Below are 57,671 nucleotides of genomic sequence, written 5' to 3'. Positions count from 1 at the left end.
AGCCAGGCGACCAGCACTACGGCCAAGTAGATCGGGCATACAAATCGGATAATGAATCTGAAGAACTTGGGAAGCTTGATGGTGGCACCTTCGTTCATCAGGGCGAAGGCCTCGCTCTCCGGATTGCCGTTTTCGTCCTTGACGGTTGCGGACTTGCGTCTGCCCAAGACAATGGAGAAGACGATTGCCTGGATGGTGCCGATAAATACCAGCAGGAAGCTGCCTCCCCAGAAATCGAATTCATCTACGGCACCGGCTGCAAGACCGAAGATGCCTACGAGACCGCCCAGGAAGGTTACGATACTGACAGATGTGATTGCGCCCTTGCGGGTCTGCTTCAAGTCGTCTTCGCAGAAACTGATCAGGGGCTGGATAATGGAGATGGCGCTAGTGACGCCGGCAATGAACAGCATGGCGAACCACAGAGTCTGGAAGAATCCGCCAAAGGGCAGCTGACCGAATACGAAAGGCATGGTCTGGAAGCCCAGGCCGAAGGTTCCGAGCTTTGCGCATTCTTCGATGTTGTTGCCTGCAATAAGAACTGCCATGGGAATCACGATGGTGCCGCCCAGGATGATTTCTGCAAAACCGTTGGTGGCGCCTGCGGTAAGAGACGAGAGAACCAGGTCTTCCTTGGGTCTGAGGTAGCTGGCGTAGCAGAAAACGATACCCATGCCCAGACTCATGGTAAAGAACACCTGACCAGAAGCGGCGAGCCATACCGTGGGGTTGGTAATTTCAGACAGGTTCGGATTCCACACAAAGGCGAGACCCTTACCGATGCCGTCAATTGTCAGAACGCGTCCCACCAGAATCAAACCCATAATCAGCAAAATTGGCATGGTAATCTTGTTGACTCGTTCGATACCCTTGCGCACACCGAAGGAAAGCAGTGCCATGTTGCAGGCGAAAGTAATCAGGAAGAAAACGATGGCGGCAGGGAAGGGACCCAGCTGGGTGTTCAGCATAATATAGTTGCCGAAGAATTCCTTCATGGGGCCATATCCACCCTTAACCACATCCATCAAGATTCCGGTTGCAGAATAATAGGTGAATGCCAGAATCCAGGACTGGATGAACATATAATAGAAGGTAATGAACAGCGGAGGCAGAATGCAGAGGGAGCCCAAGTGCTTTGCCCAGGGTTTCTGACCTAGAATATAGTGGAAACCGCCCGGAGCCGTACCATGACGCCTACCGCCGGCAGCGCGGCCCAGAGTCCATTCCATCCAGGACAGAGGAATTCCCAAAAGCAGGAATGCTATCAGGTAAGGGATGATAAAGGAGCCGCCGCCATTTGTTGCAGCCTGAACGGGGAATCGTAAAAAGTTTCCTAAACCAACGGCAGAACCGGCAACGGCGAGAATAACGCCAATCTTTGAGCCCCAGTTGTCTCTAGAATTGTTCATCGTATATGTCCCTAAATAAATTTGGGGTTCAATCTAGAAAAATGTGCCTCTTGTCACATTTAGGTAATAGCTATGTATGCGTTTTTGTAGTGAAATATTGCCCCTTTTACAAGTGTATACAAGATTTGCGTAAAATATTCCCGATTTCTATGATTTTTTGAATATTTTTCGAGCATACAAGACCTGTTTGACAAAAAAGACTGGCTTTTTAAAAAAGGGATTGGACAAATGATTGACGTTAAGGGTAAATGGACCTTGATTACTGGCGGTTGCCGCGGTGTAGGACGTCTAACTGCCATTGAAATGGCCAAGTTGGGCGCAAATATCATTCTTCAGGGTCGTTGCAAGGCTAATGCCGACAAGGTTATCGAAGAACTGAAACCCTATGGTGTTGAAGTCCGCGCTGTTGGCTGCAATCTTGAATCTGAGTCAGAAATTGACGCTACCCTTGCTGAAATCGACTCCTGGGGCGTTCAGGTAGACCTGGTTTTCAATAATGCCGGTCTTATGAGCCATTATTTCCAGGATTATCTGTCCAATACCATGGAAGATTTCCACCACGCCATGGCTGTGAACTTCTACGCTCCCATCAAGATTGCCTATCATTTCTTGCCGGGTATGATCAAGCGTGGTTTTGGCCGTATGCAGCTCACTACCAGCGGTATCGCCAATGAACCGGAATTGATGGGTTATGCCTGCGCAAAGGCCGCCCTGACCAAGTTCGTCAAGGATTTCGCTGTCAAGCTGAACGGAACCGACGTCATGATGAACGTCATGGATCCGGGTTGGCTCCGTACCGACCTGGGTGGCCCCGCAGCTCCCAACGCTCCCGAAACGGTTATCCCCGGCTCCATGGTGGGTGTCCTCCTGGACGACAAGAAGAGCGGTCGCTGGTTTAGCGCACAGGAATTTACCGGCATGTCTCTTGAAGACGCCGTGAAAAAAGGTGCAGACGTTCAATAAAAGTTCCTCCTAACCCCCAAAAAAGCTGGTGGTGGCTTCGGCTGCCACCAGTTTTTTATTGTCTTCCTGAGTTTCGCAAGGTGTTGATAAATGCGTTTTTGTTGTCATCCTGTGCGTTAGCGAAGGATCCAGTAAAACTTTTATTATATATTTAGCGCCATGAACAAGGAACCTTCCCGTACACAGCTTCGCGACGAAGTCTACACCCAGATGATGGTGGCCCAGGCTCGTCTTTCCAAGGATCAGAACACTCAGATGGGAGCCATCCTGGTATCTCCCGAGGGGCGCGTCATCAGCACTGGTTACAATGGTGCTCCTGCCGGTTTTGACGACGAAACAGTCCCCTACACTCGCGAAAAGCAGTTGTTGGCCTACGACCTGCTGGATGCTGATTCCGGTGAACTCCTGAGCCATCACGAGTTCGAGGCTAATAAGTATCCCTTCATGGTACATGCCGAAATCAATGCCCTGCATTATGCCCGCGGTAAGGTACCTGCAGGTTCCAAGCTGTACGTGATTGGATTCCCCTGTGAAAGGTGTGCTCTGGATGTAAGCCTTTCCGGTGTTTCTGAAGTCTTTGTCACGAAGGACGATTACGATCCTAAGTCCACCTTGAACAACAGTCGCGACACCGCCTACTACATGTTCGCCCAGGCACACATTGTTGTGACTCTGTGCGGTAAACGTATTCGCCCTGTTGTTTCAAAGCCTGCGAAGGCGTAAAAAATTTTCTTTTTTTTGGAGGTTAGTCATGAGGAAGTTATTTCTTCTTTCTTTATTCTGTGCAGCGACTGTTTTTGCGCAGCAAGATGATTCGGATGCCCTGGATTTCGCAGACGAAAACAGTGCGTCTGTTTCTGCACCGGCTCCGTCAACGTATGCGGAACCTGCATCTGCGTCATCCCCTTCCAAGTGCTCGGTTTATTCTCCGTGTGCAAACACCGCTGAATCCAACACGGCATCCGGTCAACCTGTAGCCCAGGTGCAGACGGCTCCTGCCAGAAGCGCCTTCTTCCTTGACCTTACCTTGGGTATTATGTGGAATAGTTACAGTCGTGAAACGGTGTATCGTAGCTATGCCAGCTATTACGATGATTACTATAATCGTGATCAGATGGAGCGGGAATACTCTGGTTTGGGTCCGATACTTGGTTTGAAAATTGGTGGCAACATTCGTGGCTGGGCTGCACCTCATTTTGTAATGGAATTTGGCAGATCTTATGGTGAAACAGAAGAAGAATACTATGATTCCGATGAGAACGAGTATCGTAAGGCCAAGACCAGCGCCTTTAGATTTTTCATTGGTGGTGGTGTGACATGTTTCCTTAGCAATGACCCGCAGTCTGCTTCAAGCGGCGTTTTCCTGGGGCTGGATTTCGGTTTCGTTTTGTCTGCTGCCCAGAAGCACATTTCCTGGGATGACGTTGAGGATGTGGGGGGCATTGATGACGTGGCCGTCGGAATCAAGTTTGAAACAGGATATGTGTGGAGAATGGCGGATCACTTCAATATTGGTTTCACATGGTCCCTGAGTATTGATGACGCTGTTGATGATAACGATAGCGATTATCGCAGGGAAGAATCTTCCATGTATACCGTTGGGTTCGCTCTCACTATCATGAGAAAGTAATGGTGAACAAGTTTTCTGTGTTGGCGGTTCCGTAGGCTATGTCGCCACTGCCGTCATGTCGTTGGATGATAATAGCAGGGCTGGATTTGGTTCAGGTTTCCAGGTTGAAATTCCTGCGTCTCACCCGAGGTTAATGGGGGAGAGTCGGGCAAAGTTCCGCTAATTGTTAAGAAAAAAGTCCGTTGACAGAAAATGTCAATGGACTTTTGTTATATTGGTGCACATGGTAGCAGTAAGTAAGTCTAAGAAAGAAATTGAGTTCCTCTGTACGGAATGCGGCAATACTACGCCGAAGTGGGCCGGAAAGTGCCCGTTCTGTGGTGCCTGGAGCACCCTCAAGGAACATGCTATAGAAAAGCTGGATGTGGCTGCCGGTCGAGGTGGCCGCGGTTTGGGAGGCCCCGTGCATAAGGTGGTGGCCCTGCGAGATGTGGCCACGGAAGATACGAAACGTCTGAGTACTGCAAACACGGAATTCGACCGGGTCCTTGGAGGCGGCTTTGCTCCAGGCAGTCTTGTTCTGATTGGTGGCGATCCCGGAATTGGTAAATCGACTCTTGTGTTGACGACTCTCGCTACCATGAATGCGGCTGGCGTCAAGGCGCTGTACGTCAGTGGCGAAGAAAGCGCCTGTCAGGTTAAACTCCGTAGCGAACGTCTGAACGTGGCTGGCTCCGATATGCTACTGCTCTGTGAGACCAGCCTCGAAAAGATTATTCAGCAGGCAAACGAAATCAAACCGCAAATATTGGTAATCGACTCCATTCAGACTGTGTATAAGGGCGATCTTTCAGGAACGCCCGGGTCCGCGGCGCAACTTCGTGAATGTACTCTGGACTTGATGGTCTGGGCGAAAAACTCAGGCTGCATTACCATCTTGATTGGCCATGTTACCAAGGACGGCCAGATTGCTGGCCCCCGTATTCTGGAACATATGGTGGATACCGTGGTCTATTTCGAAGGCGACCGGAATCATCAATACCGTCTTCTTCGAACCATAAAGAATCGTTTTGGCGCTACCGACGAAATCGGCGTCTTTGAAATGACGAGCCACGGGCTGGCTTCCGTCCCAAATCCTAGCAAGGTGTTCTTGCAGGAAGGCGTTCCGCCTACTCCGGGGAGTGTCGTGTGCTGTACCATGGAAGGGTCAAGGGCGCTGCTCTTTGAAACTCAGGCCCTTGTGAATCAGACTACCTTTGCGGTTCCTCAGCGGGTGGCGGCGGGTATCGATGCCAAGAGGCTCACTATCATACTGGCCCTGCTTGAAAAGTTTGGCGGTATCACAATCGGGGCGTCCGATGTATTTGCAAGCATTGCCGGGGGCATGAAGGTGAACGATACTTCGTCGGATTTGGCCTTGGCTCTAGCTATAGCCAGCAACCACTTGGGAATTCCGTTATCCCGTCAGACTATTGCCATCGGTGAACTAGGTCTGTCTGGCGAAATCCGCAGCGTAAGTCTGCTGGATCAGCGTCTTAAAGAGGCCGGTCGACTGGGAATGTCCGAAGCGATCGTTCCTGCGTCTGGAGCGGATCCGTCCCGCGAGGGTGGTCGCTCCCTTAAGGTGGTCCGCGTAAAGACCTTGGGTGAGGCCATAGCCTGGCTGATGGATAAAAAGTAGATGTAAAAAGCCAATGCTGCTTTGACTGTGAACATCAAAAAAACACCCTGCGATGCAGGGTGTTTTTAAGTTCTATAAAATCCGCTTTGGTTTTAAGAAGCAAAGAAGAAATTAGTCTTCGTCGTCGGATTTTCTCTTCTTCTTTTTCTTCTTGGGCATTGCGTCGTCTGCTACAGAAGACTTCTTGCCTTCGACCTTGATGTCAGCAGCCTTTTCGCCGCGCTTGGTGAAGCCGTACTGACGAGGATCGAAACCGGAGGGGAAGACGGTCTTGTTATCGTAGATCACCTTCTTGGCGGTGAACTTTTCGATCTTAGCGCCATCCAGGTTTGCACCGGAGAAGTCAACGTCGTTCATCTTGGTGTCGGCGTCGATCTTGATGCCCTGCATGTTGGCATTGGTGAAGTTAACCATTTCCAGCTTAGCGCCGGCGAAGCTTACGCCGCCCATCTGAGCGAGGATGAAGTCGGAACGTTCGATGGTGGAGTTGGCGAAGTTGGCCTTGGTCAGGTCAGCCTTGTCGAAAATGTTCTTACGGACGTAAGCACCGTCGAAGACAGCCTTCAGGAGTTCAGCTTCCTTAAAGTCGTTCTTGCTAACTTCGGTGTCGAAGAAAGAGGTCTTGCTCATCTTGGACTTGTTGAATTCGCTCTTGGAAACGGAGCCCTTGTCGAATACAACACCGGTCAGGTCCTGGCCGCTGAACTTCATGTTCTTGACGGTGGACTGAGCGAACTTGGCCTTCTGGAGCTGGGCCTTAGAAAGGTCAACATCGTTAAAGGTGGTCAGAGAAAGGTCTGCGTCCTGCAGATTGACGTTCTTGAAGTCTGCACCGCTGAATTCAGCCTGGGAAAGACCGGCCTTGGCGAAGTTAACGTCAACCAGGTCCACGCCCTTGAAGTTTGCTGCAATCAGGTTACAGGCGGTAAAGTCGGTCTTGACCATGGTGGTCTTGCGGAGGTCTGCACCAGCCATCAAGGAACGAGAGAAGTTGGTGTTGGTCAGGTTGGCCTTGTAGAAGTTTGCACCGGTAAGGTCAACGTCCATGACAGAAGCCTGAGTGAGGTCAGACTTTTCGAAATTGGTGTTTTCGTCTACCTTCATAGCGTCCAGACGGGCATTCTTCATGTTGGTCTGGGGGAACTGGCTACCCAGGAGGGTTGCACGGTAGAGGTTTGCGCCTTCAAGGTTTGCACCTTCGAAAGAGGAGTTACGAATGTCTGCGCCGCTGATGACGACCTTTTCGAGGTTGGCGTCTTCGAAGCTAGCGTCGCTAATCACAGCGTTCTGGAAAGAAACTTCCTGGAGGCTTGCCTTTGTAAAGTTGGGGCCTTCGCCAGTAGCACGGCGGAAGTCGGTGGTGTTCTTGACTGCCTTAGCCTTGCTGAAGTTGAAGCCATCGATACGCTTGTTACTGAAAGAAACGTTCAGATCCTTGCCTGCCCAGTTGTCCTGTGCGAATACGTTCAGTGCAAGTGCACTAACAAGGCAAAGGCCAAACTTTGAAACTCTCTTCATATTCATATATAACATTCCCTTTGAGGATAAACCAGATAACGGATAGCCCTAAAATAACTAAATAATTTGCAAAACTGCAAGACTTTTAAAAAAACTCTATAAATAAAAGCTAACTTGTAGGGCGAAATGAGCAATTTTTCGTCAAAACAGTACGATGTGGTGGTCTGTGGGGCCGGTCCTGCAGGCTTGATGGCTGCCTGCACCCTTGGACGTCTGGTTCAAAAGGAGACTTCCTGTGCTAGACGGGTCTTGCTTCTAGATAAAAAGGAACCTTGGAAAGAGCCTATTTTCTGTGCCGAAGCGGTATCTTCTCGGCGTCTGAAGGCCCTTTGGCCTGTGGATCCCTCCTTTGTTCGCGGAAACCTGTCCGGGATTTATTTTACCTCTCCCAAACGTTACCGCGCCGAGTTTTATAGTAAGGATTGCGGTTATCAGCTGAATCGCTCCGCTCTGCACAAGAATATTGCCGACGAATGCGTCAAGGCTGGTGTGGAATGTCATTTTGACTCCGTGGTCAAGAAGCTGGATCGCACCGAAAACGGTTGGAATGTGGTGGTATCTTCCAAGGGTGTCGAAGAAACCCTAAGTTCTACCCTTATTATAGACTGCTCTGGCCCCGGTGCCAAGCTGACCCGTGGAATCCCCTGCCTCGAGGGCATGGAAGACGGTGCCACTGATCTTGAACCTGCAGTCTTTGCGGTGGCCGAGGGCATTCCTCATAGCCGTGAACATATTGAATTGTTCTTCGGTAGTGAATTTAAGGACGGCTACGGCTGGATCTTCCCCCGTGACGGCAAGGAAGTAAATATTGGTTTTGTGCTGGGGAAGGACGTTCGTAACGAGGGTTCCCTCCGCCAGAAACTTCTTGATTTTATCGCTCGCGACTATCCTGGCTCTACGGTCAAGGCTGTCTACGGGGGCATGATTGCCTGCGGACAGTCCCATAAGCCGATCGCCAAGTGCGGTCTCTTTAAGGCCGGCGATTCTGCCAGCTGCGTCAATCCCATTAGCCGTTCCGGCATTACGGAATCCCTCCTTTGCGGTAAGATTGTGGCCGAGGCTGCCATGGAATGGTTGCAGGATTCTGGCGAAAACCGTGAAGCGATCGAGGCCCGCGCCCACCAGCGCTGGATGCAGGAAATGGGCAAGTCCCATATGCAGATTGCCCGCGGAAAGCCTGGCTTCAACAAGATTACCGACGAGCAGTTCGACAAGGCTGCCTTGCGTCTGTCCAAGTTGCCTAAAGAGAAGCAGACTCTGTTCCGCATATTCTTTAACGTCCTGTGGGCAAGTCCGTCCTTAGTCTGGAAACTCAGGTCATTCCTCCACTGGTAGTCTAGTATGTCTGAAATTATCGAAAAACGTCTCGAGGAAGTTCGAACCAAGTTCGCTGGCTTCACCGATCCCGATGACAAGTGGAAGTTCATCCTTGATCTGGCTAAGGCCCACAAGGGGATGGACGCCGCTCTTAAGGCAGAAAAGTTCATTATTTCTGGTTGCGCATCCACCATGTACCTGGTTCCTAATTTTGACGGAAACCTGCTCCATTTTGAAATGGATGTGGAAGGCGGCACTACGAATCCCCTGATCAGCCGTGGTCTGGGAGCCCTGGCCCTCAAGATTTATAATGATACCGCTCCGGCTGACATTCTGGCGGTGGACCCGAAGTTCTTTCAGGACATTGGTCTAAACGTTGGACTTTCACCTACAAGGTCTAACGGTTTTGCGAGCCTTGTAAAGCAGATTTATTTGTACGCCCGAGTCTTTGCTGCTCTGGCCAAGAAGTAGAAGAACGCGATTTATAAAAGTAAAGGATAAAGGAAAATGTCTTTTAGTTTCTTGAATGGAAAGAGCCCCTTTGACGAGGCTGAAGAACGCCTGGAAGCTGGCGAAACCGTTAACGGCAAGCCTAAGATGCCTGTGGCTCCTGTCATGGGTTGGCAGGATGGTGTTACCCTCCTGGTGATTATTGCCCTGGTTGTTGGTGGCTACCAGTACTATCAGTATGCCAAGCGCACCAGTGCAGAAGCCTTCGCTACCTGCGAAACTCTTTATACTGCAGCTCAGACCGATGCGTCCAAGTATGTCGAAATGGAAAAGTGCTATGAGGCTACCTGGGATCTGGGTTTTGTAAGCGATACTCTGGAAGTGGTTCGCCAGAACCGCCTGGGCGAAGTGGAAGATATGCGTACTGCCCAGAAGGATTTGCTGGCTAGCGCCAATGCCGCTTTCGACAAGGGCGATACCGCCGCCGCAGTCAAGATCGTGACCGAATACAAGGGTGCTATGCTTCTGTACACGGGCGACCAGTCTGAATGGGATGAAATCGCAAAGTTTGCGACTGCCGCTCCTGCTGCCGAAAAGGTTGCAGAACCCGCCGCAGAAAAGGCTGCTGAACCTGCAGCTGATGCTCAGAAGTAATTCTTGTCAAAAGGTTTGCTGAACTGAAAAACACCGCAATGAAATGCGGTGTTTTTTGATGTCCACAATATTTTTTAGGACCGTCTATTTGAGGTTTTGCCTCAACGTTTTTCCAAGTGTATTTCCCGTTCGGTTTCGTTGAGAATGTCGATGCGGATCACGTGGGTGATGCCCGGGTCATTCTCTTCGAGACGTTCCGGCCATTCAATCAGGCTGACACCTTGTTCCAGGTAGTCGGGATCCAGACCCACTTCGTTCAGGTCGGCGCCACCTTCCAGTCGGTAAAGATCGAAATGGAAAATGGGCGGATTGTTGGGGTATTCGTGGAGGATGGTGTAGGTGGGGGAGCATACGGCGCCCTCGAATCCGAGACCCTTGCAGACTCCGCGGCTAATAACCGTCTTGCCTGCACCCAGGTTGCCGAACAGGGCCACCTTGTCGCCTGGTTTCAGGGACTTGCCGAATTCCACGGCCCAAGCATAAGTGGTTTCTTCTGACGTAAACTTCATAATAGTGAACAGTGAAGAGTGAATAGTTTTGAGCGATGAGCAGTGAGTTATGAGTTTTGAGCTGTGAGTTAATAAGCCAGGCGCCTTTGGCGCAGTTATGATAACTCATGGCTCAAAGCTGAATACTCATGGCTGAACAAGGCGCCTTTGGCACGGTTATTAGAAGTTAGTAGGAAGTAGGAAGAGCCGCTGACAAAAAATGCTTACTGCCTACTGTCTACTTTCTAAAAGGAGCCGCAGGCCCCGCCCTCATACCTCGAACCTGAAAGCGAGCTTTGCGAGCGACCTGATACCTGCTACAGCTTGTCCTTGAACTGCTGGTAGGTGAACTTATGGAGCAGGTGGAACTTACCTTGTTCGTCAAACTTGCCTATGCTGGGGTGGCGCACACCGTTGAAGAATGTGGTCTTCACCATGGTATAGTGGATCATGTCTTCGAAGATGATTCGGTCGCCGACCTGCAGGGGTTTGTCGAAGGAGAAGTCGCCCAACTGGTCGCCGGCCAGGCAGGAATTTCCGGTCAGCTTATAGGTGTAGGGCTTTTCGCCGGGGAATGCGGAACCGGTAACGGCAGGGCGGTAGGGCATTTCCAGACAGTCGGGCATATGGGCGCTAATGGAGACGTTCAGTACGGCGATGTCCATTTCGTTGTGGACGATGTCGCCGACTGTGGCTACCAGTTCGCCGGTTTGCCAGCCGACCGCTTCGCCTGGTTCCATGATGACAGTCAGATGGGGGTAACGTCCCATGAAGTCCTTCAGGATGCGGACCAGCTCATCGCGGTGGTAATCCTTGCGGGTGATGTGGTGGCCACCACCGAAGTTGACCCATTTCATCTGGTTCAGATACTTGCCGAAGTGCTGTTCGAATGCCTTCAGTACGCCTTCCAGGGCGTCTGCATCCTGTTCGCAGAGGGCGTGGAAATGGAGACCTTCGATTCCGTCCAGAAGTTCCGGTTTGAACTCGGCTTCGGTGACTCCAAGGCGGCTGAACTTGCCGCAGGGGTTATAAAGGTCGGTTTCTACGGTGGAATACTGGGGATTGACGCGGATGCCTGCAGAAACGCCTGCCTTCAGGGTCTTTTCCTTGAATCGTTGCCACTGGCTGAAGCTGTTAAAGGTAATGTGGCCTGCACAGCTCAAAATTTCGTCGATTTCGTCGTCGTCATACACCGGTGCGAAGACGTGGACTTCCTTTCCCATTTCTTCCTTGGCCAGTTTAGCCTCGTTTAGGCTGCTGGCGGTGGCCCCGGCTAGATATTCGCCGATCAGGGGGAAGGAACGCCAAAAGCTATAACCTTTCAGGGCGCAGATGATTTTTACGCCGGTTTTCTTCTGGATATCGTCCAAAATTTCCATATTTCGGCGGAGACGGGCCTCATCGAGGACAAAACAGGGGGATGGAACTTGAGAATAGTCTAGCATAGGGCCAAAGATAGCCTTTTTTTACACCTTTTTAAACTTTTTTGCTTATGCTTTAACTACATTTAACGGTGATGAGATTTTCTTCTTATAAGCACGTTGTTATTTCGCTGTTGGCTCTGGCTTTTGCCGGAGTGGCAATGGCTCAGTCCGTTCCCTCCAAGGTTGAATCCCAGGTGGTGGCGGCTCCCCGTGGCGCTTCGACTCTTGATGAAATGATCCAGGCAAAACTGGATTCCATGAATCATGCTGTTCCCTCCGTCGGTCCCCGTAACTCTGATAGCCTCGCTAAGGTTCAGGCCGATAGCGTTCGCAGACTGATCAAGGAAGGCAAGTACGTCCAGCGCGCCAAGTACGACAAAAAGAACTTCGACCACTGGAACATCGATACCGTTCTCCAGAAGTCCATGAAGGAAAAGCTGGTGGGCGTGTGGCGCACTCCCATTGTGGCTCACGGTCATGCCTTCCGCGATGCTGAACTCCGTTTCTGCATGAACGATACCTTGATCGGTGTTACCCGTACTTATTCCGATTCCGGTCGTTATCAGATGACTGGTGAATATGTGTTCAAGGCCCGCTACCGCTTTGATTCTGACCGTTCTCTGGTCAGCCGCGAAGTGTTCAGCGACCGTAAGGTGGTCCGTTGGGACTTTATCACCTTCGATATTACCGATGGTGCTCTTGAATACAACCTGAACAAGCTGGAATTCCGTGACCTGAACGATAACTGGCTCAACGCTCTGCAGGGCTTTGATAACGTTCCTCCCGAAGTTTATAATCGCGACGAAAAGGGCTCTGCCGAAATGAAGCGCGAATACGAAAACAGCAAGAAGAAAAAGTAATTGCGGTTTGGGGCCAAGCGCCATGAGCCGAAATTCTTCGAAAATTTCTAGAGCAGTTGTTGGCTTTGTAGTGCTAACACTGCTCTTTCTGTTTTTTGCGGCCCTGACCTTGACCGCCGGTTCAACTTCCATCAGCTGGTCGGACCTGGGGTTCAGGAACGTTCCCTACCAGAATATGGCTGCCCAGATTTTCTGGGAAATCCGCTTCCCTCGACTGGTGGCGGCGGTTCTGTCTGGTGTGGCGTTGGCGGTTTCGGGCCTGGCTTTGCAGACCTTATTCCGTAACCCGCTGGCGGGACCTTTTGTGCTGGGTATTAGCAGCGGGGCTAGTCTGGGTGTTGCCCTTTCACTGTTGGCGGGTCTTAGCTTTGGACACTTTGGCGTGCTGGGGGCTGCGGCGGTGGGCGCTCTCGGTGTGACGTTCCTGGTGATGGCGGTGTCTACCCGCTTTAGAAATTCCACGGTGCTCCTTGTGGTGGGGCTGCTGGTAGGGTACTTCATCGACGCCGTGATTAGCCTCTTGATCGTGAATAGCGATGCGGAATCCTTGCGGGTTTACGTGAGCTGGGGCATGGGAAGTTTTGGACGTCTAACTTATGACGGGGTCTGGATTTTTGCGGCTGCGGTGGCGGTTGGACTTGGGCTGGTGGTGTGTGCCATGCGGTACTTGAATGCCGTGCGCCTGGGGGATGATTTTGCCCGAGGTCTGGGTGTGAATGTACGTTTGGGCCGCGGTCTTGTTCTGCTGGGAACTTCCATCCTGGCGGCATCGGCCACGGCTTTTTGCGGCCCGGTGGCTTTCGTTGGAATCGCGGTTCCTCACCTGGCTTTTATGTTGTTCAAAATCAGCAACCATCGCGTGCTGATTCCTGGGGCGGCCTTGTGCGGTGCTGTGCTTTGCCTGGCCGCAAGCCTCTTCATGACTTTGCCCTTGAATGCGGTTCTTAGCCTGGTGGGCGTTCCCGTGGTGCTGTGGGTGATTATCCGTGGTGGGAGGGGGCGCTGATGGCGGAATTGCTGAAGTGTGAAAATCTTTGCTTTGGGTATGGCGGTTCTGGTTTTGCGGCACCCCTGAATTTTGAACTGCAGCCTGGCGAAGTGGTGGCCCTGATGGGCCGCAACGGTTCCGGCAAGAGTACCTTGCTGAAAACTTTGTGCGGTCGGATTCCCGCCCTGGGCGGAACTATAAAGGTTTGCGGGACCTGTCTGAAGTCCCTAAAAACTATGGATCTTGCAAAGCTGATCGCCTATATTTCCATTAGCAAGGCCGCTCCGGATCGGATGACCGTCCGTGAATTCGTGGGGCTCGGCCGCATGCCTTACAGCGGTTTTCTGGATGGCCGTACTGCCGAGGACGTGAAGATTGTGGATGAATCCCTGGAACTTTTGGAACTTTCCGGTTTTGGGAACCGCTATGTTTGCGAACTGAGCGATGGCGAACGGAGCCGCGTGTATTTGGCTATGGCCCTGGCCCAACAGGTGAAGGTCTTGTTGTTGGATGAGCCTAACGCGTTTTTGGATATTCCCTGGAGCCATCAGCTTTTTAGGACTCTGCGCACTATTGCGGCAGAACGTGGCGTGGGAATTTTGGTGTCGACCCATTCCCTGGATTTTGCAGAAAAATATTGCCAGCGCGTGATGGTCGTTGGGGACCGTAGCGTTTCTGTAGAAAATTGGGAAGGGGCGCGAGCCGGGGGCTTGCTGGACTGGACAAAGGGGGAATAGCTTATGGGGAATGCAAATTTTTTGAAGTGCGTTATTCTGGGCTGCTTATTTATTCTGGCGGGGTGCGCCGGGAACAAGGCCCCAGAGGTGTCCGCTGAAGTTCCTGCAGAAAGTTCCGTTTCGCCGGCTCTAAAGGGAATTGAGGAGCCTGCCGGGGAGAAGCATTTCTTCTGGAAAGTTTCCGACGAAAATTCCAGCGTGTGGGTTTTGGGTAGCGTTCATTTTGCGGACTCGACTTTTTATCCGCTGGATTCCGTGATTGAAACGGCCTTTGTCGCTTCAGAGGAACTGGCGGTAGAAATTAATCTGAATGACGATTCCACCAGCAACGAAGTTTCGTCGAAGATGATGCAGGACGGCTTGCTGCCTGCGGGGGTGACCTTGAATTCTGTGCTGCCCCGTAATGTCTGGAATTCCCTGGACAGCCTGTGCGCGGCCTGGAACTTTCCTGTGATGGCCTTGCAGCGTTTGCGCCCCTGGTTTGCGGCCACGACTTTAAGCGCCGTTGCCATTCAGCGGGCTGGCATCCAGGCGGAATACGGAATTGACGTCGTTCTGATGGACCGTGCCGCTACCGATGGGAAGGCCATTGTGGGCTTGGAAACTGCCGAGGATCAGGTGAGTGCCCTTTCTGGAACGGGGAAAGATTCCGATGAATCGCAGTCGGATTCCGCGGGCGTTTACTATCTGAAGACAACCCTGCGTGAAATTGCGGGGCTGGATTCTATGGTGGCGCAAATGATGCGTGCCTGGAAGACTGGCAATGATTCTTTGCTTCGTGTTGTAATGAATGCTGAATTCTGCGACGAAAAATCCGGTAATTGCGAAGGTGATTCCGAGTCCGAAAAGAAAATGAAGGCGGACTTGGAAGAACGAATTTATACCAGTCGCAATGCCAAGATGGCAGGCTCCATTGCGCAGTTCCTAGAAGAAGACAGAAATGTATTTGTGGTAATCGGGGCTGCCCACTTGGCCTTGGATGAAGACAACGTGATAGAACTGCTTCGCCGTAAGGGCTTTAGAATCCAGCGATTCTAATTATTTTAAATCTTTCACATCGATGCCGAGGTGGCTCAGACGGTTGTAGAGGGCGGTGCGCAATAGGCCCAGCTGTTCGGCGGTGGCGCGTACAGAACCGTTGTTTTCGCGGATCTTGTTCCTAAGGAATTCCCGTTCCTGGTCCAGTTGCATTTCGCGGAATTCGTCGTAGGTTTCGGCTGCGGGAATGTCCTGGATCTTGGGGGAATCCTGGGGTTCGTCCAACTGTAAATCTTCGGGAGAAATGAGGGTGGACGTTGCGAAACAGAGGGCTCGCTGGATGACGTTTTCCAGTTCGCGGATGTTGCCGGGCCAGGGGTGTTTTTGCAGTTTTTCCAGGGCGGCCCTGGAAAGGGTGAACTGCTCGCCGGGGGCCTGATACTGCTGGATGAAATAGTTGGCCAGATCCTCGATATCTTCGCGGCGTTCGCGGAGGGGTGATATCTTGAGGGGGATGACGCTGAGACGGTAGTAAAGGTCTTCGCGGAAAGTCTTGTTGCGGACGGCTTCCTTTAGGTCGCGATTGGTTGCCGCGATGAATCGCACGTCGATATGCTTTGTCTTGTTGGCTCCGATGGGGCGGATTTCCTTGTTCTGCAGCACTCGCAGCAGTTTGACCTGGGTGTGCAACGGCATATCGCCAATTTCGTCTAGGAAGATGGCGCCTCCATCGGCGGCTTCGAAAAGGCCGATGCGTTCGTTCTGGGCGCCGGTAAAGGCTCCGCGGGTGTGGCCGAACAGTTCGCTTTCAAAAAGGTTGTCGGGAATGGCGCTGCAGTTGACCGTTACGAACTTGTCGTAGACGCAGGAGACGGCTCGGGCAATCAGTTCCTTACCGACGCCGGTTTCTCCCTGGATCAGTACGGGGCCGGTGTGGATAATGGCGCGTTCTACGGATTTGCGCAGCTTTTGCATGGCATCGCTGTTTCCTACCAGATGGCTCATGCGTTCGCTAAAGACTTTGCGGGCGTTGTAGATTTCCTTTAGTTTGGAAATCTTGCTCATCAGATGAAGCTTTATGGCTTCGACAGATAGGATGATATCATACAGTTTATTGGAAAGTTCGCTGTACCTGTCCAGCGATTCCCCATAAACAAGAATCAATGTGTCCGGATTCTTTTCGCGAATTTGGGTCAGTGCCTGTAAGTTGTCGCTAAAGGAATCCAGATCCCAGATGACGAGGGGGCTTAATTTGTCGACGGACTTTAAAAGAAAATCCGCACCCGCGTAGGTGTCGGTAATGTGCAGGTTGACATCGTAATTCACCGTGGAGAAAACGTCCTGGATGAACGAGGACGTCGGAGTCTCCTGGGTGAAAAAATCGATGAGCATGATTTAGCGTAAAGCGTAGAGCTTAAAGTAGAAAGAAACTCGCTTTAAACTCTTACCTTTATCCTTTATCCTTTAAACTTTACTTGCCCAGTTCCTTGCTGCGTTCGGTGCCTGCAACCACAGCCTTCATGACGGTGCTGCGGAATGCGCCTTCTTCCAGGGCGTTGATGCCTGCGATGGTGGTGCCTGCGGGAGAGCAGACCATGGCGCACAAGTCGCTGGGGCTCTTGCCGGACTGCTTCACCAGTTCGACGCTGCCTTCGATGGTGCCGAGGGCCAGCTTCAAGGCGACATCGCGGGTAAGGCCGGCCTTTACGCCACCGCGGGTCAATGCTTCAATGAATTCGAAGACGTATGCGGGAGCACTGCCGGAAAGACCGGTCACTGCGTCCATCAGGCTTTCTGCCACGCGGCAGGTAACGCCGATGTTGCCGAAAATCTTTTCTGCGGTAGCGAGGGTGGCCTCGGTAACGCCGTCGGTAGCGAGACCTACGGAACCCTTGCCCACAGTGAGGGGCAGGTTGGGCATGACGCGGAGAACCTGGTTCTTTGCGCCAAGAACGTCGGTCAGGGCGGCGCGGGTAACGCCAGCCATAATGCTGATGAAGGTCTTTTCGTTTGCGATGGCGTCGGCTGCAGCCTTCCATTCGGCGCTGACCAACTTAAAGATCTGGGGCTTTACGCAAAGGAAGGTGACATCGGCGTTGTTGACGCCTTCTGCGAAGCTTGCTACGCGGACGCAACCCAGTGCAGAAACTTCTGCGGCAGCCTTGTCGCTGGGATCGAAGAAGAAAATAGACTTGGGGTCGTTACCAGCCTGCAGGAGGCCGCGGAGAATTGCACCGCCCATGTTGCCGGTGCCAGCGAAGAAAATTTTATTAACCATAGTTCGTTGTTTTTAAAAAAGTGAAAATTTTCAGTTATAATTTATGAATTTTAAATTATGAGACGAATAATCGCGGCGTAGCCGCCTTTCTTATTCTCGTAATTCATAAATCGTAATTCATAATTAGGTAAAAATCAACTTCGTTGATTTTTACCTGACGCTGTCCTTGGCCTTGCGGAGGAATTCCAGCAGATCGGCATTGCTCTTATACTGCTTCATCCACTTGATTAGCTTGTCCATGATGCCGTTTTCGGTATCGTTCTGCATGCTTTGACGAACGCTCCAGAGGATGTTCTGTTCGTACAGAGAAAGCAGACGGTCTTCCTTACGGGTGCCGGACTTAAAGATATCGATTGCGGGCCAGGTGCGCTTTTCGGCAAGGCGACGGTCCAGAACCAGTTCCATGTTACCTGTGCCCTTGAATTCTTCAAAGATCACTTCGTCCATGCGGCTGCCGGTTTCGATCAGGGCGGTTCCGATAATGGTAAGGGAGCCGTTCTTCTGGATGACTTCACGAACGGGTTCACCTGCGGAGGTGTAAATCATCTGACCGTTGGTGTCCTTCTGGAAATCGCCAAGCTTGTCGGCAATCTTACGGGCTGCACCAAAGAACTTCTTGGGGAACTGCATGGCCATGGCGTCCACACCGCCAGAAAGAATCTTGCCGGAGTGGGGAATCACTACGTTGTTGGCGCGTGCAAAGCGGGTAATGGAGTCCAGAAGCACAACCACATCCTTCTGCTGTTCCACCAGGCGCTTGGCCTTTTCCAGGACCATGGTGGCCACGCGGGCGTGATGGTCAGGAGGTTCGTCGAAAGTGGATGCAACGACTTCTGCCTTCAGGGCGGGGTTCTTTTCTACCAGCTTGCCTACGATTTCGCGCATTTCCGTCACTTCTTCGGGACGTTCGTCAATGAGCAACACCATGATGATGCATTCAGGATGGTTTGCTGCAATGGCGCGGGTCATGTTCTGCAGGAGGATTGTCTTACCGGTACGGGGAGGAGCCAGGATAATGGAACGCTGACCCTTACCGATGGGGCTGAACAAATCCATGACGCGGGTGGTCAATTCGTCCTGGTCCCATTCCAGGTTGATCTTTTCGTTAGGATGGATGGGAGTCAGGTATTCAAATGCTACGCGGCGCTTGATCTTTTCGGGATCGTCAAAGTTGACCTTGTCTACGCGGCGGAGGGCATAGAACTTGTCGCCATCGCGGGGGGGGCGTGCAAGACCTGCAACGGTGTCGCCAACCTTCAGGCCGAAACGGCGAATCAGGTTCTGGCTCACATAAACGTCATCGGGACCCTGCTGGTAGTTGAATTCGGTATTGCGGAGGAAACCGTGACCCTGCGGGGTGACTTCCAAAAGGCCTTCGGCGTAAACGATGTTGTTTTCGTTTTCCAGGCTCTGGAGCAGAAGGCCCAGGGACTGCTTGCGGTAACGGCGGAAGTCCAGATTTTCTTTCTGGCTTGCCAGTTCCTGCAAGTCGCTCATGGTCATCTTGCGGTACTTGGCCCAGCAATCGCGAGCCTTGCACCAGGCTTCGGAATCCGGATCCGGCATCGGCACGGTGTCTTCCTGTTCTTCCTGCTGCTGGGGGCGGTTGTTGTTATTGTTGTTGCGGTTGTTCTTGTCGAACTTGTTAAACTTGTTCTTCTTGTCGTACTTGTTGAAGCGTTCTTTCTGCTGGGGTCTCTGCTGACCGTCTGCAGATGCGTTTTCGGAGGTGCCGTCCTGGGCTGCGCTAGGATCTGCGGTGGCCTGAGTTTCTGCCTGCTGACCATCTGCATTCTGTGCGGAATCCGTTGCGGGAGCGGTTTCTGCTGCGGGAACTGCGCTAATTTCTGCGGGAACGGCTGCCGGTTCTTTTTCGGCCTTCGCTGTTTCAACGGGTGCTGTGTCGGCCTGCTTTTCGGCGGAAACTTCCTGAACGTTGTTCTTTTCCTTTATCCGTTCGACTTTCCTGTTTGCTTTTTTCTCATCGTCATTCTTTGCAGCCTTTGCTCGAGGAGCCCGCTTTGCGGGTTTTCCTTCGGGAGCCGGTTCTGCCTGGACGGGGAGTTCAATGCCTTCGCGGAGTTCGGCAGGAACTTCCATGCCTGTGGATTCTTGGTCGGCCAAGTGGGTACTTTTAGTCGTTTTTTTGATGGGAGCCACGATTGTGTCCTATTAAATAAGAATTGACGTATTAAAATGCGACTTTATTCATCTGCAGTATTTGGATTATTCCCAAAATGGACGGATGAATAATTTTCGATATGAAAAATTTGAAAAAAAATATGAATGCGGCCGAATGTCGACCGAACGTCGCTAATTATAATTAATTATATGGGGATTGTCATAAAAAAGGTCAGATTTTATAAAAAAACTTTTTGGGGGTGCCGAAAAAATGGGGGTGTCAACTTAGTGACAATTTGAATAGTTATATTTACCAGCGTGAATTCACTAGAACGTGTATTTGTTGCCCTGGGGTCCAATTTGCCCAATCGTTCCGCTCACCTGAGTGAGGGGCGCGATATGCTCCGCAAGGTGTCTAAGGGTGGCTGGAAAGAAAGCCCGATTTATGAAACTCCGCCGGTTGGTCCGGAGGGGCAGGGTCCCTACCTGAATCAGGTTGTCTCGTTCTGGTATTCGGGAACGTCGGAACGTTTGCTGAATTATCTGAAAGGTTCAGAGTTCATTTTGGGACGTAAGTACCGTGGGCACTGGAATTCCAGGGAAATTGACCTTGACTTGCTCTACTTTGGAAACGAGGTGAGCCGGGGAATTCCTACATTGCCTCACCCGCAGATTGTTAACCGCCAGTTCGTGTTGGTTCCCTTGAATGATATTGCCCCGGAGTGGGTGGATCCCCAGATGGATTCCAAGGTTTCTGACCTTCTGACGAGACTTCTCCTGAAAGAGGAGAAAATTCCTTTCCGCGTAGTCACCTCGGAGGAAGCGTAATATGCTAGTAGAAAAAGGTGTGCATTTCCTGGCCATCGAAGGCGTTATCGGTGTGGGAAAGTCTACTCTCGCGAAGATTATTTCGGAGAGGTGGAATGCCATGTTCATCGAGGAAAATTTTGCCGAAAACCCGTTTTTGGAAAAGTTCTACCAGAACAAGTCGGCTTACGCCTTCCAGACACAATTGTTCTTCTTGCTGGAACGTCACAAGCAATTGCAGAATAGCGCCATGCAGAGCGACATGTTCCATGAACTGCGGGTCAGTGACTACACTTACGAAAAGGATCCGATTTTTGCTGCGCAGAATTTGACGGATAGCGAGTTTACCATGTACGAACAGGTGGCCATGGCCTTGAATAGGGACATTCCCCGCCCTGACCTGGTGGTCTACCTGCAGGCCAGCGTACCTACCTTGCTAAACCGAATTAAGGGTCGTGGTCGCCCCATGGAAAAGACCATCGAGGGGTCATACCTCCAGTCCCTGATGGACCGGTATGATCAGTTCTTTTGGAATTATCCCTATGCTCCGGTGTTGATCATCAATACCGACAATATCGATTTTGTACATAACGAATCCCACCTACAGCTGGTGCTGAATGCTATCGCAGAATGCCCCAGGCAAACGACTTATTTTGTTCCAGAAGGTAAATAATGCAAGTCATCACTTCAATCGATGTTCTACGTAAAACCCTGAAGCCGTTGGCTCAGCAGGGCAAGACTATTGGTCTTGTGCCCACCATGGGCGCTCTGCACGACGGTCACGGAGCCTTGATCAAGGCTTCGGTCAAGGATTGCGACGTAACGGTTGTCAGTGTATTTTTGAATCCCATCCAGTTTGGCAAGAACGAGGACTTGGACAAGTATCCCAAGCGTCTCGAAGCTGACGCCAAGCTGGCCGAATCTATCGGTGCCGACTATGTGTTCGCACCCTCCGTTGCAGAAATGTATCCGGATGGCGATCCTTTGACCATGGTCCGCGACGAAACTTTGGAAAGCATGTATTGCGGTGCCTACCGTCCGGGCCATTTCCGTGGCGTGCTCACCGTGGTTTCCAAGCTGTTCCTGATTTCCGGTGCCCATCACGCCTACTTTGGCGAAAAGGATTATCAGCAGGTGTTCCTGATTGAACGCATGGTGAAGGATCTGAACTTCGATATCCAGATTCACCGCGTGAAGATTGTCCGTGAAGAATCCGGCTTGGCTCTTTCTAGCCGTAACGAATACCTGAGCGAAGAAGAAAAGGCTCGCGCACTGGGTATTAGCGGTGGCTTGAAGCAGGCTAAGGACGCTTTCGATGCTGGTGAACGTAGCGTTGCTAAGCTTCGTGACTTTGTCCTGAAGTCCATCTTGGCCGCTCGCGGTACCGTGCAGTTCGTAGAAGTGGTGAACCAGAAGACTCTGCAGAAGTTCTCTGCAGGAATGCTGGCTCCCGAAGATAAGGTTGTCATCCTGGTTGCTGCCTTCTTCGGCAAGACCCGCCTCATTGATAATATTGAATTGAATTAGTCAGGAATCCGGCTGCGCCGGTAACTCAAACTTTCAAAAAAAAGACCTCGGTTTTAACCGGGGTCTTTTTATGCATAATGGGAATGCACTAAGCCTAGACGTTTACTTCTCTGTTGCTGTAAATACGCCGTCCCATTCTTCGCCTTCGGTGACAGGGGGGTGCTGCTTGTAGGCAATGCAACGTTCGATGTACACGTGGGAGGGGGTGGTCTTGCTTCCCGGGTCGCGGTCTGGGTGGTGGGGCTCCAGTTCTAGACACATATTGAACATCTGCAGGGCGGTGTCCCATTTCATGGCTAGGTAATATTGGCGGGCTTCTTCCCAGAGCTTTACCAATTGCTGCAGTTGGCTTTCGTTTTCGCAACCGACGTGTTCCAGCAGTTCGAAAGTCTTTACAGGCTGACTCTTACCCACAACGCGGATTGTATCCAGCGAACGGTAGATGAATCTGGACTTGTCCAGCTGCTGTTCGGTATCTTCGCTGATTTGAATGTAGGCTCCGTACTGCTTGGCTGCACTTTCTAGACGGGCGGCCAGGTTCACGGCGTCACCCATCATGGTGTAGTTCTTACGCATGGTAGAACCCATATTGCCGGTAACGATGTCGCCGGAATTGATACCGATTCTCATGTGCATGTCATGGACGATCTTTGGCCACTTGTTTCCTTCGCTGGCCCATTTCTTACGGAGCATCTTCAGTTTGCGCTGCATGTCCACGGCTGTATCGCAGGCGCTCTGGGCGTGGTTTTCTAGAGGCATGGGCGCTCCGAAGAATGCGATAATGGCGTCACCTTCATACTTGTCCAGAGTGCCTTCGTTCTGAAGGAGCGTGTCGGTCATGGCGGTCAGGTATTCGTTCAGCAAATCAACTAGTTTTCGCGGGTCGCCAATCTTTTCGGAGAAGGTGGAGAAGCTGGCGATGTCGGTAAAGTAGGCGGTAATGTTAGACTTTTCACCACCGAGGGTGGGCATAATTTCGTTGTTCACCATGGCGTCGATCAGTGCCGGAGAGATGTACTGCTTGAACGCATCGTTGATGAATCGTTTTTCCTTGTTTTCGAAATAGAACTGCACCACCAGCGTGGTAATGTTGATGAGCAGCATGGTCGATAGAGGTCTCGATACACCGATGTAAAGCCCGTGGTCAAAGAAATTGTAGGCGACGTAGGTGTAGATAATCATTGACAGCAAGGAAATCGGCACAGAAATGTTGCTCTTGAAGCAAAGGCCGATTAACAGGCTGAATACGGCAAGAAGCAAGACGATAATCTGCTGCTTGTGTTCGCTGAGGGTAGTGACGTAGTCCCCATCCAGAATGTTCTTGATGATGGTGGCATGGATCAGCACGGCGGGATAGTTTTCTTCGTGGGGGCCGGACACAAAGTCGAATAGGGCCGCCGCGGCAGAACCCAGGATGAAAATTTTTCCCTGGTAAAGTGAGGGGTCGACACGGCCGTTGGATACGTCATAATAGGAAAGGTGCTGGAAGGTCCTCTGGCCCACTGTTGTTTTGTAATGGCCTTTGTAGTTGACCTGGTAACGGCCGAATTTGTCGATTGGAACTCGCTTGACGGGGCCGAAACGCATTTCTTCGCCGGGGGCGAGGTTCTTGATGGCCAGATTTTCTGTAAGCTTGATGTCGCGGATGACTTCGTCGGACAGGATTAGCTGATTGGATTTCCACTTTTTGGTAGACCTGTCATATCGGATGTCCATATCCATGGAAAGGTGAATGGACCTGTTTGCGGGAATCCGCTGAATGGAGTCCTGGAAGTACTGGATTGTCTTGACGATGTATCGGTTGATGATAATGTCGTCGCCTTCTTCGGGGTCGTTTAAAATGAATCGATTTCCGGAATTGTCTTCGTCGTCGAAACTCAGGGTCATGCCGTAGTTCAGGTTTACGGGGGCGTCTTCCTTGACCATGGCCAAGGTTTCTTCTGAGATGTTCAGCAGTTCCTGGGAAAGTCTTTCGTTCAGGTACTGGCCCTCAAAAATTTCGAAGGTCAGCTGGCCCTGGCTATCCTTGCGGGCCACAATCTTGGACGAAATGTCGATAAAGTCCTTGGCAGCCTTTTTCTGGAAATCTGCATCGGCTAGGGCGCTGTGCAACGCCAGGAACATGGGGTAGCTGAAGTTGGGGTAGGTGGTGTGGTATATACCTGCAGAATCGCGGTAGATGCCAAAGGGCTTGCCTAGGTCGATGTATTGCCCCATCTTGATCTGGACGTTTTCGGGTTTTTGACCGAATAGATGGAGGATGGTCATCAGCGACATGGTGGAGTAAACCATGCTGGTGTCGTCGGGATAGAGTTCCGGACTGGGGAAGCGGTACAGCATGGAGACTCGGCGAACAACGCCATCAAGGTCCGGATAGGCGTTCACGGATCCTAGCTTGGTTCCTGCCTGGGCCAGTTCCGGGAAAATATTGTCTAGCAGTTCCTTGGGTTCTACCTGGTCAATTTTGTCAATCTGGTCGTTGCGGAATACCGAACTATATCCAACTTCGTCGGCACGTTCCTTGGAACTGAGGGGGCGCCACTGGGATTCGTGCTTGTAGGATTTGGCGTCATCGAACATGTCGCATACGATGGAGTTGCCGCCAGCCTTGATGGCTGCGACCAGCATGGAATCGTAGTTGAAGAAAGCCCTGATGCTAGGCTTTAGGGAATCCCAGTTGCTTTTGGGGCTAATGTTTGATAGGAGGGTGTTTACCTGTCCTGCCTTCTTGGATCCAAAGTCTGCACTTTTTAGCAAGATATCAAAGCCGATGGCCGAAGCGCCGCCTTCGTTCAGGTGGCGGACCACGTTGGCGTGGATGGAACGGTCCCATTCGTTATAAGGGCCAAGCTTTGCCAGGGAGGGTTCGTCGATATCTACGATGATGATGTTGGGGTCGGAATTGTTTTCCAGGGAAATCTTGTCGTCTACCTGTTCATCTTCTTCGTCCTTGGTATTTGTAACGCCCTTGAAGAATAAATCGTAAAAAATATTTTCAAGGGATTCTGCACCGTTGCGGGTCATGCCCGTAATGTCGTTCTGGGTGCTTCCGAAAATAAGAATGATAAAAACAAAGAAGGCCGATATCAAAAGGCCCGAGGCGACCTTCTTGATTCTCTTGGAAATCTTGATTTGTTTTTGTTCGTTCCTTGAATTTTTCTCTTCCATAGAAATAAAGATAATAAGATGGAAAGGATTGACACTTTTGTGTCATGAAAAGTGAGTATATTTTAGCGGTAAAATTTGCGGAGGCATTTTTGGCTACACAAAGAAAAACTTCTGGCTCTAAGAGGGGTTCCAAGGGGAATAAAAAGGGAAAGTCTAGTTCGACTAATCCGGTCGATGATGGTCAGGGCTTTGGCCTAGTTCTTGGCGGTTGGTTTCTTTTTGCCATAGGCGTTCTGCTTCTTTTGGGTTGCGTAAGTTCTGTCTATAGCGGAACACACGGTAACTGGTTGGGCCCTTATCTAGGCAAGATGATTCCGGATGGGGTGACTTTGCTGTTTGGCAAGGTCTCTGTGCTTTTCTTTACGGTGTCCCTGATTCTGTGGGGGCTTGGTCTTGCCTTTTCGGGAATTCGGGGCCGTTTGATTCGCTATGGACTTGGCCTGACATTGATTTCCCTGGATCTGTCGTTCCTGCTTGCTCTTAAAAACTATGGCCTTGCCCAGGTTTCCGAAGACGTGCTCGCCTTGAGCGGTGGCATACTTGGACAATTTTTTACCCAGAATATCGCCATTCCGGTTTTTGGTGCTGAGTCCTGCATTGCGCCCTTGATTATTCTGGCTGTAACGTTCTTGCTGATCCTTGTGCTTTCTTTTGGACTTCGCCCGAGGCATTTTTATTTCATTGTGCAGGGTACGAAATGGATCCAGAATACTTTCAGGAAAAAGGAACCGCTGGAAGGTGAGGTGGTGGATGCGTCAGGTACCCAGAGCAACATTTCCATGAAAAGGTCGAGGGGCGCTGATTTGGACCGCGCCGTAGATGCCGGGGTTTTGCCCAAGGGCGCCTATATGGACGACAACACGGTTATGCTGCAACCCGATGAATTTAAGATTCGCAGGAAGGGGAAGGTTGTTCCCTTTAGCGGCCGCAACAACTGGCTGGGAACGATGGACGGCGTGGCTCCCGTGCCCGCAACGCCCACCCAGGAAAATCCTGTTGTTCGTAATCCGGTGGAAATTGCTCCGGAACCTCTGCCAGAACCGACCATGAATGTGGCTGGTGAATACAATATGGACGAAGATCCTGAAATTCGCCGACTTGAGGAATATCTGCGTGTCAATGGACGCAATATGAACGCCCTTGAAATCGTAGAGGTGAAGGACCGTATTGCCGCTCTGCGCAGGGCCCGCGAAGTGATTGCCTGGGAAAAGGAACATCGCGGCCGCATGCAGGTAAAGGGTGATGTCCGTCGTGAAGACGGAAAGCCTTCCATGGCTACAGAAGCTATTGTGGATGTTCCTGTTGCTGATCCCGAACCGACAAGAGTGGCGGGCGTTGCTGCCGAAGCGGATGATGCTGCTGAAAAAACTTTGACTCCGTCTTTTGATCCGGAATCGCTGCTTGGTGGTGATGGTGGACGTGATGAAACCTGTGCCCCTGTAGTTTATGGTGCTGACGATGGCGCCGAAGACGATGGCGAGGGCTTTGTTGCGTCTGAAGACTCTTTGGGTGGAACATTGAACGGTTGTAAGGCTGCCCCTATTCCGCAGCCGGATCCCACAGAAGTTTATGACGAATATAAGGTTCCTTCCATTGGCGATATTCTTAATGATCACGAGGCTCAGACTGCGGATTATACCGAAGAAGAGTTGAATGCCATTGGTAAGATGCTGGAAGAAAAACTGGAAAACTTCAAGGTGAAGGGACATGTTATCGGTTGCGAAACGGGCCCCATGATCACTCGTTTTGAAGTGGAACCTGGGCCGGGTGTAAAGGTAAGCCGCTTTACTGCGTTGCAGGAAGATTTGGCCATGCCCCTGCGAGTGACTTCTGTTCGTATTCTCGCTCCCATCCCCGGTAAGGCTGCAGTGGGTATTGAAATTCCCAATCGCAAGTTCCAGACTGTTTTCAGTAAGGATGTCTTTGAAAGCGAAAAATTCAAGCCGTCCCCCGAAAAGATTTTGGTGGCCTTGGGTAAGGATATTACTGGCGAGGCCTTTACCATGGATTTGGCCAAGGCTCCTCATTTGCTGATTGCCGGTCAGACCGGTTCCGGTAAGTCTGTCTGCATTAACGCCCTTATGGCCAGTATGCTCTTCAGTAAGACTCCCGACGAACTCCGCATGATTCTTGTGGACCCGAAGGCGGTGGAATTGAAGATGTACGAAAGCATTCCCCATTTGCTGGCTCCGGTGATTACCAAGCCCGAAATCGCCATTCAGGCATTGCAGTGGCTGTGCTATGAAATGGACCGTCGCACCGAAGTTCTTGCGACAGCCAAGGTTCGTAACATTGGCGGCTTCAATGCCAAGTACGAAGCGGGTGAGCTGCCCGATGATATTCCTGAACAGGACAAGGGTCATCGTATGCCATTCATTGTCGTTATTATCGATGAAATGGCAGACCTTATGATGGTGGCTGGTAAGGAAATCGAAAAGTCTGTAGCCCGTTTGGCTGCAAAGGCCCGTGCCGTGGGTATCCACCTGGTGCTCGCAACCCAGCGTCCTTCCGTGAAGGTGATTACGGGTATTATCAAGGCGAACTTGCCTACCCGAATTAGCTTTAAGGTGGCATCCCAGATTGACGCCCGTACCGTAATGGATCACGCCGGCGCCGAAAAACTTCTGGGCCGCGGTGATATGCTGTTTAAAGCTGTGAATGATCCGGATCCCGTTCGCGTTCATGGCGCCTTCCTGAGTGACGAGGAAGCCGAAAAGCTGGCGGATGCCTGCTCTAACCAGAATGTGTTCTTCCCGCAGGTGGAATCCTTTGACGTTTCTGAAGGCGTCGATGGAGACGATGATGGGGAAGGCGGCAAGCAACTTGGCAAACTTGACCCGTTGCTCTTTGACGTTGCATGCTGGGCTATTGAAGTGAGCGGTCTTTCCACTTCTGCGGTGCAGCGACACTTTAGTGTTGGCTACAGCCGTGCCGGTAAAATTGTAGATCAGCTTTATGGCCTTGGCGTTTGCGGCCCCAGCAAGGGAAACTCCAAACCCCGTGCGATGCTGGTCGGTATGGACGAACTAATGCAAATGGAACGCTCAGGAACCTTTAGATAAATAGTTACAAAGTACGATTTATGAATTACGAGAAGACAAATGGCGAGCTTTGCTCGCAAAATAAGAGGGCGGCAAAGCCGCGAAAAAAATCTCGTAATTCGTAACTCATAATTCATACCTCGAACCTCATACCTCGAACCTCATAATTATGCGTGAATATGCTCCTTCAAAAATCAATTTGTTTCTGGATGTCATCCGCAAACGCGAAGATGGCTACCATGATCTAGGTACCATTTTTCAGACTGTCGATGCCGGCGATACATTGAACGCCGAACTTCGCAACGATGGCGAGATTGTCCTGACCTACAACAAACCCCAGGAATATCCGGTTCAGTCCGACTTGGTATTCAGGGCTGCCGTCGCTCTTAAAGCCTATGCGGTGGAACAGGCCGAAACCTCTGCAAAGGCTGCCGCAGAATCCCTGGGCGCCGACCTTTATCTAGAAAAGGTGATGCCCCTTGGGGCTGGCCTTGGCGGTGGTAGTGCCGATGCGGCTGCGGCCCTTCGTGTGCTGAATCGCCTGTGGAATCTGAACTATGCAGCCGAAGTTCTTGAAGGAATCGGTGCAAAACTTGGTGCCGATGTGCCTTTCCTGGTTCGGGGTGGAACCGCCTTTGCCGAAGGCATTGGTGAAAAGTTGACTTTTATCAACCCGCTGCAACTTTCCGAAGGGGAATACCTGTTGATCTGCACGCCCCTGGATGCTGTCCCTACCAAGGATGCTTACGCCGGGGTGGCAAAGTCTGGTCCGGCTCGTTGGGATTCTTACAAGGCCGAATTCCAGTCTGCCGCTGACGATAAGACTCTCGTCTCCCGTCTTTCCTCTTTCATCTCGTTCAACGCATTTGAAGGATCCGTGTTCCCTCTGCATCCCCTGGTTGCCGAAATGAAGGCTGAATTTAGCCGTCTGGGGGCCAAAACGACACTCATGTCTGGTTCCGGAGCCTCTGTTTTTGGCGTTTTTGCCTCAAAGGAACTGGCTGAAACCGCTGCGGGCGCCATGAAATCCATCTCTAGATATCAAAAAGTGACTCGCTTTTGGGTGCCGACCCTTTAAAAAGTTGTCATTAATACTATATTTGCGCCACCATTGGGATATCGTCAAGTGGTAAGACAACGGATTTTGATTCCGTTATTCGCTGGTTCGAGTCCAGCTATCCCAATGTTTTTTTTAATCATAAACTCGAATGGAGTAAATTATGGAACTCACTAAGCTCGTAGCAACCTCGAGAGTACAGGGCAAGAGCGCTGATAGCAAGCGTCTCCGCAAGGCCGGTCAGATTCCGGCTGTCTATTATGGTAAGGGTCAGGAAGCAGTGAATGTTAGCGTTAGCGCTATCGACGTTCGCAAGGTCCTCGCCCCGGGTAAGCGTTATACGCTTCTCGACCTCGTCATTGATGGCAAGGAAGGCAACGCCGCTGTAGTTTACAACTATCAGAAGGATCCTCTGACTCAGGAAATCATCCACATCGACTTCCTGAAGATCGACGAAACCACCAAGGTTAAGGTTCGCGTTCCCGTTAAGCTGAACGGCCTTCCGGTTGGTGTTAAGACCCAGGGTGGTACCTTTGCTCAGCAGAATCGCTACATCCAGCTGGCTGCTGTTCCCACCAAGATCCCCACTCTGATCGAAATGGATATCTCCAACTATCCGGCTCCCACTACCTTCTACGCCAAGGATCTTCCGCTGACTGAAGGTGTGGAACTGGCTTGCACTCCGCGCGTCGTGATTTTCAACATCACCGCTAAGCGTGGCGCAAAGACTGAAGAAGCTCAGGGCTAATCCCAAGTTTCTACGGTTCTTTACCGAGATTAAAGACGCTCAAGTGAACTTCGGTTCCTTGGGCGTTTTTTTTTAATCAGGTGAAAACTTCCTGGCCTTATTTTTATATTTGAGTCGGATATAAAAAGTCTGACTTTTAAGAAAGGAGAATGAAATGAAAAAGTTTTTTGCTGTTCTGGCTACTGTAGCCTCTGCACTTATGATTTGTGCCTGCGCAAGCAGCGAATCCAAGCCTGATTATGATTCTACCCGTGCTAACGCTCAGTCTGCATATCAGGAATTGGATAACGACGCTGAATAATTATGAAGCAAATCCTGCTTTTGCCGCTGGCCCTGTGGCTTGTCTCCTGTTCCCTTTCGTCTGACGCAAAGACTTCTGCCTCGGATGTTTCCGCGGTCCGAAATTCCGCAAATGCCGCCTACTCCGATTTAGGTCAGACGTCGGGGCAGCCTTCGGCCCAAACTGCGAATCCGTCTGCGAATCCGTCTGCGAATCCGTCTGCAGATCAGGGGCAGGCCGCAATAAACGCACAGTCATCTGGAACGTGCCCTGATGACACGGACCTTCGTGGCGAGGGAATTGACGCCGATTACAATCAGGCTGTGGTTTTGGCTCAGAAGGCCATTGCCGCCCAGATCCAGTCGACAGTATCTGCCGCAACTCACACCAAGGTGTCTTCTACTGAAGATGCTGATGGTCACGAAATCATCAAGTCCAGTTTTGATATGGAGACCAAGGTCCTGGCTCATCTTGAAAATGCCCAGGATGCCAAGGTTGTCTTGAAGCAGCCGCACAATGGTAAGGTGAAGGTCGTTGCCTGCATGTCCCGAAACGATGCCATGAAACCCTTCCGCTTCAAGGCCGGCGTTCTTCAGGATTCCCTCCACTTGTATGCCAAGACTTATGAGGGGGCATCGCATCCCCTTCAGAAAAACAAGACTTACAAGTTGGGCCGTCAGGTGTATATCCGTTATGTAGCCAATCGGGAAATCCTCCGTAGTTTCGGGATGGTTGACGAAGCATCCTCTGCTGCCACCGATGCCGATTACGCCTACATGCACAATGATTTTTCCCAATTCCTTTCCACCTATGCCATGTACTTTGAGGCTCCCGAGAACGATGTGGAACGTTCCATTTTCTCGGTGGTTTCGCAGAACTTTAGCGTGGTCAGTGGACAGTGCAAGGGCGGCCTTGTCCTGAAGGCTGGCGTTCTTGACCAGAATTGTAAGGAAGGTAGCTTGGGTATCAAGTGCTCTGCGACTTTGACCCTTACCGGTTCTTCTTGTGAAGGTGAACGTTATTTTGAACTGCATGCCAGTGCTGCCGGTACCGGCAAGTACGATGAAGCCGAGGCCATGGATCGCCTGAACAAGAATATCGGCAAGGCTGAATGGTTTGCGGATTGGCGTCGCGAACTGAACCGCTGGAGAATGAAGTGAAATTAAAAAAATCATTGATTTTAGCTTTGTGCATCGTGTCTTTGGCTTTTGCCAAGTTCGCTCCCCAGCCCTCTGCGAATCCCTCTGCCAAATATGCCCCAGACGATGAATATGTGGAAGAGCCTGATGTACCGCCATCGGTAAGGCTGAAGATTCCTTCGGCCATTGCAGATTCCTTGCCCTGGTTTGCTGTACGCGAAGTGAGTGTCGCCAATACTCCTTTTACCAAGATGCACCTGACTAAGCTCGCCCAGAATAACGACCGTGTGGCCCTGGTCTACTTTGCCACCTGGTGTATTCCCTGCCGCGTGGGAGTCAAAAATCTGGCCGCCGCCGATGCCCTGTTGACCCAGAACAAGACCGAAGTTGTTCTTGTGAATATCGGTGAAACTGATGAAAAGGCTATTGCACGTTGGGTCGAAAAGTTGGGTGCTAGTCGATTTAAGGTCGTTGTGGACCCCTTCAAACGTATGACCGAGAATTTCGGCATCACCCGTTCCGGTGAAGAGATGTCTTTGCCCAAGACTCTGGTGGTGGATTCCAAGGTCAAACCGGTGAAACTCATTGGCAAGGAAGGCGGCGACTGGCCCCAGGTCCTTTGGACAAAGTAAATTAAAAGTTTGAGGTTAACATGTATCTGATTGTCGGTCTCGGAAATCCTGGAACTCAGTATTCTAACACCCACCACAATGCCGGTTTTATGGCTGTCGAAAAATTGGCTACTTCCGGTGACTGGAAATCTGAACACAAGGCACTGACCCAGAAGGTGGTTGTCGGTGGGCAGGAATGTCTGCTGGCCAAACCTCAGACCTATATGAATTTGTCTGGCGAGTCCGTTCAGGCTCTTATGACTTGGTATAAAATCAAGCCGGAACAGCTACTTGTTTTTAGTGATGATATTAATCTCGATGTGGGTCGCATCCGTTGCCGTGCCAACGGCAGTCATGGCGGTCAGAATGGCCTTCGTAATATCATCGAGAAAATTGGTGACAAGTTCCCCCGCATCCGCTTTGGTGTGGGTAAGTGCCCTCCCAAGTTTGACCTTTCCAACTGGGTCTTGGCGAAGTTCCCGCCCGAAGACCGCCCCGCTTTCGACGAGGCTCTCGAAAAAGTCAAACCTCTGGTGGAATGCTACTTCAAGTTCGGCATTGAAAAGTGCATGGAACGCTATAACGGCAAGTAATTCCTTTTGACGTGTCGCTCGGTTTTTTCTATCTTATCTTTGCAAAATAGAATGAGGTTCATTTATGAAAATTTTGCCTGAAGCTTTAACGTTTGATGACGTTCTTCTCGTTCCCGCAGCTTCCTCCGTTTTGCCGTCCCAGACAGACGTGAGCACTCAGCTTGCTCCGAACATTAAGCTCAACATCCCTGTGATCAGTGCTGCTATGGATACCGTTACTACGGCTCCCCTGGCAATCTCCATTGCTCTTCAGGGTGGTCTTGGCATTATTCACAAGAACATGAGCGTCGAAGAACAGGCCGAAGAAGTTCGCAAGGTCAAGCGCTGGCAGTCCGGTATCGTTAGCAATCCGGTGACCCTGGAAGCTGACCAGCCGGTTTCCGCTGCATTCGAAATGCGCGCTGCCCATAAGATTAGCGGTTTCCCCATTCTCAAGAATGGCAAGCTGGTGGGTATGCTCACTAGCCGCGACCTCCGCACCATCTCCGACTACAATGTGAAGATTGAAAAGGTGATGACCAAGAATCCGGTCACCGCAAGCCCGAAGATCAGCCTTGCCAAGGCTAAGGAACTCCTGGCCGAAAAGCGTATCGAAAAGCTCCCGCTGGTGGACAATGCAGGCAACCTCAAGGGCCTCATCACCATGACCGACATTCTGAAGCGCGAAAACAACCCCTCCGCAAGCCTGGACAAGAATGGCCAGTTGCTGGTGGGTGCTGCTGTCGGTACCTCTGCAAATACTCTGGAACGCGTTGCAGCCCTCGTTGACGCTGGCGTCGACCTGTTGGTGATCGACACCGCTCACGGCCATCACATCGGTGTCCGCAACATGGTGAAGACCGTCCGCAAGAAGTATCCGAAGCTCACCATCTGCGGTGGTAACGTTTGCACTCCGGAAGCTGTTACTGAACTTGCCAAGTGCGGTGCCAACATCGTTAAGGTTGGTATCGGTCCTGGCTCCATCTGTACCACCCGTATCGTGGCTGGCGTAGGTTACCCCCAGTTCTCCGCTGTTGTGGAATGCGGCAAGGCTGCACGCAAGGCTGGCGTCAAGATTATCGCTGACGGTGGTCTCAAGTTCTCTGGCGACATCGTGAAGGCTCTGGCCGCTGGCGGTCACGCCGTGATGATCGGTTCCATGTTCGCAGGTACCGAAGAAGCTCCGGGCGAAGTCATTCTCGCTGATGGCCGTAGCTTCAAGAGCTACCGCGGTATGGGCTCTCTGGGCGCCATGGCTGCAGGTTCTGCAGACCGTTACTTCCAGGGTGGCATCAAGGAACCCCGCAAGTTCGTTCCGGAAGGCATCGAAGGCCGCGTTCCTTACAAGGGACCGCTCCGCGATACCATTTACCAGATCATCGGTGGTATCCACTCCGCTATGGGTTACGCAGGTGCTGCAAACCTGAAGGAACTCTACGACAAGGCTACCTTCGTCCGTATCACTGGTGCAGGTCTCCGCGAATCTCATCCCCACGATGTGACCATCACCAAGGAAGCCCCGAACTACAGATCCGAAGGTTAATTTGGCCGCGGACTTTGGCCGCTCGCTAACCATTTGAAAATCCCGTTGCAGTTTTTAGCTGCAGCGGGATTTTTGTTTAGAAAGACTCTGTTTTGTTTGATGGGAAATTTTTTTATTATATTCAGAATAACGTATGAGGATTGGGTGAAAAGAATTTCTTTGTTTGGTATTGCGGCTTGTTTTGCCTTAGGGTTAGTCGCATGTGGTGATGATGGAAACAGCACAAACGCAGCTAATGAAGTGTCTAGTTCCTCGGAATCTATTATTTTGGAATCAAGTTCCTCAGACGAAATCACCAGTGGTTCCGCAAGCGGTAACACTACAAAGATTGCTTACACTCTCAAACCCTTTAAAGGTCCGCTGCCCAATCCTCATAAGGGCTTTACGCTCCTTACCGAAGGTGCCTGGAATTTCGTTCCCGAATTCAGGTACGGTCCCGATAAAAATGGCGCATGGGATTTGATTACCTACGGTTCCGGATATCAGCGTTGGGACAAGTTGAATCCCGGCAAGGGAGTTTACGATTGGTCCGAACTTGAAGATTTGCTGAACGTACTTCAGGAACATGGTCTGGGTTACGCTTTGCGAGTGTTCCCTTACTCTCCCTGGTACATCACGGGTAACGATACGCCCACAAGTGAATACGACTGGACTCCTGACTGGGTTTACGAAGAGGGAGCCAAGAAGGATTACGCCATCTTTCAGGATAATGGTGCCCGCGCCCAAGTTCCCAGATGGGATGATCCTGTCTACCTGAAGGCCGCCAAGGATTTCGCTACGGCTATGGCAGAAAAGTATGATGGGGATCCCCGCCTTGAATACATTGATGTCCGTACCTTTGGTGAATGGGGCGAATGGCACGTTTCCCATCTGGATGGTAGCGATATGCCGCCCTTAAAGGTTCAGAAGGAATTGCTGGACCATTACGCTTCTGTATTCAAGAAGACTCTGCTTGCCTTGCCTTCTGATGCCTATGGCGAAATTTACACCTATGCGTTAAGCCTTGGGATTACCAAGCGTGACGACGGCTTTATTGGAATTCCCGGTACTGCAGATTCCTTGGTGCGTGCCTACGAGGCAGGGCTTCCGACTATTGCAGAAAATATTGGCAGCTACGAAAGAATGCTGACCTTTGACGATCGTGAGTACAAAAAGTGGACTCCGGAACGTTGGGTTCACGAAATTACCACAGCTCATTTGACCTACTATGTGCTGGAACAGGAAAGCGATTGCGGATTTAAAATCTACAGTGAACACAAGGACTTGGCAGATTCCCTGACCCATGTGATCGGTTACAATTTCATGGTGCAGCAGGCTGAACTTCTGACGGTTACGGGTGACAAGGAAACTACAAATACATTGAATATCACCGTAAAGAACACGGGCATTGCTCCCTGCTTCTTTGATATTTATATGGTGGCAGAATTGGTCAACGGCGAAGGCGAAGTTCTTGAACAGCTGGGTAAAACCATCAAGGTTTCCAAGGGTACTTTCAAGGACGAAATGGTTCGTGATTTTACTTTTGCTAACTCAGTTCCTGCAAGGCTGACCAATGTGGCGGCGCTGCCGGGAGTTTCTGTGGCGCTCTCTATCTACGAAAGTGAAGAAGCTTTCAAAAGCGGAAAGAATCCTACCGTACGTTTCGATAACGACGGCCTGCAGGCAAACAATAAGCTGTTGCTGAAACCGTAATTTTGACGAGATGAAATTAGCCTGCACGAGTCTTCGTGGCAGGCTTTTTTTATAGGTTGATTTTGTCGGCTGTTCCTAGGTGTTGACGCCTTCTCCGGAACTGCGCAAATCTCGCATGGCCTGGCTTGCCATGTCATGAACTTCCTTTTGGCGAGGGAACTTGTGGTAGGGGAGAATTCCGATTTCCACGTTCTCCGGCTTGGGGTAGTTTTGAATATACTGGACGTTGGAGAGGAATACGATTTTTTCGAAGGTGCCCGCGCGGTTTTCAGAGCTCGCGCGATTTTTAGAGCTCGCGCGACATTCTGACGTACCGAACTTCTCCAGGACGTGGTCCATGGCCCTGTAAATCATCTGAAATTCCTTGGTGTTAAAGTCCGACGTAGTGTAGGTATCCACGATTTTCCCGCCAACGCCATCCTTGGAATCGGTGGCGAAGGTTTCGGCAATGTAGGCCCCGCCGCCGGCCCGTTCCTTGTGGCCGTAATCGCAGCTGCCGCCTACCCAGACGTATAAAGTGTCTTTTTCGAATTTCATTTTATGGTGCGAAAGATAAATAAATTGAATGTTTGTGCTATCTTTGAATTCATGAGGTTAGTGAGATTCGTTCTTTTTTGCTTATTGATAATCGGGTTGCCTTGTCTGGCTTCAGCCAAGTATGTGGCGGTGCTTGAGACTGTCTGCAATGACTCCACGGTCATGCCCTTTCAAGAAAGGCAGTTCATCACTAACGTGTTGCGTGCCGGGGCTGTTAAGGCCTTGCCTGCGGATTTCGGATTTACCATTATGACCCGGGATAATATCAATGCCATGTTGCCTCCCGATATGTCTATCGAGGATTGCGAGGGTAGCTGTCTGGTTGAAACGGGGCGCAACATTTCTGCCGACTATGTAGCTCAGGCTCGCGTAGGTCTCTATGGTGAAAAGTTCACCCTGACAGTTGAATTGTACGAAACGATTTCTAGTAAACTGGTTTCCAGCTTTACTGGCCGCGGTGTCGATGCCGAGGAACTGCTTGGAATTGTAGAGTCTCGAGCCCACGAATTTTTTTTGATTTGCCGTGGTAATGAACCATCTCCTTATCCGTTAGACGCACCCGTCGACGAATCCCCTAAACCCGTCGATGAATCCACTAATATAGCGCCCCCGGATTCCGCACCCGAATCGGTTGAGGATTCCGAACCCAAGATTCTCGTTCCCCGTCTGTACACTTATGCCGAGGATTCCTCCATGGTGGCCCAGAAGGCCGCTCAGGAAAAGGCTAGTGCCGCAAGGAAGGTGGCACCTGCCATGGCTGAATCCAATGTGCGAACCACCTTGATTGTCGTTTCGGCGGTAACCACCGTGATTGGTGTCGTGGGGGCATTTTTTGCCGACTATTACGCTGCCGATGCTTACGACAAGATTCCCGATAACAAGTACCAATATCGAGACAACTTGAACGACATCCGTCTGGCACAGAACCTGCGTACGGTGGGAATCATCATGGGTGCCGTTGGCGCTGTTGGCTTGGGTTTCAGTATTTTCTTTTAGGCGGTAAAGATGAACGTTAAATTTTTTGTTTTGTGCTGCCTACTTGTTTTGCCTTTTGTCGCCTGCACGGATTATGTGGGTGATTATGAAGATTTGTACGGCCACCTGGAAAACGAGTCGTCCTCTAGCTTCGATAAAAAAAGCTTTGTGGCCGAGGGGTACAGTAGTTCCAGTTCCAGCTACAGGTATAGCTCTGGAGCGAGCAGTTCTTCCTGGTACAGCAGTTCCTCCTGGAGGTATTCTCAGGAGTCATCCGTAAGTTCCTCTTCTAGTATTTCCATACCTTCGTCCTCCAGTTTCGTTTCTGGGTTCAAGGGCTCCTATGGAGTCATGGTGGATTCTCGAGACGACAAGGTTTATAGGACCGTTTCTATTGGCGACCAAGAGTGGATGGCCGAAAATTTAAGGTATACCGGGGTGGAGCACGAGTGCCGTGATGATAAACCGTCAAATTGCGATATTTATGGGGCTTACTATTGGACAACTTCTGTACAAATTTATAAGGTATGCCCGGAAGGGTGGGATGTGCCTACTTTGGGGCAGTGGGAACTTTTGGTGAATTATGCCAAGGCGAAGAAAGGTTCAATCTATTATGATGACGCCCTGAAGAGTGATACGTTGTGGTCTTTGAAACGGCAGGCCGACGTATATAATTCCCTGGGATTTGCCGCTCTCCCGTTGGGGATGGCTGATGATTGGGGTTCCCCGATGGGTATGAAAGCTCATTTTTGGACATCTTCGGCTGTTGGGACCTACGATTTAGATGATATGGATGTCTGGATCTATACCATCGAAAATACGGTTGAAGCCATGCTTTACCGGACCAAGGATATTAGGATGCCGGTTCGTTGCATTAAGAATGATATGCGGATGGGGCAAATGTTAGACGAACGAGACAGCACCATATATAAGACCGTAAAGATAGGAAGTCAAACTTGGATGGCCGAGAATCTGAATTACGAAGATCCCGATGGGGAAAGCTACTGCCGTGATTTCAACCTTGATTCTTGCCTCGTGTATGGTCGTCTATATAGCTGGAATGCTGCCCAGAAAGCCTGCCCGACAGGCTGGCGTCTTCCCGAGAAAATGGATTTTGAATCTCTTCTCGATACCGTCAAGGCTCATGCTGGCGATTTCGGGGTAGGCGAGGGTTTGATGGCTGTTGGCAAGTGGGGACGTCTGAATGCCCGTGATTTCTACGGCTTTAACGCCATACCCGCTGGGTTCCGTAGGCACGACATTTTCAGTAAGACGGATTATGCCCTGTTCTGGGGTTCTACGAATTCTGTTGCCGACGACGGAGAGACCAGTGCCCACGTTGGCCTGTATCTGAGCAATCAAAACAAGGACGTGAATTTGGATCCGTTTGCAGATGACCTGTATGAAGCCAGTGTCCGCTGCATAATGGAATAACTGTTTTTTGTCAAAAAATCCATAAGTATTTGTTTGTGGAGGGGTGATTGAGGCTGGCGAAATTATAAAATTTCGTCACGTTTCTGTATAAAATGAAAACCCCAGCTATGCTGGGGTGTTCAAGTAAAGCCTTCTGGCGATCATGAAAAAAGAAATCCTTTGGCTAAATTGATGGTGCGGTCTGCCAACTGCATCACAATAAAACCAAAGGATTAATATGAATAATAGAAATACAACTGCACATACAACGTGGAATTGCAAATATCACATTGTGTTTGCCCCAAAATTTAGAAGGAAGGTTTTCTACGGGGAACAGTTAGGCCTATTCGGAAAGAAATAACCCGTTTACGGGTAGCCGGGTAAGGACCATCGCAGGTGGCAGACTGCGTACGCGTGTTAGCGCGTGCCGTAACATAGGGCTTTGCCCGTCTATGAAGAACCACCGGCCGGTGGGTTCCTTTTTTCTGGTTTGATTTTTTATATTTGCGTCAACCAAAATATAGGGGTTAAAATATGAAAATCAAATTGTTCTGCTGCATGGCCGCTGTGGCCATGGCATTTACAGGCTGTGCCAAGAAACCCACATTCTTCGTTGATCCGGAATGGACCGAAAAGCCCACATCCGTAACCGTTGAATTCACCAAGCCCATGGTCGAAAATCAGGATGACGTGAAGGACGACCTGGAAGAATACGCCGACAATTTCAGCGCCTGGTTCAAGGCTGAATTGACCAAGGACTTGAATCTGGTCACCAAGAATTCCGTGGCTTTCGACGTTGTTGAAGTGAATGCAAGTGACCTGGTCCACGAAAAGGATAGCATCCAGACTGTGGAATTCAACATGATGAAGCCCATGGCCATGGATGGTGACGGCTACTATCTGGTTTTCTCCAATGTGAACTTCAGCCGTCGCGAAGATTCCTACGAAAACTGGGCATACATCCAGAATGTCTCTCAAAATGGTTACGGTGCTCCTGCTAACAACAGCATGGCAACCGCAGGCCCCACCATCGCGGATAACGGTCTGTGGCTTTACGCTGACTACGCTTATTATAGCGCCAAGACTGGTAACCGTGTCGCCTTTGGACATTGGAATATCAAGAGCAAGTTTGCCTACGCCATGACCAGGGGTGATTGGGAAAAATGCGTGTTGGCTCTCGTGAAAAAGACTCTTGCAAGAACTCCGGTGCTGAAGAAGTAATAGAATTTGCGGCGCAGTTTTAGTACTGCACGTGTTATTGAAAAAGACTTGTTCTGTATTGAACAAGTCTTTTCCTTACTTTGCGGCGGGATAAGTTAGCGGCGTGTTTTCAAGGATTTCTTCTATAGAAGTCTGGATTAATCGTTTCCAGCTGTCGCGCCCTAAGTTGCGGACATATTCTTCGTTGGTGTTGAATTCGCCGTAGCCAAGAATCTTTTGGGTTCTCGTGTCGTAGAAGGCGTATCGGCCTGACATGGATATGAAGTAATTGGTGGACGATGTTGTTGGGGTGCCCGCCGCTATATTATGGGTATAGTACGAGGTCCTTTGAGTTCGTCCAAACCAGAGATTGTTCAGAACGACGTAGATTTCGGCGTCGCTGTTAAATGTCTTGGGCTTGCCGACCGTGACGGGATTTTTCCCTAAGGTCACTTTTTCTTCTAGCATTTCTTCCTTAGAAATTCTTTCGGCAGTGAAGTCAACATGGTTGGAATAGAACTTCACATTTTCTTCGAGCTGCCTTGCAAACCATACCGTGAAGTTTTCATCTTCCACAAGGACATCATCTAGATCCTCTTGATTTTCTACAACTCCGGTAGAAAAAATAAATTTTGCTTTTGCCGGTTTATTGGTCCATTGGGAATCAACAAAAAAACGGGGGCTGGAACAGCCAACGAATAAAAATGCAGCTATGGCTGCACCCAGTAAAATCTTTAAGTTCATCTTCTTAACCCTTAAAAATGAAGCTCACATGAGCGGCGAGAAAGGTAGTAAATGCTTATGCATGTGAAGGTTGGGACAGATTTACATTAGCAATGATTTTGTCATTTGCTCTATGTAAGGGATGTTCAGGGGAAGATCCGTCGTCTCGGTGGTGGCGATAAAGTTTATTCCTGGAATGTAGCCAGCGGCAGCGTAGCTTCGTTGTTTTTCTATAGCGTTTCTGGCGTAATTGGGATTGTCCATCATGCCAAAATGTTCCCAGATGAATTCCTGACGGGTGCGCTTGTTTAAGCAGGTGAAGTCGGGATAGAATGTGACTGCCTTGCTTTGCATGAGGTCGGCGTCTTGATTGAGGGTGCGTCGGCGAATGTTGTTCGTCGGTGTTTCGGCGGTTATGCTTGACGTATCCCCGATGATTAATTCCAGCGGGGCTTCGTAACGAAACGGAATGTTGTGGCGGGCGAGGCATTCGGCGATAATCACCTCAGATTTGGAACGGACCCGTAATCCGCTATTAGTGAAATGTTCTGGAGTATCCTTTGCGAAAAATTTTCCACTGTATGGCTTGGCTTGCCATTGCGCTGCAAATTCCTCGTCGGTTAGGAGCAAAGGCGTTACGAATCTCCTTTTGGCTTCCGTAAGGTTTGTATGAACCGCAATGATGTCTTCGGGATGAAAATCCTTTAGGAATCGGGCTAGCGCCTTTTGTTGCCTTTCAATAATACGGTTGCATTTTTCGAGGTACTCTTTTTGCGCAAGTGATGAAATCAGCTTGGAGTCAGACTTTGGAATGTATTTTCCGTTAGTATCTCCTTTCGTTGTTATGTGATAGTATTGAGGAGTGCCCTTGTTGATGGCGATGCGTAAGGATCCTTGCTGTTTTTTGGCCTTGCTTCGGAAAATTCGCTGAGAAAGAGCGGATAGTTGAACAACGACATCTTCCAGGATGTTGCGAATTTGGGTAATTGGTGTTTTGACAAGATGATTTTGCATTTTTTACCTATAAATTGGAATGTATTTGGTGTATTATGGGTATAATTTGGGTCGGAACCTGGTTATTTGTAAAGATGTTTTTTTTTGAATTACCTATAACAGACTTGAATACTGGTTTTGTTATAGGTAGTGTAGGGCTTTTTTTCCTGATTTGGTTAAATTTTGTGTTAGTTTGTTTATAATTTTACCTATAAGAATTGAAAAGGATCATTTTTTATGGGTATAAATTCTGTTTAGTATCTTTTTTTCGTTGTAGAGAACCTCCTGAAACAAAAAAGGATCCACCCCGAGGGGCGAATCCTTAATAAATTATGTGTACTGCGCTTTTTAGAGGGGGCGACCCATGCAGGCTCTTTGTCCCGCGTAAACATGCAGGTGAGGCGAGCTGCTTGCGAAGGTCTGCGGCATTAATCGCGGCGCTTCCTCGTGCAGGCTCACTTTGCAAGCTTTTGACGCCTTTGGCGTCCGCTGCTGCGTTCGGTCATGCCGACAAATTTGCTTGTCGGCGCAACCCTCACTTTGCAAGCTTCTCAGTTGCAGCAGCGACGCTGAGCAGGTCGGCTTCCTGGAAGGGCTTGCCGATCCACTGCAGGCCAACGGGCAGGCCGCCAGCCATACCGCAAGGAACGCTTACGCCGGGGAGACCGGCCAGGTTCAGGCTAACGGTGTAGATGTCGCTCAAGTAAACGGCCATGGGGTCGCTTTCGTTCATGCCACATTTCAGCGGGAGACCCGGCATGGTGGGGCTGGCGATTACGTCGCATTCTTCGAAAGCCTTGTTGAAGTCGTCGGTAATGAGGCGACGGACCTTCTGAGCCTGAACGTAGTAGGCATCGTAGAAGCCTGCGGAAAGCACATAGCTACCCAGGAGGATACGGCGCTGCACTTCCTTACCGAAAGCTTCGCTGCGGCTCATGGAGTACAGGTCGATCAGCTTGCGGGCATCCTTGCTGCGGTAACCGTAGCGAACGCCGTCGTAGCGGGAAAGGTTGGAGCTAGCTTCTGCAGTTGCAATGATGTAGTAACTGGAAACTGCGTTGCCGATGTTGGGGAGGCTTACTTCCTTGATGGTGGCACCTTCGGCTTCCAGCTTCTTCAGCATGGCTTCGATGGCTGCCTTGCATTCAGGATCAAGACCTTCGGCGAAGTATTCCTTAGGAACGCCAATGACCTTGCCTTTCACGCCAGCGTCCAGCTTTGCAGTAAAGTCTTCTGCGGGGCGGGTGCTGGTGGTGTTGTCATGGGGGTCAACGCCAACAATAGCGTTCATCAAGATTGCTGCGTCCTTGACGGTAGAACCGAAGGGGCCGATCTGGTCCAGGGAGCTGGCGTAGGCCAACAGACCGTAACGGGAAACGCGGCCGTAGGTGGGCTTCAGACCCACGACGCCAGTGCAGGCGGCGGGCTGACGGATAGATCCACCAGTGTCGGAACCAAGTGCGCAGGCGACGGTACCGCTGGCAACAGCTACGGCAGAACCACCGGAGGAACCACCCGGAACGCGGGTTTCATCCAGAGGGTTCTTAACAGGACCGAAATAAGAGGTTTCATTGGAAGAACCCATGGCGAATTCGTCCATGTTGGTCTTACCGATGATGATGGCGCCTGCAGCTTCCAGCTTTTCGACAGCGGTAGCGGTGTAGGGGGCCACGAAATTTTCAAGAATTTTGGAAGCGGCGGTGGTGCGGGTTCCGACCAGGCACATATTGTCCTTGATGGCGACGGGGATGCCGTCAAGAGCACCCAGGGTCTTGCCTTCGGCGCGACGCTTGTCGGATTCAGCAGCCTTTTCCAAAGCACGTTCGTTGAGAACGGAAATGTAGGCGTTCAAATTCTTAGTAGCTTCGACCTTAGCCAGAGCTTCTTCAGTGAGCTTCACAGAAGTTGTGGCGCCGCTAGCCAATTGAGCTTGCAATTCTTCAATAGTAATCATTACCTTTCTCCGGACCATTTCATAATGTAGATGCCGACAACCATGCCGATGATGCTGGCGAAGTTAATCTTGAAGCCAACGCCAAAGGCAATCTTGATCATGTACAAGTCAAGAACCACGGGTTCCGGCTTGTCGGGAAAACCGATATTAAAGGGAAAAGCTGTAACAAACACGTTGTGAACGATATTGTTGTAACCACCCGCATTCATCAATTCACCGAGTTGACCGAACAGCACTCCCAGGCATTCTCCCAGGACACCGCCGATAATCAAGCCCAGTACAATAAAAAGCACGAGACGTGCAAATGTATTCTTATGACTCATGAGTTCAAATATAAAAAAAGGGGAGAGATAAGGGCAGCGAACAATGAAGAGTGAACAGTGAATAATTACGAATTACAAAATATGATATAACGTTAGGCGTCGTTGGCACGATAAAAAAACTCCCATCTACCTACTGTCTACTTCCTACTACCCAATCGACCAGTCAATGGGCTCCAGCCCTTTACTTTGCAGGTAGGCGTTTGCCTTGCTGAAGTGCTTACAACCAAAGAAACCGCGGTAGGCCGAAAGGGGGCTGGGGTGGGGTGCGGTCAAGATCAGATGCCCGCGGCCGGGAGCCACCAACTCCTGCTTCTTGATGGCGAAACTGCCCCACAAAAGGAACACCAGGTTTTCGCGGGTGGCCGAAAGCCTCTTGATGATGGTGTCAGTAAATTGCTGCCAACCGATTCCCGCGTGGCTTGCGGCCTGGTGGGCGCGAACTGTCAGGGATGCATTCAAAAGCAAGATCCCCTGCTGAGCCCAGGATTCCAGATTGCCATGGGGCGGCGGGTTGATTCCCAGGTCGTCGTGCAGTTCCTTGAAAATGTTGATCAGCGAAGGGGGCGGCTCGATTCCCATGGGTACAGAAAAGCAGAGGCCATGGGCCTGACCCGGGTTGTGGTACGGGTCCTGTCCGATGATAACGGCCTTGACCTTGTCTACAGGGCAGAAGTCCAGCGCTGCGAAAATTTTAGAGGCCGGCGGATACACCACATGCTGTTTGGCGCGTTCGTCTAAAAGCGTATTCTTAATTTGTTTGAAATAATCCTGCTCAAATTGGTCGCTGAGCAGGTTCAGCCAGGATTCTTCGAGTTTTACAGCCATAACTACTTGTGGAAATTAACGTTAAACCAGCCGGTCTTTCCGTCTGAGGATTTTGCGATGCCGCAGGCGACGGAACTGTACTTGGTACTGCTCATGTTGAGATAATGACCGATGTAGGAGTAGTCTTCCGATTTGTTGGGGTCGCGCTGGCCGCTTTCCACCAACTTCTTTTCGTTCCACATCATTTCTAGGTAGTAGTCCACGATTTTCTCTTCGGTTCCCATCCAGGAAAGTGAGATGTTGGGGCCGGAGTTCTGGGCAAATTCACCGCAGTCCCCGAAATGACCATGGGCCGAGTTTGCCTTAAGGTCGGCTGCGGCCTGTTCTTCGACACAAGTCTGCTTTGCTTCGGGGGCAAGAACTAGGGACGTCAGACCTTCTGAGGTGCGGTACTTGTTAATTACGTCTAGGCAGTAACTGCGCCAATCCGATGCTTCTGCAGTTTCACTGCTTGCCGGCGTGGAAGCCTGGCTGCTGGAGGAATTGCTTGTCAAGGATTCGCTGCTTGCCGGAACGGTCGTTGACTCGCTGCTTGCCGGGGTTGCGGAAGATCCGTTGTTGGATGAACTGCTTGCGCTAATATTTCCGTCTTCTTTTGGGGAACTGGAGGATGTTTCCGCAGACTGATAATTAGAACAGGATGAGGTTTCGTCTTGGACGGAAACGCTGGAGGAATCGTCACCGCAGGCAACGAACATCAATGCTGCAGAAACTGTAAAGATAGGGAAAAGCTTGAACATACAAGAAAAAATAATATAAGAACGCCGGAATGTCACAACAAACCTTCTCGCCGTGGGTCGTTCTGAACTTGTTTCAGAATCCCATGGTCGCACGAGACCCTGTGCTCCCTCTGGGTGACATTAGGCGTCATCGGCGCGATAATAAAAACTCATATCTGGTATCTCATATCTTGTATCTGATACCTAGCCATGAAAACATGGAAATGTTTTGTATAAAATGTAAAATCGGAGTTTTTTTTGTGACCATTGATAATTAAATATGGCTTTTCGGCCTATCCGACGGGTTTCTATAAAAGTTATGGAACCATTTTCACGGGGAATGGCGATTCGCTAAAAAATAAGCCTCCGAAGTTCAAAACTCCGGAGGTCTTTTTTAAACTCGTTCTGCCAGGATTGCGATTTTCTCGCCTTTGTGACGGGTGTAGAAAAGTATGGCTTCTTTCTTGCCCTTGGGCTTTAGCCTCTTGATTTCTTCGGTGGGGTCTACCTTTACACCGCGAAGCTTTAGGGTCAGCTTGCCGATGTTATGTCGCTTGAGCATATCGCGGACGGCGCTGGTGGCGATTTCGCAGTTGTCAAGAATCTTGAAGTTGGCAAAGGCGGGGGAGGGGAGCGGACTTTCGCTTGCCACGTAGGCGATGCCTTCTGAAATCAGGTGGGCGTCTGAGTTTGCGGCCTGGGCCACGCTTCCAAAAAGGTGGCTGCGGATCAGCAGTGCCGTCGGTTCTGCCAGGTATTCCGAAACTTCGCCGACGGGCAAGTCGCTTTCGCTGGTGGCGTTGCGGAAACTTCTTTCGCAGCCGGGCAGATCGTGTTCGGCGTCCTTGTTGGAGGCTGCCTGTATCTCGGTTAGCGTTCCCTGCCAGATTGCATCCGTACCATCTGCGGCTTTTACAACCTCGCCATTTTTATCCACCATGATGGCCCGAACTTTTCCGGGGTTCTTTGCCAATGCGCCAAACAGCACCAGCAATTCGCGGCAGTCGGCGTGGCTTCCTAGGTAAACCAGTTCTGCATCCTGGGGAATTTCGTTGGTGGGGTAGCCGGGAGGAAGTTTTGCCATGCCGCCCTTGTAGTGCCTTGAAATTTCAAGAACCTCTTCGAAGGTGGGGGTGAGATTGCGGAGGTCACGCTGGTTTTCGCCTTCTACGGCACGACGGGCAGGGTCGATGGTAAAGAAGTCTGCTTTTTCTTGTGCGGGGGAGTCGCCATTTTTGCGGGCGATTTCTCGAACGTCCCCGGAGATCGTCGAACTGGATTCGCCGCGGAAATTTTCTGTGTTGTAGGCGTACATCTGCAGACGGTCGGGGTCCAGGTCTACGCCAGTCACTTTGAAATTCTGGGGGATAAAGAAACTGTCGCCGCCCATGCCGCAGCAGAGGTCGTGTACCCGCGGGCTTTCGCCAATGTTTTCGGCTCCCGCTTGCCACAGGTTTGCCTTGTAACGGCCGATATCCTGGGCGGTACTCTGTTCCAAAGCTAGGCGGTCGCATAGCAAAAAGGCGTCGTTGCCTGATTTCTTGCCGGCTTCGCCAAAAAACTTTTCACGAAATTTGGGGACCAACATCATGTAGTCCATGATGGCGGCCCGTTCTTCATTGCTGTATCCGGCCTTGTTCAGTGCTGTAGAAATTTGCAGGGCATCCATCTTCTTCTTGATGGCGCTGAGGATGAATTCTTGTACGGCAGGGGATATGAGCAGGTCGGAATAAAGCATTGTTGCAAATTTAGCTTTTGTTGAAAGGGATTTGTGCTAGAAAAATGTTTTTAAAAGTAATCTAAAAGTATTGAAAAGTTGTTGATATGTAGTAAAAAAGTAATCGTTGACACCCTCGCAACGAATGTTAAGATTTTTTATCTTTGTCGCCAGATTTGATTCAGTGGGATTGGTGAGTCAAATTTATTGTTTTGGTAGTTGGATTCCCAATCTTAGGTAAGTGTATGAATGTACATGAGAAAATGAAAGCATTTGATGCTTTTCAGTTTTTCGGCCAGTTCACCTTTAACCGATTCTTTAAACAAGATAAGGCTAACAGGTTTAATGATCAATACAAAGCCGTCGTTGCCCCCCAGGGGCGCGATGGAGGTTCCAGTCGGTATCGCTTTGATGCTTTCTGGGGATCTCGCCCTTACGATATGGGCGTTGTCTCTAGGGATATCGATGGAAACCTGGTTGCTCCGACGTGTGTTACTTTGTCGGAAAGTGGCGCCAGCCTAAGATATATGCAGCTTGATAACGGATCTGTAGACGTAAGGCTTTACCCTGCAAGAACGGATACCGATCGGGCCGATTCCGTACAGTTTATCCGATTGGGCTTGTATAAGAATCCCAGAATGCTTTTGAACAGTACAATCCTGCGCAAACATTGGAATGCCATGTACACGGTCATGGAAAACACGTCTATCTTGGGCAGCCCTTCCTTGGTATCTCAGGCAAAGATGTTCTGGTTGCTCCATGGCAAGGTATACTACAAGGATGGTTCCCTCCGTGCGCCCAGGGATCTTGTTTATCTCAAGAAGGTCCTTAACTACGTTTCGACGATTGTGTTTTGCGCCATGACGTTGAAAGTGGTTCTGTAAAACGATAAACTGCTGACTTTTTACCAACAGTTAACGAATGTTGCCCCGTAAAAAGGGTAAATTTAACTGTATGGGAAAGATTAAGGGTATTATTGGGTTTGCTGCACTGGCTTTGATCGGGTGCGGCGGCAGTTCCACTGAGGCGTTGCCTGATGAATTGGGCAATGAACCTTTGCCGGAAAGTTCTTTTGAGGTTCTTCCAGAAAGTTCAGCTGACGATTTTTTGACCAGTAGTTTTGTTGACGTGTCCGTCAGCAGTTCTGCCGACGAAATTCCTCTGAGTTACTCGGATGAACCTTCTGTAAGCAGTTCTTCAGACGGACCCATCTGCAGTTCCGCAGACGAACCTATCAGCAGTTCTTTGGATGAACCTACCAGCAGTTCTTTGGACGAACCGCTTCCCGGTTCTTCTTCCAGTTTGCGTTCTCATCCCGAGTATTCCAAAATCCTTGGTGCCGATGTTTCCCAGATGCAGGAATATGAAGCCAAGGGTATCCGTGTTTTGGATGTGGATGGAACGCCCAAGGATATTTTTGATTTGCTCTGGGATCACGGTTTCAATTATATCCGCCTAAAGACTTTTGTGGGCCCCAGCGCCAGGTATGGCTATGCCGCTCCGGGTTGCAATCAGGGGACTGGTGAATTCCCCCAAAATGTGGAAGCGTTTGGCGACAAGGATCATGTGGTGGCTTACGCAAAGCGGGCCAAGGCGGCGGGTTTCAAGCTGCTGCTGGATTTCCATTATAGCGACAACTGGGCCGATCCGGGCAAGCAGATTATTCCGGAACGTTGGCGTGGTGTAAGAACTTCTGACGCCATGGCCGATTCCGTTTATGCTTACACCAAGGATGTTCTGTTGGCTTTGCAGGCTGCAGGTGCCTTGCCCGAAATGGTGCAGGTGGGTAACGAAATTACCAACGGCATGCTCCGCGAAATTCCCAAGAGCAATACGGGTTGCTGGGGCAATAACGTTCAGGCGGCCGATGGGGCCGTTAGCGGTGTCATGAGCAATGCAACAGGAATCGCCAATACGGCGAAATATCTGGCCGCAGGTTCCCGGGCTGTCAAGGAGATTTCGAACAACATAAAAGTTGTATTCCATATCGAAAGTCCCCACAAGACAAATACCGTAGATTGGTGGATGTCTTCGATCATCAAGAATTCCAAGGTGTCGCCGGATGTAATGGCTTTCTCCGCCTACTCCGCTTACGAGCATGGCAATCCCGATTCCTGGAAAAACTTGATGACCAACTTGGGCAAGACTTACACGAATCTGGAATTTCTTATTGCCGAATACAATGGTTCCTCAACGCCTGATAATTACGGCTTTGACGGATCCCGTGTAAAGACCCATCAGGTGATGGAACAGGTGCCCCGCGCTCTGGGCGCATTCATCTGGGAGCCGGAACGTTCCGGTGCCTGGGGCACTGCGTTGTTTGACTGGGTGGGCGGCGATTTGAAGGCCAACAAGCGGGCTTTTGACGAATACGAAGTTCTTTTTTAGAGCGGTCTCCTCTTGATTACACCAAATATTCAAGGGGAGATTTTCTACATTCTTCTATATGAAGATTGAAGATTGGCGTAATCGTATTGATGAATTGAACGGAGAGCTGATTGCTCTTCTGAATAAGCGTGCCACCTATGCAACCGAGATTGGCAAACTGAAAAAGGAATTGGGCTTGCCCGTTCTGGATGCTTCTCGTGAACAGGCCGTTTTGGACCGTGTGGGCTCTATGACCGAAGGCCCCCTTTCTTCTGATTCCATCAAGAGAATCTTCCAGGTGATTATGGAAGAGACCCGCAAGGTTGAGGACTAAAAAATGCAACGCATTACTCTCGTTGGTTTTGGTTTGCTGGCCAGTTCCGTTGCCGCAGCCATTAAGCAGGCGAAGTTGCCCACTATCGTTCGTGCCGTCAGTTCCCCCTCTACTTTGGAACGCGCCCGCGAAGTAAAGTTGGCCGATGAATTTTTCGGTTACGATGATACCGCATCCTGGGCCGAAGGCTCTGACTTGATTTTGCTGTGCAGCCCCATTCTTCACATTCTGAAGACTATCGACGCTCTTTCTAAGGTGCAGTTGCCGGCCGGCCATAAGAAGATTCTGGTCAGCGACATTGGCAGCACCAAGGTTGAAATTTGCAAGGCGGGTGCCAAGCTGCCTGAACCTTTCTGTTTTGTGGGAAGTCACCCCATGGCCGGTTCCGAGAAGCGCACCATGGAATATAATGATCCCAGCATTTTCGAGAACGCATACTGGTTTGTGTGTCCGCCCGATGGTGTCGAAGAATCCGCCTATGCCGACTTGCTTCAGCTGATTTCTTTTGTGGGTGCCCATTCCGTTGTGTTCCCGCCGGAACATCACGACCGTACCATGGCCTGGGTTAGCCATATGCCCCAGATGCTCAGCTCCACATTGGCTGCCAGCATGCCGGAACGTCTGCTCAAGTACAACTACCAGCATTACGCCGGACGCGCCTTTAGGGACATGACCCGTATTGCAGCCAGCGGCTGGAACATGTGGCATGACATCGCCGTTACCAACCGCAACGAAACGGCGCTTGCCCTCCGCGAAGTCCGCGACGGCCTCGACAAGACTATCGCCGCCATGGATAGCTTGCAGGTGGTTTCTGACGGAACTCCCGCCGCTGCCGACTGCTCCGAAAATCTGGAGTCCATCTTTAAGGCCGGAAACGATGGTCGCGCCAGCCTGTTTGCTCCTGGCCGCAATGCTGCCGCCGCCTTCTCCGAAATTACGGTTCCCCTGAAGGATGAACCCGGTGCCTTGCTCAGCGTGTTGAAGCCCTTGGCCGAATGGGGGCTGAATATCCGCGATATCGAACTGATGAAAGTCCGCGAAAACGTGGCCGGTACTTTGCTTCTGGCTTTCAAGACGCCCGACGAAGCCCGCCGCGCTATTCAAATTCTTACCGCCTTGGATTACGACGTTAAGGAACGCTAATGGAATTTTTGCTGAACCCCGACCGCGAGCGCATGGAGCTCACTCTGGTGATGGCCCTCTTGGTAAATGGCCGTACCGTTCTGGAAGACTTCGCCTGGGCCGCAGGCTCCGAAAAATTTGCACAAGCCCTTAAGGAATTCGGACTGAACTACGAACAGCAGGGCCACCAGCTGGTTCTTGAAGGCAAGGGCTTTCAGTACAGTCTGCCCTCCATGCTGCCTATGGATTTTGCCGAAGACGCCAACGTTCTTCTTTGGACGTTAGCTTCTAAGGATGCAGAACAGATTTACACCTTTGCTGCCGAAGCTGACGAGGCCGGTATTGCCCAGGTGGCTTCTGCCAAGGAAACGCTGCAGAAGTATTTCAAGGTAAAGCCCGTTACCGATGAACCCGCCAAGTTCGTATTCACCTTCTGCGCCGACGAAATTGTAGCCAAGAAGGATTCCCTGGGGAATTTTACTTACCCCATGCGCAACCGCTTGCTGCTTCGCGCCTTGATCCGCAACGACTATACCACTTTCGAAGAAAAGGGTACGGTTCACGATCAGTGGACCAAGATGCTCATGTACTTTGGCGTGAACCTGAAGTACGAAACCCGCGGCATGGAACAGCTGACCGAACTGGAACGTCGTATGATGATGGCCCGCGGTCAGAAGATTGAACGCACCCAGTTTACGGAACTTTCCGAGACCAAGGTGATTACGGGTCGCGATTATTTTGTGCCCGGCGATTCCACCGAGGCCATTGCCTTTATTTTGCTGGCGACTATTGGTACGCTCCCCAAGAACACGCAAATTGTTTTGAAGAACGTGGAATTGAATTCGTCTCGCGCCGGGGCATTGACCTGCCTGAAACGCATGGGCGCAAGCTACGAAGTGACCAGCCGTCGCGAACGTTATGGTGACGTGTACGGTGACATCGAAATCTTTACGCTGGCTTCTGGCAAGCGCTTGCAGGGACGTCGTTTTTCTGAAGATGTGATTGCCACGGGGCTTGAGGAATTTCCCTTCTTGGCGGTGGCGGCTTGCTATGCCGAAGGCGAAACCATTTTGCGTCTGCCTAAGGAAGTCCGCAAGCAGATGCGCCCCGTTAACGAAAAGCTGGCTGAAAACCTCCGTAAGACCGGTGCCGAAGTTGGCGTTTACGATGACGGCCTGGTAATCCGCGGTCTAGAAACCATCGTGAACGGTTCTGACTTTGACGGCGGAGACGTTCCTCAGAATGGCTTGGCCTTGAGCGTTCTTTCGCTGGCCTTGCAGAACGATGAACCGGTGGCTAATAGCGACGTGATTGAAACGGCTTATCCTGGCGTTCTCGAAAAGTTGAACCGCGTTATCGAAGAAGCTAACAAGAAGCCTGAGGCAGAAACCAAGTAAGGTGTTTTATGTTCAAGACTATCGGCATTATCGCTTGGAAAGAAAAGAGTACGGACCTGGCTCTTGCGCTGAAGCAGATTCACGCATGGGGGAGTGAACACCCCGAAGTCAAGTTCCTGGCTCTTGAAAACCTGAAGGAACTGGTTCGCGCTCCTGTAAAGGTTGTTTCTGAAAAGGCCTTGCTGAAGTCCGACTTGCTTTTGGCCATTGGCGGTGACGGTACCGTGCTTTCGGCGGCCCATATGGCTCTTGGTCATAACATTCCCATTCTGGGTGTGAACGCTGGCCGCGTCGGGTTCCTTGCCGAGACCCGCGTCAAATGCCTTTCCCAGACCCTGGATGACTTGCTGGCCGGGGTGTATTCTACCCGCGACCGCATGATGATCGACGCTTCTGTGTATCACGGTAAGAAGTGCATTGCCAAGCAAACCGTCTTGAACGAAGTCCATTTCCGCGCCCACGCTCCCGAACGTATGGTGAATGTGAACGTGGAATACAATGGTACCGACTATACGGAATACTGGGCCGACTCCCTGCTGGTTTCGACTCCCACAGGCTCCACTGCATACAACCTTGCGGCAGGTGGCCCCATTATCCATCCGGCCACATATGCCGTGGTGCTGACTCCTGTGGCTCCCGGTAGCCTTTCGGTACGTCCGCTGGTCATGTCTCTTACAGATAAAAAACTGGTGCTGCGTCCGGCCGCAGGCAAGACCCTGGACTTGGTTTTCGATGGCCGCACCTGTATTCCCCTGGAACCGGATGATTATGTCGTTCTGACTCAGAGCAAATCCTTTACCACCTTCCTCCGCATGCGTCATACGGGTTTCGTGGGCGCTCTCCGCGAAAAGCTGGGTTGGACAGGCTCTCCCAAGAAAGCCTAAGGTTTTTCTAGATAAATAAAATTTTCCTACCGCTTTTCTATATTTATGCATATGAGTGAATCTTTGCATAATGGTAGTCTTTGCCCGGTTGTTCCCCAGACTTTTAATAAGGATTATGGGGATCAAGGTTTTTTGCTTGAGAATGGCAAGACTCTTCCTGCTTTGGAAATTCGTTACGAAACTTACGGCAAGTTGAATGCCGAAAAGAATAATACCGTTTGGGTCACCTCTCCGCTGACCGCCGATGCCCACGTGGCCGGTTATTATTCCCCCGAAGATAAGAAGCCCGGTTGGTGGGATGCTCTCATTGGCCCGGGTAAGCCTGTGGATACGGATCGTTTCTTTGTTGTGTGCAGCAACATTCTGGGTGGCTGCAAGGGCTCCACTGGCCCCGCAAGTATCAATCCTCGCACCGGCAAGCCCTACGGCAGCACTTTCCCCACCATTACCATCGGCGACATGGTCCACGCCCAGAAGGAACTGGCTGACTATTTGGGAGTCAAGGAACTTTACTGCGTCATTGGCGGTTCCATGGGTGGCTTCCAGGCCATGAAGTGGGCGATCTACTATCCTGAACTGGTAAAGCGTTGTGTTCTGATTGCAACGTCTCCCCGTTTTAGCAGCCAGGCTCTCGGTTTTGAAATTGTGGCCCGCGACGTGATTACCCAGGACCCCAATTACAACAATGGCGATTATTATGAATCCGCTCACCCGGACGTCGGACTTTCCAATGCCCGCAAGCTGGCTCACATTACCTACCTCAGTGCCGTAGGAATGGAAAAGAAGTTCAAGCGCGCCCAGGATCATGAGCACAAGAATCACGCCATTACTTACAGCACTCCCTTTGACCTGGATCTGCCGCTGGAAAGCTACCTGCGCTACCAGGGTGCGAAGTTTGTGGACCGCTTCGATGCCAACAGCTACCTGCATATTGCCCATGCAACCGATAGCTTCGACCTGGAAACGGAATACGGTTCCCTGGAAAAGGCTTTTGAGAATGTGCAGGCCGAAGTGCTGAACGTGAACCTTTCTACGGACTGGTTGTTCCCGCCCCACGAATCCCGCCGTATTACGAGCGCCTTGCTGAACGATCGCAAGGTCGTGACTAGCCTTGAATTGGATACGCTGTTCGGTCACGATGGCTTCCTCATCGAAGATGAAGATCTGGGCAAGGCTGTAGGCCGATTCCTGGATAGCAAGTATGGAGCCTTGACTGGCAAGCAGACCATTCCTGTTTTCCACGACCAGAAGGATTTTGAACTGCTGGGTTCCATGGTCAAGGAAAATAGCCGCGTGCTGGACCTTGGTTGCGGTAGCGGCGACTTGATCGATTACCTCCGCCGTACCAAGAATGTGATTGGCCTTGGTATCGAAAAGCGCATGAAGGACATTATGGACTGTCTGGAAAACGACGTCCCCGTGGTCCAGCGCGATTTGGATGAACGCGGTATTTCTGATATTGAAAGCGACAGCTATGACTACGCCATTATCAACCGCACCATCCAGGAAATTCGCGACCCGGTGGCCTTGCTCAGCGAAATCCTCCGCGTGGCCAAGCGCGTTATCGTGACTTTCCCCAATTTCGGTCATTGGTCTGCCCGCGGTTCCCTGATGCTCCACGGTCGTATGCCCAAGTCCAAGGAACTGCCTTACGAATGGTACAACACACCCAACATTCGTTTGCTCACCGTTAAGGATTTCTACACCCTTTGCGAAAAGGAAGGCCTTAAGATCGAGAAGATGGCGTTCCAGAATGAACAGTGCCTTAGCAAGTTCCTGACCGCCGTTGGCCTCAAGAACTTCGGCGCCGAACACGTAATTGCAATGGTAAGTAAGCAGTGAGTTGTGAGGCGTGAGTTCTGAGCTGGAGAATGGCGCCGTAGGCGCAAAATTATAAAAACGCGTAAGCGTCAATTGTTTAACCTCAAAGCGAGCTGTGCGAGCGACCTCTTTCCTGAAAGTGCGAAGCACGAGCTCGGTACTAATTATGGCTATTTTATCGATGACTGGTTTTGGCAAGAGTGAGTCCATGTTCCAGGGCGCACCTTGTGTGATTGAAGTTCGTAGCGTGAATAACCGTTTTTTGGACATCAGCTGCAAACTTCCCAAGAACTTGGCTTATCTTGAAAATTCCTTCAAGAATCAGATCAAGGAAAAGCTGGTTCGCGGTTCTGTGATCTTTAGCGTTACTCTTGGTGCAGGCACTGGCGGTAATGTTCCCGTTTCCTACAACGAACAGGCCATTGCGAAGTTTGTGGAAATCACAAAGGCAATGCAGACCAAATTTGGAATTGCCGGTGATATCAAACTGGAAAACATCATGGCCCTGCCTGAAGTTCTGCAGTTTACCGACAGCGGTGCCGATACCGAAGCTCTTGAAAAGCACTTGGCCGACGAACTGAACAAGGCCCTGGACAAGGTGAACGAAATGCGTGCCAAGGAAGGTGCTAACCTGGCAGCCGACTTGACAAACCGCGTGGACCATCTGAATGCCGTTCTCGAAAAGGTTGAAGTGCTGGATCCCAAGCGCATCGAAAACTGGAAGGTCAAGTTCCGCGACCGCATCAACGTGCTTCTGAAGGATTCCGAAATCGACGAAGTCCGTCTGCTGCAGGAAGCCTGCATCATGGCAGACAAGTTGGACATCAAGGAAGAAATCACCCGCTTCAAGAGTCATAACAAGTTGTTCCTGAACGCCCTCAAGGAAGGTGGCGCCCAGGGAAAGAACCTTGGCTTTATCCTTCAGGAAATGGGCCGCGAAGCAAACACTTTGGGGACCAAGTGCCAGGATGCTGAAATTGCCGCTCTCGCTATTGAACTGAAGAACGAAGTGGAATGCATCCGCGAACAGTCTCTCAATATCGCCTAAGCAGAACATTTTTTGAGCAAAATAGAGCTTCAGGAGTGATCCTGAAGTTTTTTTTACTATAAATTATGGGAAATTTGCGGGTTATCTTCCCCAAAATTGAATTCCTGTTCTATATTTAAGAACGAAGAAGGAACAAGTTGCGTCGTATGACGTTTTTAGACTAAGTTCAAAAGATTTTTTGCTAAATGATTGCATTAAAGAGCTCCTCCTAACCCCCCTGGGTTGGATACCGTAAGGTGTCCAACCCTTTTTTGTTTGCGGTACTTACTGCTTTTTACACACTTTATTTTTTTATTTGGATTCAACTCTGTAATTTTTTAGTAATAAGAATTAAATTTTATCCGTGTTTTGGTTTTAAGCACCATCAAATTCATGAGGATTCTGTGAAATATATCCCCACGATTCGTTCTGCGTTGACCGCCGGCGCGTTCTCTCTGACCGCAATGCTTTTTTCCGCCTGCCTTGATACAACAGAAGTTGTTGAAACGGTGGATCCCGAAACCATTCCCGTTTCTCGAGTGGACACCTTGGTCATCAGGGACACCCTTGTTGTCAAGGAAATGCCTGGCGAAACCTTGAAAGATACGTTGGTCGTCAAGGACACTTTAGTTGTAAATGATACCTTAGTCGTTAAGGACACTCTTGTTGTAAAGGATACCCTTGTCAATAACGATACTCTGGTGGTTGCATCCGACACATTGGTGGTTTACGACACCTTGGTTCGGCTGGATTCCGTTTTCCATGTGGATACCCTTTATCAGCTGGATACCTTGGTGGTTCTGGATTCCATTTTTAGCAAGGATACCATCTATTCCATTGACACTGTTGTCCAGAAGGATACACTTTATGTAAAGGCTCAGGCTCCCATGGCGTATTTTGTTCGCGTCGAGGACGTTCTTGAAAGCCTGAAGGATAATGAAAAGGCAACCTTGATCTTGCGCCACGCCGAACGAGGCAATGACTATTCTGCGTCGGGTGGTCTGAACGATAACGGCATGAATCAGTCTCGAGAATTTGGTCAAAAACTGAAGAACTTTACGGACGTCCATTTCTATAATACCGAGATCAAACGTTCCTATGAAACTTGTGCCTACATTGCTGAGGGGATGGGCTTGTCTTCCTTCGAAAACGACACCTTGGCTGAATTGAAGGATTCCTGGCTGATCAAGGATGAGGAACTGTATGTGCAGAAGAAAGGCGATGTCAGCAGTTGGATTGTCTTCTCTCGCTGGGCCTATTCCGGGGGCTACACGGGCGTGTTCTACGATCTCAACGAAAAGATGGTGGAACTGCAGAATTTGCTGGCCGGGGATTACGATAGCATGAGCAAGCTGAACGTGGCCATTTCCCATGACCTGCTGGTGGTTCCTCTGGTGGCATGGGCTACAGATCGACAGCTGAATTTGCGTTTTTATGAAACCCAAAGCAATAAGCAGTGGATTAATTACCTGGCTGGTGTCGCCTTTATAGTCAACGACAAGAATGAGGTCCGCGTTATTCCCGTTTGCGGCAGGAGCAAGGGGACCATGGAATAGCTGGTTTCTTTTGTGAACAAAATTACTTGATGAAATTGCCCTTTTCTTTAAAGAAAAGGGTATTTTTTATAAAAACTTTAACAGGGATTGGGTCCTAATGGAAAATTTCAACTTTTATAGTCCTACGGAATTTGTATTTGGCCGCGACCGCGAAAATGAATGC

At 50.5% G+C, this 57,671-nt stretch carries 52 protein-coding genes, 1 tRNA gene and 1 pseudogene (2 of these 54 running past the window's edge); 38 read left to right on the top strand and 16 right to left on the bottom strand.

The window, feature by feature from the left end; genetic code table 11:
* Window positions 1-1,409 carry the 5' portion of a sodium-dependent transporter gene (locus BUB73_RS06620; RefSeq protein ID WP_073284539.1) on the bottom strand. It extends 265 nt beyond the left edge of the window, so 1,409 of the gene's 1,674 nt are visible here — the first part of the coding sequence; its start codon is at window positions 1,407-1,409; the stop codon falls past the left edge of the window.
* 228 nt (window positions 1,410-1,637) lie between these two features.
* Between BUB73_RS06620 and BUB73_RS06615 the strand changes: the two genes are divergently transcribed.
* The 4 genes from BUB73_RS06615 to radA all read left to right on the top strand — a co-directional run bounded on the left by BUB73_RS06615 (window position 1,638) and on the right by radA (window position 5,623).
* Window positions 1,638-2,372, top strand: coding sequence for an SDR family NAD(P)-dependent oxidoreductase (locus BUB73_RS06615; RefSeq protein ID WP_073284536.1), 735 nt, complete (start codon window positions 1,638-1,640; stop codon window positions 2,370-2,372).
* Between the two features lie 159 nt (window positions 2,373-2,531).
* Entirely contained in the window at window positions 2,532-3,095 is a 564-nt protein-coding gene (locus BUB73_RS06610; protein ID WP_073158092.1) for a deoxycytidylate deaminase, read from the top strand.
* Between the two features lie 28 nt (window positions 3,096-3,123).
* A complete protein-coding gene (locus BUB73_RS06605; protein ID WP_073284534.1) occupies window positions 3,124-4,002 on the top strand; it encodes a hypothetical protein in 879 nt (292 codons plus the stop codon).
* Between the two features lie 223 nt (window positions 4,003-4,225).
* Entirely contained in the window at window positions 4,226-5,623 is a 1,398-nt protein-coding gene (gene radA / locus BUB73_RS06600; protein ID WP_073158098.1) for a DNA repair protein RadA, read from the top strand.
* 111 nt (window positions 5,624-5,734) lie between these two features.
* On the opposite strand, the gene BUB73_RS06595 is transcribed toward radA, so the two are convergent.
* Window positions 5,735-7,147 (bottom strand): pentapeptide repeat-containing protein, encoded by a 1,413-nt coding sequence (locus BUB73_RS06595; RefSeq protein ID WP_083538120.1) that lies wholly within the window; start codon window positions 7,145-7,147, stop codon window positions 5,735-5,737.
* A gap of 120 nt (window positions 7,148-7,267) precedes the next feature.
* On the opposite strand from BUB73_RS06595, the gene BUB73_RS06590 reads away from it, so the two are divergent.
* From BUB73_RS06590 to BUB73_RS06580, 3 genes are read left to right on the top strand one after another with little or no spacing between them, the layout of a single operon-like run.
* A complete protein-coding gene (locus BUB73_RS06590; RefSeq protein WP_073284531.1) occupies window positions 7,268-8,476 on the top strand; it encodes an NAD(P)/FAD-dependent oxidoreductase in 1,209 nt (402 codons plus the stop codon).
* A gap of 6 nt (window positions 8,477-8,482) precedes the next feature.
* Complete coding sequence (locus BUB73_RS06585; RefSeq protein ID WP_073158103.1) at window positions 8,483-8,929, top strand: SufE family protein; 447 nt, start codon at window positions 8,483-8,485, stop codon at window positions 8,927-8,929.
* A gap of 36 nt (window positions 8,930-8,965) precedes the next feature.
* Complete coding sequence (locus BUB73_RS06580) at window positions 8,966-9,562, top strand: hypothetical protein (protein WP_073234864.1); 597 nt, start codon at window positions 8,966-8,968, stop codon at window positions 9,560-9,562.
* Between the two features lie 101 nt (window positions 9,563-9,663).
* Here BUB73_RS06580 and tsaE read toward each other — a convergent pair whose 3' ends face one another.
* Both tsaE and nspC read right to left on the bottom strand, forming a co-directional pair.
* Window positions 9,664-10,071, bottom strand: a complete 408-nt coding sequence (tsaE, locus tag BUB73_RS06575) for a tRNA (adenosine(37)-N6)-threonylcarbamoyltransferase complex ATPase subunit type 1 TsaE (RefSeq protein WP_073158109.1) — start codon at window positions 10,069-10,071, stop codon at window positions 9,664-9,666.
* Between the two features lie 296 nt (window positions 10,072-10,367).
* Complete coding sequence (gene nspC / locus BUB73_RS06570; protein WP_073158112.1) at window positions 10,368-11,495, bottom strand: carboxynorspermidine decarboxylase; 1,128 nt, start codon at window positions 11,493-11,495, stop codon at window positions 10,368-10,370.
* A gap of 71 nt (window positions 11,496-11,566) precedes the next feature.
* Between nspC and BUB73_RS06565 the strand changes: the two genes are divergently transcribed.
* Genes BUB73_RS06565 through BUB73_RS06550 form a run of 4 tightly spaced genes read left to right on the top strand, consistent with a single transcriptional unit; the run spans window position 11,567 to window position 15,097 of the window.
* Window positions 11,567-12,334, top strand: coding sequence for a hypothetical protein (locus tag BUB73_RS06565; RefSeq protein ID WP_073234867.1), 768 nt, complete (start codon window positions 11,567-11,569; stop codon window positions 12,332-12,334).
* Between the two features lie 22 nt (window positions 12,335-12,356).
* Window positions 12,357-13,340, top strand: a complete 984-nt coding sequence (locus BUB73_RS06560; protein ID WP_073158117.1) for a FecCD family ABC transporter permease — start codon at window positions 12,357-12,359, stop codon at window positions 13,338-13,340.
* Window positions 13,340-14,059: an ABC transporter ATP-binding protein gene (locus BUB73_RS06555; RefSeq protein WP_088658643.1), complete on the top strand. Its 720-nt coding sequence runs from the start codon at window positions 13,340-13,342 to the stop codon at window positions 14,057-14,059. The genes BUB73_RS06560 and BUB73_RS06555 overlap by 1 nt, the downstream gene beginning before the upstream one ends.
* A 3-nt stretch (window positions 14,060-14,062) precedes the next feature.
* Window positions 14,063-15,097 (top strand): TraB/GumN family protein, encoded by a 1,035-nt coding sequence (locus BUB73_RS06550; protein WP_073158120.1) that lies wholly within the window; start codon window positions 14,063-14,065, stop codon window positions 15,095-15,097.
* Here the strand turns inward: BUB73_RS06550 and BUB73_RS06545 are convergent, their stop codons facing one another.
* The 3 genes from BUB73_RS06545 to rho form a co-directional block, all read right to left on the bottom strand.
* On the bottom strand, window positions 15,098-16,429 hold the full coding sequence (locus BUB73_RS06545; RefSeq protein WP_073284528.1) for a sigma-54 interaction domain-containing protein: 1,332 nt from the start codon (window positions 16,427-16,429) through the stop codon (window positions 15,098-15,100).
* Window positions 16,430-16,508: 79 nt separating this feature from the next.
* Window positions 16,509-17,315, bottom strand: a complete 807-nt coding sequence (gene proC / locus BUB73_RS06540; protein ID WP_073234876.1) for a pyrroline-5-carboxylate reductase — start codon at window positions 17,313-17,315, stop codon at window positions 16,509-16,511.
* Window positions 17,316-17,465: 150 nt separating this feature from the next.
* Window positions 17,466-19,475: a transcription termination factor Rho gene (rho, locus tag BUB73_RS06535; RefSeq protein WP_254795011.1), complete on the bottom strand. Its 2,010-nt coding sequence runs from the start codon at window positions 19,473-19,475 to the stop codon at window positions 17,466-17,468.
* A gap of 279 nt (window positions 19,476-19,754) precedes the next feature.
* On the opposite strand from rho, the gene folK reads away from it, so the two are divergent.
* Genes folK through panC form a run of 3 tightly spaced genes read left to right on the top strand, consistent with a single transcriptional unit; the run spans window position 19,755 to window position 21,770 of the window.
* The gene (gene folK / locus BUB73_RS06530) at window positions 19,755-20,264 is read left to right on the top strand and encodes a 2-amino-4-hydroxy-6-hydroxymethyldihydropteridine diphosphokinase (protein WP_073158128.1); all 510 of its coding nucleotides are present in this window, start codon (window positions 19,755-19,757) and stop codon (window positions 20,262-20,264) included.
* A gap of 1 nt (window position 20,265) precedes the next feature.
* Window positions 20,266-20,916, top strand: coding sequence for a deoxynucleoside kinase (locus tag BUB73_RS06525; protein WP_073158131.1), 651 nt, complete (start codon window positions 20,266-20,268; stop codon window positions 20,914-20,916).
* Entirely contained in the window at window positions 20,916-21,770 is an 855-nt protein-coding gene (gene panC, locus BUB73_RS06520) for a pantoate--beta-alanine ligase (protein ID WP_073158134.1), read from the top strand. The genes BUB73_RS06525 and panC overlap by 1 nt, the downstream gene beginning before the upstream one ends.
* A 102-nt stretch (window positions 21,771-21,872) precedes the next feature.
* Here panC and BUB73_RS06515 read toward each other — a convergent pair whose 3' ends face one another.
* Window positions 21,873-24,938: an adenylate/guanylate cyclase domain-containing protein gene (locus BUB73_RS06515; protein WP_073158137.1), complete on the bottom strand. Its 3,066-nt coding sequence runs from the start codon at window positions 24,936-24,938 to the stop codon at window positions 21,873-21,875.
* 89 nt (window positions 24,939-25,027) lie between these two features.
* On the opposite strand from BUB73_RS06515, the gene BUB73_RS06510 reads away from it, so the two are divergent.
* The 10 genes from BUB73_RS06510 (at window position 25,028) to BUB73_RS06470 (ending at window position 35,621) form a co-directional block, all read left to right on the top strand.
* Entirely contained in the window at window positions 25,028-28,000 is a 2,973-nt protein-coding gene (locus BUB73_RS06510; protein WP_073158139.1) for a DNA translocase FtsK, read from the top strand.
* A gap of 148 nt (window positions 28,001-28,148) precedes the next feature.
* Window positions 28,149-29,057: a 4-(cytidine 5'-diphospho)-2-C-methyl-D-erythritol kinase gene (ispE, locus tag BUB73_RS06505; protein WP_073284525.1), complete on the top strand. Its 909-nt coding sequence runs from the start codon at window positions 28,149-28,151 to the stop codon at window positions 29,055-29,057.
* A 34-nt stretch (window positions 29,058-29,091) separates the two neighbouring features.
* Window positions 29,092-29,163 (top strand) — tRNA-Gln (locus BUB73_RS06500).
* 36 nt (window positions 29,164-29,199) lie between these two features.
* Window positions 29,200-29,784 carry a 50S ribosomal protein L25 gene (locus BUB73_RS06495; RefSeq protein ID WP_073158145.1) on the top strand — a complete coding sequence of 195 codons (585 nt, stop codon included), beginning with the start codon at window positions 29,200-29,202 and terminating at the stop codon, window positions 29,782-29,784.
* Window positions 29,785-29,938: 154 nt separating this feature from the next.
* Entirely contained in the window at window positions 29,939-30,085 is a 147-nt protein-coding gene (locus BUB73_RS17220; RefSeq protein WP_158236659.1) for a hypothetical protein, read from the top strand.
* 2 nt (window positions 30,086-30,087) lie between these two features.
* On the top strand, window positions 30,088-31,224 hold the full coding sequence (locus BUB73_RS06490; protein WP_073284522.1) for a hypothetical protein: 1,137 nt from the start codon (window positions 30,088-30,090) through the stop codon (window positions 31,222-31,224).
* Entirely contained in the window at window positions 31,221-31,835 is a 615-nt protein-coding gene (locus BUB73_RS06485) for a TlpA disulfide reductase family protein (protein WP_170932274.1), read from the top strand. The genes BUB73_RS06490 and BUB73_RS06485 overlap by 4 nt, the downstream gene beginning before the upstream one ends.
* A 20-nt stretch (window positions 31,836-31,855) precedes the next feature.
* Complete coding sequence (gene pth, locus BUB73_RS06480) at window positions 31,856-32,407, top strand: aminoacyl-tRNA hydrolase (protein ID WP_073158154.1); 552 nt, start codon at window positions 31,856-31,858, stop codon at window positions 32,405-32,407.
* A 64-nt stretch (window positions 32,408-32,471) separates the two neighbouring features.
* Window positions 32,472-33,929 (top strand): IMP dehydrogenase, encoded by a 1,458-nt coding sequence (guaB, locus tag BUB73_RS06475; RefSeq protein WP_073158156.1) that lies wholly within the window; start codon window positions 32,472-32,474, stop codon window positions 33,927-33,929.
* Between the two features lie 144 nt (window positions 33,930-34,073).
* Window positions 34,074-35,621: a beta-galactosidase gene (locus BUB73_RS06470; RefSeq protein WP_170932273.1), complete on the top strand. Its 1,548-nt coding sequence runs from the start codon at window positions 34,074-34,076 to the stop codon at window positions 35,619-35,621.
* Window positions 35,622-35,696: 75 nt separating this feature from the next.
* On the opposite strand, the gene BUB73_RS06465 is transcribed toward BUB73_RS06470, so the two are convergent.
* Window positions 35,697-36,158 carry a hypothetical protein gene (locus tag BUB73_RS06465; RefSeq protein ID WP_073234900.1) on the bottom strand — a complete coding sequence of 154 codons (462 nt, stop codon included), beginning with the start codon at window positions 36,156-36,158 and terminating at the stop codon, window positions 35,697-35,699.
* 162 nt (window positions 36,159-36,320) lie between these two features.
* Between BUB73_RS06465 and BUB73_RS06460 the strand changes: the two genes are divergently transcribed.
* The 4 genes and pseudogenes from BUB73_RS06460 (at window position 36,321) to BUB73_RS06445 (ending at window position 39,767) form a co-directional block, all read left to right on the top strand.
* Window positions 36,321-37,154 (top strand): hypothetical protein, encoded by an 834-nt coding sequence (locus BUB73_RS06460; protein WP_073234903.1) that lies wholly within the window; start codon window positions 36,321-36,323, stop codon window positions 37,152-37,154.
* A gap of 9 nt (window positions 37,155-37,163) precedes the next feature.
* Window positions 37,164-38,567, top strand: coding sequence for an FISUMP domain-containing protein (locus tag BUB73_RS06455; RefSeq protein ID WP_083538123.1), 1,404 nt, complete (start codon window positions 37,164-37,166; stop codon window positions 38,565-38,567).
* A 217-nt stretch (window positions 38,568-38,784) separates the two neighbouring features.
* Window positions 38,785-38,880: pseudogene (locus BUB73_RS17670) on the top strand (transposase); the annotation flags it as partial.
* Window positions 38,881-39,080: 200 nt separating this feature from the next.
* Window positions 39,081-39,767, top strand: a complete 687-nt coding sequence (locus BUB73_RS06445) for a hypothetical protein (protein ID WP_073284516.1) — start codon at window positions 39,081-39,083, stop codon at window positions 39,765-39,767.
* A 75-nt stretch (window positions 39,768-39,842) separates the two neighbouring features.
* On the opposite strand, the gene BUB73_RS06440 is transcribed toward BUB73_RS06445, so the two are convergent.
* The 7 genes from BUB73_RS06440 to BUB73_RS06410 all read right to left on the bottom strand — a co-directional run bounded on the left by BUB73_RS06440 (window position 39,843) and on the right by BUB73_RS06410 (window position 47,021).
* The gene (locus BUB73_RS06440) at window positions 39,843-40,490 is read right to left on the bottom strand and encodes a hypothetical protein (RefSeq protein WP_073284513.1); all 648 of its coding nucleotides are present in this window, start codon (window positions 40,488-40,490) and stop codon (window positions 39,843-39,845) included.
* Between the two features lie 81 nt (window positions 40,491-40,571).
* Complete coding sequence (locus BUB73_RS06435; RefSeq protein WP_073284510.1) at window positions 40,572-41,483, bottom strand: hypothetical protein; 912 nt, start codon at window positions 41,481-41,483, stop codon at window positions 40,572-40,574.
* A 514-nt stretch (window positions 41,484-41,997) separates the two neighbouring features.
* The gene (gene gatA, locus BUB73_RS06430; protein WP_073158175.1) at window positions 41,998-43,416 is read right to left on the bottom strand and encodes an Asp-tRNA(Asn)/Glu-tRNA(Gln) amidotransferase subunit GatA; all 1,419 of its coding nucleotides are present in this window, start codon (window positions 43,414-43,416) and stop codon (window positions 41,998-42,000) included.
* On the bottom strand, window positions 43,416-43,739 hold the full coding sequence (locus BUB73_RS06425; RefSeq protein ID WP_073158178.1) for a DUF4321 domain-containing protein: 324 nt from the start codon (window positions 43,737-43,739) through the stop codon (window positions 43,416-43,418). Before BUB73_RS06425 ends, gatA begins: the two co-directional genes overlap by 1 nt.
* A 147-nt stretch (window positions 43,740-43,886) precedes the next feature.
* Entirely contained in the window at window positions 43,887-44,564 is a 678-nt protein-coding gene (ung, locus tag BUB73_RS06420) for a uracil-DNA glycosylase (RefSeq protein WP_073158181.1), read from the bottom strand.
* 2 nt (window positions 44,565-44,566) lie between these two features.
* A complete protein-coding gene (locus BUB73_RS06415) occupies window positions 44,567-45,304 on the bottom strand; it encodes a CAP domain-containing protein (RefSeq protein ID WP_073284507.1) in 738 nt (245 codons plus the stop codon).
* Between the two features lie 373 nt (window positions 45,305-45,677).
* Window positions 45,678-47,021, bottom strand: a complete 1,344-nt coding sequence (locus BUB73_RS06410; protein WP_073284505.1) for a class I SAM-dependent methyltransferase — start codon at window positions 47,019-47,021, stop codon at window positions 45,678-45,680.
* A gap of 242 nt (window positions 47,022-47,263) precedes the next feature.
* Between BUB73_RS06410 and BUB73_RS06405 the strand changes: the two genes are divergently transcribed.
* From BUB73_RS06405 to BUB73_RS06360, 10 genes are all read left to right on the top strand, one after another.
* Entirely contained in the window at window positions 47,264-47,884 is a 621-nt protein-coding gene (locus BUB73_RS06405; RefSeq protein WP_073234922.1) for a hypothetical protein, read from the top strand.
* A gap of 70 nt (window positions 47,885-47,954) precedes the next feature.
* Window positions 47,955-49,388, top strand: coding sequence for a glycosyl hydrolase 53 family protein (locus BUB73_RS06400; protein ID WP_073284502.1), 1,434 nt, complete (start codon window positions 47,955-47,957; stop codon window positions 49,386-49,388).
* Between the two features lie 58 nt (window positions 49,389-49,446).
* Window positions 49,447-49,701 (top strand): chorismate mutase, encoded by a 255-nt coding sequence (locus BUB73_RS06395; protein WP_073158195.1) that lies wholly within the window; start codon window positions 49,447-49,449, stop codon window positions 49,699-49,701.
* Between the two features lie 3 nt (window positions 49,702-49,704).
* Window positions 49,705-50,844: a prephenate dehydrogenase/arogenate dehydrogenase family protein gene (locus BUB73_RS06390; RefSeq protein ID WP_073234928.1), complete on the top strand. Its 1,140-nt coding sequence runs from the start codon at window positions 49,705-49,707 to the stop codon at window positions 50,842-50,844.
* On the top strand, window positions 50,844-52,220 hold the full coding sequence (locus BUB73_RS06385; RefSeq protein ID WP_073158201.1) for a 3-phosphoshikimate 1-carboxyvinyltransferase: 1,377 nt from the start codon (window positions 50,844-50,846) through the stop codon (window positions 52,218-52,220). Before BUB73_RS06390 ends, BUB73_RS06385 begins: the two co-directional genes overlap by 1 nt.
* A gap of 8 nt (window positions 52,221-52,228) precedes the next feature.
* Window positions 52,229-53,104, top strand: coding sequence for an NAD(+)/NADH kinase (locus tag BUB73_RS06380; protein ID WP_073158203.1), 876 nt, complete (start codon window positions 52,229-52,231; stop codon window positions 53,102-53,104).
* 51 nt (window positions 53,105-53,155) lie between these two features.
* A complete protein-coding gene (locus BUB73_RS06375; protein WP_083538131.1) occupies window positions 53,156-54,946 on the top strand; it encodes a homoserine O-acetyltransferase MetX in 1,791 nt (596 codons plus the stop codon).
* Window positions 54,947-55,091: 145 nt separating this feature from the next.
* Entirely contained in the window at window positions 55,092-55,973 is an 882-nt protein-coding gene (locus BUB73_RS06370) for a YicC/YloC family endoribonuclease (RefSeq protein ID WP_073284498.1), read from the top strand.
* A gap of 383 nt (window positions 55,974-56,356) precedes the next feature.
* Window positions 56,357-57,508 carry a histidine phosphatase family protein gene (locus BUB73_RS06365; RefSeq protein WP_139259132.1) on the top strand — a complete coding sequence of 384 codons (1,152 nt, stop codon included), beginning with the start codon at window positions 56,357-56,359 and terminating at the stop codon, window positions 57,506-57,508.
* 97 nt (window positions 57,509-57,605) lie between these two features.
* Window positions 57,606-57,671, top strand: partial view of an iron-containing alcohol dehydrogenase gene (locus BUB73_RS06360; protein WP_073158214.1) — the start only. The gene runs 1,110 nt beyond the window's last position; the window shows 66 of its 1,176 coding nt (coding positions 1-66); the start codon lies at window positions 57,606-57,608; its stop codon lies beyond the right edge, outside the window.

Source organism: Fibrobacter sp. UWH6, assembly GCF_900142465.1.
Lineage (GTDB): Bacteria > Fibrobacterota > Fibrobacteria > Fibrobacterales > Fibrobacteraceae > Fibrobacter.
This window is presented reverse-complemented; position numbering and strand designations above follow the sequence as displayed.

Coding starts and splice junctions, on each gene's coding strand:
- BUB73_RS06615 (WP_073284536.1), top strand. CDS start 1,638: ATGATTGACGTTAAGGGTAAATGGACCTTGATTACTGGCGGTTGCCGC.
- BUB73_RS06610 (WP_073158092.1), top strand. CDS start 2,532: ATGAACAAGGAACCTTCCCGTACACAGCTTCGCGACGAAGTCTACACC.
- BUB73_RS06605 (WP_073284534.1), top strand. CDS start 3,124: ATGAGGAAGTTATTTCTTCTTTCTTTATTCTGTGCAGCGACTGTTTTT.
- radA (WP_073158098.1), top strand. CDS start 4,226: ATGGTAGCAGTAAGTAAGTCTAAGAAAGAAATTGAGTTCCTCTGTACG.
- BUB73_RS06595 (WP_083538120.1), bottom strand. CDS start 7,147: ATGAATATGAAGAGAGTTTCAAAGTTTGGCCTTTGCCTTGTTAGTGCA.
- BUB73_RS06590 (WP_073284531.1), top strand. CDS start 7,268: ATGAGCAATTTTTCGTCAAAACAGTACGATGTGGTGGTCTGTGGGGCC.
- BUB73_RS06585 (WP_073158103.1), top strand. CDS start 8,483: ATGTCTGAAATTATCGAAAAACGTCTCGAGGAAGTTCGAACCAAGTTC.
- BUB73_RS06580 (WP_073234864.1), top strand. CDS start 8,966: ATGTCTTTTAGTTTCTTGAATGGAAAGAGCCCCTTTGACGAGGCTGAA.
- tsaE (WP_073158109.1), bottom strand. CDS start 10,071: ATGAAGTTTACGTCAGAAGAAACCACTTATGCTTGGGCCGTGGAATTC.
- nspC (WP_073158112.1), bottom strand. CDS start 11,495: ATGCTAGACTATTCTCAAGTTCCATCCCCCTGTTTTGTCCTCGATGAG.
- BUB73_RS06565 (WP_073234867.1), top strand. CDS start 11,567: ATGAGATTTTCTTCTTATAAGCACGTTGTTATTTCGCTGTTGGCTCTG.
- BUB73_RS06560 (WP_073158117.1), top strand. CDS start 12,357: ATGAGCCGAAATTCTTCGAAAATTTCTAGAGCAGTTGTTGGCTTTGTA.
- BUB73_RS06555 (WP_088658643.1), top strand. CDS start 13,340: ATGGCGGAATTGCTGAAGTGTGAAAATCTTTGCTTTGGGTATGGCGGT.
- BUB73_RS06550 (WP_073158120.1), top strand. CDS start 14,063: ATGGGGAATGCAAATTTTTTGAAGTGCGTTATTCTGGGCTGCTTATTT.
- BUB73_RS06545 (WP_073284528.1), bottom strand. CDS start 16,429: ATGCTCATCGATTTTTTCACCCAGGAGACTCCGACGTCCTCGTTCATC.
- proC (WP_073234876.1), bottom strand. CDS start 17,315: ATGGTTAATAAAATTTTCTTCGCTGGCACCGGCAACATGGGCGGTGCA.
- BUB73_RS06525 (WP_073158131.1), top strand. CDS start 20,266: ATGCTAGTAGAAAAAGGTGTGCATTTCCTGGCCATCGAAGGCGTTATC.
- panC (WP_073158134.1), top strand. CDS start 20,916: ATGCAAGTCATCACTTCAATCGATGTTCTACGTAAAACCCTGAAGCCG.
- BUB73_RS06515 (WP_073158137.1), bottom strand. CDS start 24,938: ATGGAAGAGAAAAATTCAAGGAACGAACAAAAACAAATCAAGATTTCC.
- ispE (WP_073284525.1), top strand. CDS start 28,149: ATGCGTGAATATGCTCCTTCAAAAATCAATTTGTTTCTGGATGTCATC.
- BUB73_RS06495 (WP_073158145.1), top strand. CDS start 29,200: ATGGAACTCACTAAGCTCGTAGCAACCTCGAGAGTACAGGGCAAGAGC.
- BUB73_RS17220 (WP_158236659.1), top strand. CDS start 29,939: ATGAAAAAGTTTTTTGCTGTTCTGGCTACTGTAGCCTCTGCACTTATG.
- BUB73_RS06490 (WP_073284522.1), top strand. CDS start 30,088: ATGAAGCAAATCCTGCTTTTGCCGCTGGCCCTGTGGCTTGTCTCCTGT.
- pth (WP_073158154.1), top strand. CDS start 31,856: ATGTATCTGATTGTCGGTCTCGGAAATCCTGGAACTCAGTATTCTAAC.
- guaB (WP_073158156.1), top strand. CDS start 32,472: ATGAAAATTTTGCCTGAAGCTTTAACGTTTGATGACGTTCTTCTCGTT.
- BUB73_RS06465 (WP_073234900.1), bottom strand. CDS start 36,158: ATGAAATTCGAAAAAGACACTTTATACGTCTGGGTAGGCGGCAGCTGC.
- BUB73_RS06460 (WP_073234903.1), top strand. CDS start 36,321: ATGCCCTTTCAAGAAAGGCAGTTCATCACTAACGTGTTGCGTGCCGGG.
- BUB73_RS06455 (WP_083538123.1), top strand. CDS start 37,164: ATGAACGTTAAATTTTTTGTTTTGTGCTGCCTACTTGTTTTGCCTTTT.
- BUB73_RS06445 (WP_073284516.1), top strand. CDS start 39,081: ATGAAAATCAAATTGTTCTGCTGCATGGCCGCTGTGGCCATGGCATTT.
- BUB73_RS06440 (WP_073284513.1), bottom strand. CDS start 40,490: ATGAACTTAAAGATTTTACTGGGTGCAGCCATAGCTGCATTTTTATTC.
- BUB73_RS06435 (WP_073284510.1), bottom strand. CDS start 41,483: ATGCAAAATCATCTTGTCAAAACACCAATTACCCAAATTCGCAACATC.
- gatA (WP_073158175.1), bottom strand. CDS start 43,416: ATGATTACTATTGAAGAATTGCAAGCTCAATTGGCTAGCGGCGCCACA.
- BUB73_RS06425 (WP_073158178.1), bottom strand. CDS start 43,739: ATGAGTCATAAGAATACATTTGCACGTCTCGTGCTTTTTATTGTACTG.
- ung (WP_073158181.1), bottom strand. CDS start 44,564: ATGGCTGTAAAACTCGAAGAATCCTGGCTGAACCTGCTCAGCGACCAA.
- BUB73_RS06415 (WP_073284507.1), bottom strand. CDS start 45,304: ATGTTCAAGCTTTTCCCTATCTTTACAGTTTCTGCAGCATTGATGTTC.
- BUB73_RS06410 (WP_073284505.1), bottom strand. CDS start 47,021: ATGCTTTATTCCGACCTGCTCATATCCCCTGCCGTACAAGAATTCATC.
- BUB73_RS06405 (WP_073234922.1), top strand. CDS start 47,264: ATGAAAGCATTTGATGCTTTTCAGTTTTTCGGCCAGTTCACCTTTAAC.
- BUB73_RS06400 (WP_073284502.1), top strand. CDS start 47,955: ATGGGAAAGATTAAGGGTATTATTGGGTTTGCTGCACTGGCTTTGATC.
- BUB73_RS06395 (WP_073158195.1), top strand. CDS start 49,447: ATGAAGATTGAAGATTGGCGTAATCGTATTGATGAATTGAACGGAGAG.
- BUB73_RS06390 (WP_073234928.1), top strand. CDS start 49,705: ATGCAACGCATTACTCTCGTTGGTTTTGGTTTGCTGGCCAGTTCCGTT.
- BUB73_RS06385 (WP_073158201.1), top strand. CDS start 50,844: ATGGAATTTTTGCTGAACCCCGACCGCGAGCGCATGGAGCTCACTCTG.
- BUB73_RS06380 (WP_073158203.1), top strand. CDS start 52,229: ATGTTCAAGACTATCGGCATTATCGCTTGGAAAGAAAAGAGTACGGAC.
- BUB73_RS06375 (WP_083538131.1), top strand. CDS start 53,156: ATGAGTGAATCTTTGCATAATGGTAGTCTTTGCCCGGTTGTTCCCCAG.
- BUB73_RS06370 (WP_073284498.1), top strand. CDS start 55,092: ATGGCTATTTTATCGATGACTGGTTTTGGCAAGAGTGAGTCCATGTTC.